Source organism: Rhizobium sp. BK538 (assembly GCF_014197575.1).
Taxonomy (GTDB): domain Bacteria; phylum Pseudomonadota; class Alphaproteobacteria; order Rhizobiales; family Rhizobiaceae; genus Rhizobium.
Window position 1 is genome coordinate 227,015 of the sequence record NZ_JACIFT010000005.1, and the last position, 55,224, is coordinate 282,238.

Annotated in this window: 54 protein-coding genes; 30 read left to right on the forward strand and 24 right to left on the reverse strand. The window is 59.5% G+C overall.

Annotated features, from left to right (window positions below):
* Positions 1 to 27: 27 nt before the first annotated feature.
* Positions 28 to 174, reverse strand: coding sequence for a hypothetical protein (locus tag FHX09_RS08305; protein WP_007790038.1), 147 nt, complete (start codon positions 172 to 174; stop codon positions 28 to 30).
* Between the two features lie 161 nt (positions 175 to 335).
* Positions 336 to 1,403: a calcium:proton antiporter gene (locus FHX09_RS08310; protein ID WP_184449768.1), complete on the reverse strand. Its 1,068-nt coding sequence runs from the start codon at positions 1,401 to 1,403 to the stop codon at positions 336 to 338.
* Between the two features lie 258 nt (positions 1,404 to 1,661).
* Between FHX09_RS08310 and FHX09_RS08315 the strand changes: the two genes are divergently transcribed.
* On the forward strand, positions 1,662 to 1,943 hold the full coding sequence (locus FHX09_RS08315) for a DUF2188 domain-containing protein (protein ID WP_007790042.1): 282 nt from the start codon (positions 1,662 to 1,664) through the stop codon (positions 1,941 to 1,943).
* Positions 1,944 to 1,970: 27 nt separating this feature from the next.
* Here FHX09_RS08315 and FHX09_RS08320 read toward each other — a convergent pair whose 3' ends face one another.
* Positions 1,971 to 2,882, reverse strand: coding sequence for a LysR family transcriptional regulator (locus tag FHX09_RS08320; RefSeq protein ID WP_132588752.1), 912 nt, complete (start codon positions 2,880 to 2,882; stop codon positions 1,971 to 1,973).
* Positions 2,883 to 2,976: 94 nt separating this feature from the next.
* Between FHX09_RS08320 and FHX09_RS08325 the strand changes: the two genes are divergently transcribed.
* Positions 2,977 to 3,987 carry an SDR family NAD(P)-dependent oxidoreductase gene (locus FHX09_RS08325; RefSeq protein WP_132588751.1) on the forward strand — a complete coding sequence of 337 codons (1,011 nt, stop codon included), beginning with the start codon at positions 2,977 to 2,979 and terminating at the stop codon, positions 3,985 to 3,987.
* Positions 3,988 to 4,153: 166 nt separating this feature from the next.
* On the opposite strand, the gene FHX09_RS08330 is transcribed toward FHX09_RS08325, so the two are convergent.
* The 5 genes from FHX09_RS08330 to trxB form a co-directional block, all read right to left on the reverse strand.
* Positions 4,154 to 4,957: an aminoglycoside phosphotransferase family protein gene (locus FHX09_RS08330; RefSeq protein WP_183719297.1), complete on the reverse strand. Its 804-nt coding sequence runs from the start codon at positions 4,955 to 4,957 to the stop codon at positions 4,154 to 4,156.
* Between the two features lie 73 nt (positions 4,958 to 5,030).
* A complete protein-coding gene (locus FHX09_RS08335) occupies positions 5,031 to 6,152 on the reverse strand; it encodes an alkene reductase (protein ID WP_184449729.1) in 1,122 nt (373 codons plus the stop codon).
* Positions 6,153 to 6,376: 224 nt separating this feature from the next.
* Entirely contained in the window at positions 6,377 to 6,670 is a 294-nt protein-coding gene (locus tag FHX09_RS08340; protein ID WP_007790053.1) for a metalloregulator ArsR/SmtB family transcription factor, read from the reverse strand.
* A 541-nt stretch (positions 6,671 to 7,211) separates the two neighbouring features.
* Positions 7,212 to 8,108, reverse strand: coding sequence for a LysR family transcriptional regulator VtlR (locus FHX09_RS08345; protein WP_007534166.1), 897 nt, complete (start codon positions 8,106 to 8,108; stop codon positions 7,212 to 7,214).
* A gap of 23 nt (positions 8,109 to 8,131) precedes the next feature.
* Positions 8,132 to 9,106, reverse strand: a complete 975-nt coding sequence (gene trxB / locus FHX09_RS08350; protein WP_007790056.1) for a thioredoxin-disulfide reductase — start codon at positions 9,104 to 9,106, stop codon at positions 8,132 to 8,134.
* A gap of 226 nt (positions 9,107 to 9,332) precedes the next feature.
* On the opposite strand from trxB, the gene FHX09_RS08355 reads away from it, so the two are divergent.
* The 4 genes from FHX09_RS08355 to FHX09_RS08370 all read left to right on the forward strand — a co-directional run bounded on the left by FHX09_RS08355 (position 9,333) and on the right by FHX09_RS08370 (position 12,799).
* Positions 9,333 to 9,800, forward strand: coding sequence for an Lrp/AsnC family transcriptional regulator (locus FHX09_RS08355; RefSeq protein WP_007790058.1), 468 nt, complete (start codon positions 9,333 to 9,335; stop codon positions 9,798 to 9,800).
* A gap of 102 nt (positions 9,801 to 9,902) precedes the next feature.
* Positions 9,903 to 10,712 carry a glycosyltransferase family 2 protein gene (locus FHX09_RS08360; protein ID WP_184449731.1) on the forward strand — a complete coding sequence of 270 codons (810 nt, stop codon included), beginning with the start codon at positions 9,903 to 9,905 and terminating at the stop codon, positions 10,710 to 10,712.
* A 12-nt stretch (positions 10,713 to 10,724) separates the two neighbouring features.
* Positions 10,725 to 11,756 carry a glycosyltransferase gene (locus tag FHX09_RS08365; RefSeq protein WP_183719298.1) on the forward strand — a complete coding sequence of 344 codons (1,032 nt, stop codon included), beginning with the start codon at positions 10,725 to 10,727 and terminating at the stop codon, positions 11,754 to 11,756.
* Positions 11,753 to 12,799, forward strand: a complete 1,047-nt coding sequence (locus tag FHX09_RS08370) for a glycosyltransferase (protein WP_183719300.1) — start codon at positions 11,753 to 11,755, stop codon at positions 12,797 to 12,799. Before FHX09_RS08365 ends, FHX09_RS08370 begins: the two co-directional genes overlap by 4 nt.
* Here FHX09_RS08370 and FHX09_RS08375 read toward each other — a convergent pair.
* The 5 genes from FHX09_RS08375 to FHX09_RS08395 all read right to left on the reverse strand — a co-directional run bounded on the left by FHX09_RS08375 (position 12,784) and on the right by FHX09_RS08395 (position 20,546).
* Positions 12,784 to 13,833 (reverse strand): glycosyltransferase family 4 protein, encoded by a 1,050-nt coding sequence (locus FHX09_RS08375; protein ID WP_165933051.1) that lies wholly within the window; start codon positions 13,831 to 13,833, stop codon positions 12,784 to 12,786. The genes FHX09_RS08370 and FHX09_RS08375 overlap by 16 nt on opposite strands.
* Before the next feature lie 31 nt (positions 13,834 to 13,864).
* Complete coding sequence (gene greA / locus FHX09_RS08380) at positions 13,865 to 14,341, reverse strand: transcription elongation factor GreA (protein WP_018857193.1); 477 nt, start codon at positions 14,339 to 14,341, stop codon at positions 13,865 to 13,867.
* A 233-nt stretch (positions 14,342 to 14,574) separates the two neighbouring features.
* Positions 14,575 to 15,789, reverse strand: a complete 1,215-nt coding sequence (locus tag FHX09_RS08385; protein ID WP_007790070.1) for a DUF2235 domain-containing protein — start codon at positions 15,787 to 15,789, stop codon at positions 14,575 to 14,577.
* A gap of 71 nt (positions 15,790 to 15,860) precedes the next feature.
* Positions 15,861 to 19,346 (reverse strand): carbamoyl-phosphate synthase large subunit, encoded by a 3,486-nt coding sequence (gene carB, locus FHX09_RS08390; RefSeq protein WP_184449733.1) that lies wholly within the window; start codon positions 19,344 to 19,346, stop codon positions 15,861 to 15,863.
* Positions 19,347 to 19,517: 171 nt separating this feature from the next.
* The gene (locus tag FHX09_RS08395) at positions 19,518 to 20,546 is read right to left on the reverse strand and encodes a zinc-dependent alcohol dehydrogenase family protein (protein ID WP_183719304.1); all 1,029 of its coding nucleotides are present in this window, start codon (positions 20,544 to 20,546) and stop codon (positions 19,518 to 19,520) included.
* Positions 20,547 to 20,857: 311 nt separating this feature from the next.
* Here FHX09_RS08395 and FHX09_RS08400 point away from each other — a divergent pair, with 311 nt between their 5' ends.
* The 4 genes from FHX09_RS08400 to FHX09_RS08415 all read left to right on the forward strand — a co-directional run bounded on the left by FHX09_RS08400 (position 20,858) and on the right by FHX09_RS08415 (position 25,966).
* Positions 20,858 to 21,895 (forward strand): phosphatase PAP2 family protein, encoded by a 1,038-nt coding sequence (locus FHX09_RS08400; RefSeq protein ID WP_246699406.1) that lies wholly within the window; start codon positions 20,858 to 20,860, stop codon positions 21,893 to 21,895.
* Between the two features lie 124 nt (positions 21,896 to 22,019).
* On the forward strand, positions 22,020 to 22,937 hold the full coding sequence (locus tag FHX09_RS08405) for a neutral zinc metallopeptidase (RefSeq protein WP_007790077.1): 918 nt from the start codon (positions 22,020 to 22,022) through the stop codon (positions 22,935 to 22,937).
* Between the two features lie 235 nt (positions 22,938 to 23,172).
* The gene (locus tag FHX09_RS08410) at positions 23,173 to 24,420 is read left to right on the forward strand and encodes a TCR/Tet family MFS transporter (protein ID WP_184449737.1); all 1,248 of its coding nucleotides are present in this window, start codon (positions 23,173 to 23,175) and stop codon (positions 24,418 to 24,420) included.
* A gap of 142 nt (positions 24,421 to 24,562) precedes the next feature.
* Positions 24,563 to 25,966 carry an MATE family efflux transporter gene (locus FHX09_RS08415; RefSeq protein ID WP_007790082.1) on the forward strand — a complete coding sequence of 468 codons (1,404 nt, stop codon included), beginning with the start codon at positions 24,563 to 24,565 and terminating at the stop codon, positions 25,964 to 25,966.
* A 14-nt stretch (positions 25,967 to 25,980) separates the two neighbouring features.
* Here FHX09_RS08415 and FHX09_RS08420 read toward each other — a convergent pair whose 3' ends face one another.
* The 3 genes from FHX09_RS08420 to carA form a co-directional block, all read right to left on the reverse strand.
* Complete coding sequence (locus tag FHX09_RS08420) at positions 25,981 to 26,301, reverse strand: antibiotic biosynthesis monooxygenase (RefSeq protein WP_007790084.1); 321 nt, start codon at positions 26,299 to 26,301, stop codon at positions 25,981 to 25,983.
* A gap of 166 nt (positions 26,302 to 26,467) precedes the next feature.
* Positions 26,468 to 26,761, reverse strand: coding sequence for a hypothetical protein (locus FHX09_RS29760; RefSeq protein ID WP_246699407.1), 294 nt, complete (start codon positions 26,759 to 26,761; stop codon positions 26,468 to 26,470).
* Positions 26,762 to 26,912: 151 nt separating this feature from the next.
* Complete coding sequence (gene carA, locus FHX09_RS08425; protein WP_183719336.1) at positions 26,913 to 28,118, reverse strand: glutamine-hydrolyzing carbamoyl-phosphate synthase small subunit; 1,206 nt, start codon at positions 28,116 to 28,118, stop codon at positions 26,913 to 26,915.
* A gap of 274 nt (positions 28,119 to 28,392) precedes the next feature.
* Between carA and FHX09_RS08430 the strand changes: the two genes are divergently transcribed.
* The gene (locus FHX09_RS08430; RefSeq protein ID WP_007790091.1) at positions 28,393 to 28,845 is read left to right on the forward strand and encodes a GatB/YqeY domain-containing protein; all 453 of its coding nucleotides are present in this window, start codon (positions 28,393 to 28,395) and stop codon (positions 28,843 to 28,845) included.
* Here FHX09_RS08430 and FHX09_RS08435 read toward each other — a convergent pair whose 3' ends face one another.
* Positions 28,846 to 29,724 (reverse strand): hypothetical protein, encoded by an 879-nt coding sequence (locus tag FHX09_RS08435; protein WP_132588741.1) that lies wholly within the window; start codon positions 29,722 to 29,724, stop codon positions 28,846 to 28,848.
* Between the two features lie 661 nt (positions 29,725 to 30,385).
* Here FHX09_RS08435 and dnaG point away from each other — a divergent pair.
* The gene (gene dnaG, locus FHX09_RS08440) at positions 30,386 to 32,371 is read left to right on the forward strand and encodes a DNA primase (RefSeq protein WP_184449739.1); all 1,986 of its coding nucleotides are present in this window, start codon (positions 30,386 to 30,388) and stop codon (positions 32,369 to 32,371) included.
* A 90-nt stretch (positions 32,372 to 32,461) separates the two neighbouring features.
* On the opposite strand, the gene recQ is transcribed toward dnaG, so the two are convergent.
* A complete protein-coding gene (gene recQ, locus FHX09_RS08445) occupies positions 32,462 to 34,321 on the reverse strand; it encodes a DNA helicase RecQ (RefSeq protein ID WP_184449741.1) in 1,860 nt (619 codons plus the stop codon).
* Positions 34,322 to 34,847: 526 nt separating this feature from the next.
* Positions 34,848 to 35,822, reverse strand: a complete 975-nt coding sequence (locus FHX09_RS08450; RefSeq protein WP_132588738.1) for a L,D-transpeptidase — start codon at positions 35,820 to 35,822, stop codon at positions 34,848 to 34,850.
* Here FHX09_RS08450 and FHX09_RS30455 point away from each other — a divergent pair.
* From FHX09_RS30455 to FHX09_RS08515, 13 genes are all read left to right on the forward strand, one after another.
* The gene (locus FHX09_RS30455) at positions 35,791 to 36,012 is read left to right on the forward strand and encodes an HRDC domain-containing protein (protein ID WP_348649162.1); all 222 of its coding nucleotides are present in this window, start codon (positions 35,791 to 35,793) and stop codon (positions 36,010 to 36,012) included. The two genes, FHX09_RS08450 and FHX09_RS30455, sit on opposite strands and share 32 nt — an antisense overlap.
* Positions 36,013 to 36,219: 207 nt before the next feature.
* Positions 36,220 to 37,278: a catalase family peroxidase gene (locus FHX09_RS08460; RefSeq protein WP_184449743.1), complete on the forward strand. Its 1,059-nt coding sequence runs from the start codon at positions 36,220 to 36,222 to the stop codon at positions 37,276 to 37,278.
* Complete coding sequence (locus FHX09_RS08465) at positions 37,275 to 37,850, forward strand: cytochrome b (protein WP_184449745.1); 576 nt, start codon at positions 37,275 to 37,277, stop codon at positions 37,848 to 37,850. Before FHX09_RS08460 ends, FHX09_RS08465 begins: the two co-directional genes overlap by 4 nt.
* Before the next feature lie 282 nt (positions 37,851 to 38,132).
* A complete protein-coding gene (locus FHX09_RS08470; protein WP_132588735.1) occupies positions 38,133 to 39,320 on the forward strand; it encodes a glycine C-acetyltransferase in 1,188 nt (395 codons plus the stop codon).
* Positions 39,321 to 39,341: 21 nt separating this feature from the next.
* Positions 39,342 to 40,379 (forward strand): L-threonine 3-dehydrogenase, encoded by a 1,038-nt coding sequence (gene tdh, locus FHX09_RS08475; RefSeq protein WP_007790106.1) that lies wholly within the window; start codon positions 39,342 to 39,344, stop codon positions 40,377 to 40,379.
* A 9-nt stretch (positions 40,380 to 40,388) separates the two neighbouring features.
* The gene (locus tag FHX09_RS08480) at positions 40,389 to 40,736 is read left to right on the forward strand and encodes a GFA family protein (RefSeq protein ID WP_007790107.1); all 348 of its coding nucleotides are present in this window, start codon (positions 40,389 to 40,391) and stop codon (positions 40,734 to 40,736) included.
* 456 nt (positions 40,737 to 41,192) lie between these two features.
* On the forward strand, positions 41,193 to 43,247 hold the full coding sequence (gene rpoD / locus FHX09_RS08485) for an RNA polymerase sigma factor RpoD (RefSeq protein WP_007790109.1): 2,055 nt from the start codon (positions 41,193 to 41,195) through the stop codon (positions 43,245 to 43,247).
* Positions 43,248 to 43,456: 209 nt separating this feature from the next.
* The gene (locus FHX09_RS08490) at positions 43,457 to 43,750 is read left to right on the forward strand and encodes a GYD domain-containing protein (RefSeq protein WP_007790116.1); all 294 of its coding nucleotides are present in this window, start codon (positions 43,457 to 43,459) and stop codon (positions 43,748 to 43,750) included.
* Positions 43,751 to 43,908: 158 nt separating this feature from the next.
* Positions 43,909 to 45,075 (forward strand): DUF930 domain-containing protein, encoded by a 1,167-nt coding sequence (locus FHX09_RS08495; protein WP_132588734.1) that lies wholly within the window; start codon positions 43,909 to 43,911, stop codon positions 45,073 to 45,075.
* 79 nt (positions 45,076 to 45,154) lie between these two features.
* Positions 45,155 to 45,316 carry a hypothetical protein gene (locus FHX09_RS08500; protein WP_165933048.1) on the forward strand — a complete coding sequence of 54 codons (162 nt, stop codon included), beginning with the start codon at positions 45,155 to 45,157 and terminating at the stop codon, positions 45,314 to 45,316.
* Between the two features lie 116 nt (positions 45,317 to 45,432).
* Complete coding sequence (locus FHX09_RS08505; RefSeq protein ID WP_184449747.1) at positions 45,433 to 46,233, forward strand: AraC family transcriptional regulator; 801 nt, start codon at positions 45,433 to 45,435, stop codon at positions 46,231 to 46,233.
* Between the two features lie 69 nt (positions 46,234 to 46,302).
* On the forward strand, positions 46,303 to 47,190 hold the full coding sequence (locus FHX09_RS08510) for a DMT family transporter (protein ID WP_132588732.1): 888 nt from the start codon (positions 46,303 to 46,305) through the stop codon (positions 47,188 to 47,190).
* A gap of 129 nt (positions 47,191 to 47,319) precedes the next feature.
* Positions 47,320 to 47,700, forward strand: coding sequence for a DUF427 domain-containing protein (locus FHX09_RS08515; RefSeq protein ID WP_007790126.1), 381 nt, complete (start codon positions 47,320 to 47,322; stop codon positions 47,698 to 47,700).
* A gap of 236 nt (positions 47,701 to 47,936) precedes the next feature.
* Here the strand turns inward: FHX09_RS08515 and FHX09_RS08520 are convergent, their stop codons facing one another.
* Positions 47,937 to 48,962: a porin gene (locus FHX09_RS08520; RefSeq protein ID WP_132588730.1), complete on the reverse strand. Its 1,026-nt coding sequence runs from the start codon at positions 48,960 to 48,962 to the stop codon at positions 47,937 to 47,939.
* A 477-nt stretch (positions 48,963 to 49,439) separates the two neighbouring features.
* Between FHX09_RS08520 and FHX09_RS08525 the strand changes: the two genes are divergently transcribed.
* Complete coding sequence (locus FHX09_RS08525) at positions 49,440 to 50,453, forward strand: LysR substrate-binding domain-containing protein (protein ID WP_184449749.1); 1,014 nt, start codon at positions 49,440 to 49,442, stop codon at positions 50,451 to 50,453.
* On the opposite strand, the gene FHX09_RS08530 is transcribed toward FHX09_RS08525, so the two are convergent.
* A complete protein-coding gene (locus tag FHX09_RS08530; RefSeq protein WP_184449751.1) occupies positions 50,441 to 50,893 on the reverse strand; it encodes a VOC family protein in 453 nt (150 codons plus the stop codon). The genes FHX09_RS08525 and FHX09_RS08530 overlap by 13 nt on opposite strands.
* 208 nt (positions 50,894 to 51,101) lie before the next feature.
* On the opposite strand from FHX09_RS08530, the gene FHX09_RS08535 reads away from it, so the two are divergent.
* The 4 genes from FHX09_RS08535 (at position 51,102) to FHX09_RS08550 (ending at position 52,883) form a co-directional block, all read left to right on the forward strand.
* Entirely contained in the window at positions 51,102 to 51,455 is a 354-nt protein-coding gene (locus tag FHX09_RS08535; RefSeq protein WP_007790135.1) for a DUF1428 family protein, read from the forward strand.
* 79 nt (positions 51,456 to 51,534) lie between these two features.
* Positions 51,535 to 51,957 (forward strand): secondary thiamine-phosphate synthase enzyme YjbQ, encoded by a 423-nt coding sequence (locus FHX09_RS08540; protein ID WP_132588726.1) that lies wholly within the window; start codon positions 51,535 to 51,537, stop codon positions 51,955 to 51,957.
* A 102-nt stretch (positions 51,958 to 52,059) separates the two neighbouring features.
* Entirely contained in the window at positions 52,060 to 52,362 is a 303-nt protein-coding gene (locus FHX09_RS08545) for a hypothetical protein (RefSeq protein ID WP_132588725.1), read from the forward strand.
* A gap of 170 nt (positions 52,363 to 52,532) precedes the next feature.
* Entirely contained in the window at positions 52,533 to 52,883 is a 351-nt protein-coding gene (locus FHX09_RS08550) for a hypothetical protein (protein WP_007790139.1), read from the forward strand.
* Positions 52,884 to 52,968: 85 nt separating this feature from the next.
* Here the strand turns inward: FHX09_RS08550 and FHX09_RS08555 are convergent, their stop codons facing one another.
* From FHX09_RS08555 to FHX09_RS08565, 3 genes are all read right to left on the reverse strand, one after another.
* On the reverse strand, positions 52,969 to 53,949 hold the full coding sequence (locus FHX09_RS08555; protein WP_184449752.1) for a DMT family transporter: 981 nt from the start codon (positions 53,947 to 53,949) through the stop codon (positions 52,969 to 52,971).
* A 116-nt stretch (positions 53,950 to 54,065) separates the two neighbouring features.
* Positions 54,066 to 54,551 carry an NUDIX domain-containing protein gene (locus FHX09_RS08560; RefSeq protein ID WP_007790141.1) on the reverse strand — a complete coding sequence of 162 codons (486 nt, stop codon included), beginning with the start codon at positions 54,549 to 54,551 and terminating at the stop codon, positions 54,066 to 54,068.
* Positions 54,552 to 54,613: 62 nt separating this feature from the next.
* Positions 54,614 to 54,874 carry a hypothetical protein gene (locus tag FHX09_RS08565; protein ID WP_132588723.1) on the reverse strand — a complete coding sequence of 87 codons (261 nt, stop codon included), beginning with the start codon at positions 54,872 to 54,874 and terminating at the stop codon, positions 54,614 to 54,616.
* Between the last annotated feature and the right edge of the window lie 350 nt (positions 54,875 to 55,224).

A 55,224-nucleotide genomic window follows, 5' to 3' on the forward strand; every position in this document is an offset into this window, starting at 1 on the left:
TGAATTGTGGGTTCAGAACGGCTGCTCCTACCAAAGGATACCCCGGAACGTGACGTAGGCGATGAATGCCAGACTGATTGCCGGCGTCGACTTGATAAGAAAATCGACATAGCGGAAGCGCAGAGCTTCCCGCATCACATTTTCCATGAACTGTATGCTGGAGGCGGAAGACATGCAGTCCTCCTTTGTTGGGGCTGGAACGCTTCTGATCGTCCGCACCCGGCAGCGCCCGTTTCAGATGCTGCCGATGCCTTAGACATGGTGTGCACATATACGAATTGCAAGGTGCGATCTCCTAGCCGCAGCGACGCAACGATCGGACAGGTTCCACAAAATCAAAGTCCCAATGCCGACAGCATCAGGAACGTCGCGAAGAGGATGAAATGCGTCATGCCTTCGATGGCATTGGTTTCACCGTCGTTGAGGTTGATGGCTGCCGCGATCAGGGTGATCGCCACCATGACAGTCTGGACCGGTGTCATGGCCATGATGAAGGGTTGACCGGTATAAAGCGCGATCGCCTCCATCACCGGAACCGTGAGGATGACAGTCGATAGTGAAGCACCCATGGCGATATTGACGGTCGCCTGCATGCGGTTGCGCAGCGCTGCACGCAGCGCCGTCAGGATTTCGGGCGCCGCGGAAATCGCTGCGACGACGATGGCGGTCAGGGCAACGGGAGCGCCGGTGTCCCGCAGGCCCTGCGTCATGAAGGTGGCCATGAACTCCGCAAGCAGGCCGATGATGACAACGCCGATCAAGATCGTGACAATCGAGGCGGCCGCGGAATCCTCGGTCGAGTGCTCTTGCGGATCGGTCTTCTTCCGATCGCTGCGGGGATAGGCATAGCTGAAGAAGTAGCTATGCTGACCGACCTGCATACGCAGGAAGAGGCCGTAGAGGGCGACCATAGCCAGGATGGTGAAGGCGGAGTAGTAGTGCCACTTATCCGCCGGCACGAATTCTGGAACGATCATCGAGATGCCCATGGCAGTGAGGATCATAACGCCATAGGTCTTTCCCGAGTTGTCATTGTATGGCTGCTCTCCGTGTTTCAAGCCACCGAGCAGGGCGGCGAGGCCAAGGATGCCGTTGATGTCGAGCATCAGGGCCGCATAGATCGTGTCGCGAACGAGCGTGGGGGAGCTTTCGCCACTCATCATGATCGCGAGGATGATCACTTCCACGGCAACGGCCGACAGCGTCAGGATCATCGTGCCATAGGGATCGCCAACCTTGATTGCCAGGATCTCCGCATGATGGGCGACGCGAACCGAGGCAACGACGATGGTGGCGACAAGCGCTGCGGCCGCGATGAGCGATATGCCGCGGCCCATCTCAAGAACCGCATGCTCTGACATGTACGCGAAAGCGGCGACGACCATCGCCAATACCAAGAACATTTCGTCTTTCAGTCGCGGCACAGTTTTCACGGAAAGCTCCGATCTTGATTCATCCGGAAAGTCTAAAGCGATGATTTTGCATGACAAGCAAGCACGCGCAGAGGTGCGTTTGCAGTCTTGAGAATTTAATGGAATACTAACGCATCGGTCAGCCGGAAGCATATCGCGGCGCCCACTCGTCTCTTGCAATGCGGCCCGCGCAGAACTGGATGCAATCCGGTCAGTGTTCGGGCGCGAACAAGAAGAGGAGTGAAATGCATGGTCAAGGTGGTCTACGAGGTCGTTCCTCACGACGGGGGCTGGGCCTACCGGTTGGGCAATGTCTATTCCGAAGCATTTCCCACACACTCCGAAGCGCTCGAAGCAGCCCGCATCGTTGCGGCCGAACAGCAGGTTGGCGGTGATTCCGCGGAGATCAGCTGGCAGGATGATAAGGGCAAATGGCATGAGGAGTATGCCGAAGGCGGGGACCGGCCGGAGACCGAGGTTGTCGACGGCACCTGGAAAAGCCATTCCAGCGAAGCCTCGCCCCGCGCATGAGCGCACGGTTCATCATTCATGCGATGATCAGCCCGGGCGTTTGCGCGCCGTTCCGCTCACGTAATTCATCAGGCCGTCTACCAGCGCGTCGAATGTGACGCGGTAGCGGCGCGCCGTTTTGATCCCCTCATGCATGACGACCCAGGTGTCGAGAGGTATCCGGAAAAGCTCCGACAGGACCGGCAACAGATCCGGATCTCGTGCTGCAAGGCCCGTCTGGCAGATCCCAATCCCCAGGCCGGCGCGAATTGCCGAGATCTGCGAAAGCGGGTTATCACTTTTAAAAGCGAAGGCGAGCCCGTCCGGCAATGGAAAGCGCGCCATCATGGTCCGGATATAGGCCGTTTGCCGGTCGAAGCCGACAAGGCGGTGTCCTGCGAGGTCAGCGATCTCCTCCGGCATGCCATGTTGCTCGATATAGCGACGATGGGCGTGAAAGCCGAGCGGTATTTCTCCGATGCGGCGGACGATGAGCTGATCCTGGGCCGGCTCGGCCATCCGCACGGCGATATCCGCCTCCCGGTTGAGAAGATCCTCGATGGCGTCAGACGCCGAGAGCTCGATGCTGAGTTCAGGATGGGCCGCCACCAGTGGTGCGAGGATAGGCGGCAAGACCTCGACGCCGATGACCTCGCTGGCGCTTATCCGGACAGTGCCAGCGACCCGCTCTCGATGTCCCGATGCCGTTCGCAGCAGGGCGGCGGATGTCGCCGCGAGCGTTTCCGCGTAGGGCTTCAATTCCAGGGCCGCATCGGTCGGCAATAGACCGTTCGGTGAGCGGACGAAGAGCTGCGAGCCGATTGCGTCCTCCAGCGCGTCGATGTGCCGCCCGACCGTCGGCTGCGTCAGGCCCAGTTCACGGGCCGCCGCCGAAAGCGATCCTTGCTCCAGGACGGCCAACAGCGTTCGGTAGAAATGCCAGTCCGGTTCTCTGTTCATGCATTTATGTATATCTGCGCAACGAATTTCGTCAATTTTGTTTGTGTTGGCACATAGGCATGATCGGCTTCAGTCGAAATTGACGGAGACCATCATGACGGGACAAAACGGACGGGTTGCTCTGGTGCTTGGTGCAACAGGCGGGATCGGAGGCGAGGTCGCACGGAAGCTCGCCGCACGCGGCTGGCAGGTGAGGGCGCTCAATCGGGATGCCGCAAAGGCGCGCGCGAGAGCGTCGAATTTCGAGTGGATCCAAGGCGATGCGATGAACGCCATCGATCTGATGACGGCGGCCCAAGGTGCCAGCCTTATCATCCACGCCGTCAATCCGCCGGGCTACCGCGACTGGGAAAAGCTCGTTCTCCCGATGCTCGACAACACCATTGCAGCCGCACGTTCGGTCGGTGCGCGCATCCTTCTGCCGGGCACCGTCTATAATTTCGGACCGGATTCATTTCCGGTCCTTCGGGAAAACAGCCCGCAACATCCCGTGACGAAGAAGGGAGCGATCCGCGTCGAAATGGAAAGGCGACTGGAGGTTGCCTCGCGAACCGGCGTGCGGGTCATCATTGTCCGTGCTGGCGATTTTTTCGGACCGGGGGCTGCCAGTAGCTGGTTCTCACAAGGCATGGTCACGCCGGGAAAGCTGCTGACCACCGTCAAGAATCCGGCGCGCTGCGGCGTCGGGCACCAATGGGCCTATCTGCCTGATGTTGCAGAAACGATGGTGCGTCTCATCGAATGTGGTGACCGCCTGCCATCCTTTGCCGTCTATCACATGGACGGCTTTTGGGATGCCGATGGTTGTCAGATGGTGGCTGCTATCAAACGGGTGGCCGGCGCCACCATAAAGACGCAGGCCTTTCCCTGGTGGATCGTGCCGCTGGCCGCTCCGTTCGTCACGTTCATGCGTGAGCTGAAGGAGATGCGCTACCTCTGGCGGGAGCCGCTGCGGATGTCGAATGAACGATTGATCACCGAGCTCGGCAGCGAGCCCCATACGCCGATCGACGAAGCTGTTCGCGCGTCGTTGGTCTCGCTCGGCTGTCTGCGGAGCGCTGGGCAGGAGGGCGAGGCACGCGTTTCGGTACAGGCCGTTCATTAGCACCTGTTTAAGGTTGCGTCTGCATCTGTGTTCGGCTCATCAATGAGAAGAACGCACCTGCGAAGGTGCGTAAGGCCAAGGAGGCGTAGCGCCCATGTCTCTTCTGATCGATCTCTGGCGTGCGACACCAAGATCCGAGCAGCGGCGCACTGGGCGAACGGCGCGCCTAGTCCCGCTGTAATTCAGCTAGCGCGATGCGCGCCACAGCGAGTGGACTTTCGGCCAGTGCCGTCGATCCATCGCTGAGAAACCAGGCGGCTGACAGGCCCGAATAGGCTGCAATCCATTGGAGCAGTCGTTTCGGCTCAAGACCAGCCTCGGAGGCGACAAGTCGAAGCTGCCTCTGCAGACGAGCGGGGGTGCTTATGGTCTGAAGGTCCTCGTTGGCGAAGATATTGGCGTAATCAAAGCCGCGTTCGCCGATCAAGCCTTTTGGATCAATCGCCAACCAGCCGTACTGTTCGAAATCGAGGATGTTGCTGTGGTGAATGTCGCCGTGCAGGACGACGGGATCGCGCGGATCGGAAAGCAGTGTTCTGGCAATCAGGTTGCACTGACCCAGTATGTCGCCATGAACTTCTGCCGCCGAGGCAAGGTCGCGAAACCAGCGGGTAAGCGGAATGAGCTCCGGCCGTGGCTTTTCGCGTGGGGTGTGAAGCTTTGCGACTGTGCTGCAAATAATGCGGGTTGCCGCATCGTCCGCGCCGTCTATCGCCATTGCCAGAAGCGAGCGATGGCCCATCGCGCGCTCGAGCAGAACGGCCTCGCTGTCGTGCGCGTAGACCCTTGCCGCGCCGATGCCGCCCCACCATTGCATCAGGGCGCCACCGGTCCGCTCAACCTCGTCCTTTGATATTTTCAGCATCGCAGGTCTGCCGTCCGACAGAACGGGCAGGAGATGGCTGGAATGGGTGATGATCGGTTCGCCGTCGATAGTCAGTCGCCAGCGCTTGATGTGCGATTCGAACATGGTGACATGCTAGCCAGGCGCTGAAAAAAGAAAATCCCGCCAGATGGCGGGATCTCCGTTGGTAAGTGTAGGCTCAGGCGGCTTTTTCTTGCGTTGGATAGTCTACGTATCCGGTAGCACCGCCACCATAAAGCGTTGCCTGGTCAAGGCCGGCAAGCGGCGTGTTGTCCTTGAGGCGCTGAACGAGGTCCGGATTGGAGATGAACGGTTTGCCGAACGCAACGAGGTCGGCGCGGCCGCTTTCCACGGCGTCGATCGCCATGTCGCGGTCATAGCCGTTATTGACCATCCAGTTCGCCATGCCGCCAGCCTTCTCGTAAGCGTTGCGGAGCGCCTTGTAGTCGAAGGGCTTGTCGCCTTGCTGATAGTTGCGATCACCGCCGGTCGCACCCTCGACGACGTGGATGTAGGTGAGGTCATACTTTGCCAGACCTTTGACCACATACGTGAAGATCGATTGTGCATCCGGGTCGGAGGAATCGTTTGCCGGCGTCACGGGTGAAATGCGGATGCCGGTGCGCCGGGCGCCGATCTCGGCCGTGATCGCATCAACGACTTCAAAGAGGAAGCGTGCGCGGTTCTCGACCGAGCCACCGTAGTGATCCGTCCGGTCGTTGATACCGGAGCGCAGGAACTGGTCAATCAGATAACCATTTGCAGCGTGGATCTCGACGCCGTCGAAGCCGGCTTCAATCGCCGCGCGCGCGGCCTTCCGATAGTCTTCAACGATGCCTGGGATTTCCGAAGTTTCGAGGGCGCGCGGTTCGGACGTCGGCACGAAGCTTCCTGTGCCGTCCGGGTTGACGAGATAGGTCTTGGATTTTGCGGCCGTATTCGTCGAGGAGACTGGCTTGCCGCCGTCCGGCTGCAGCGTCGTGTGCGAGATACGGCCGACATGCCACATCTGAACGACAATCCTGCTGCCCGCCGCATGCACGGCATCGGTCACACGCTTCCAGCCCTCGATCGCTTCCTTGGAATAGAGGCCGGGAACATCTGCGTAACCCTGGCCCTGATGCGTAATGGCCGTTGCCTCAGTGACGATCAGCCCTGCCCCTGACCGCTGGCGGTAGTATTCGACGTTGAGGTCGTTCGGAACGGCGCCCGGCGAGCGGTTACGCGTAAGCGGCGCCATCACGATGTGGTTCTTGATGGCAATATCGCCAACCGTTGTCGGTTCGAAAAGCTTGCTCATGGGAGTCCTTTCTTAGGTGCTGGAAAATCACTCGGCCGTGGCGGACGCGCCTACCGTTCGACGGAGGGATAGGGGAGGGTGGTTGTAACGCGCCCGATCAACGGGGGCGCGCGAGTGGTGCGAGTTGCGCTAGAGCCCGTGTTGGAAAGCGGTCCGGTCGTTCTGCGTTCAACGTACCAAGCATGAGCGCGCTCAGGCAGTGCATCGCAAAGGCGAGCGGGCACCTACAGATCCTTCGAGAGTTGCTTCAAGAAAGCCGCGATGGTCTCCTCGTTGCGTTTGTAGAAGATCCACTGGCCGATGCGTCTTGTCGTCACGAGGCCGGCGCGGCTCAAGGTCCCTAGATGTGCCGAGACGGTCGACTGCGAAAGGCCGCAGCGCTCGAACTGGCTTGCGCATATGCCCATCTCAAGCGGGTGTTCCTGCGAGGAAAAATGCTCCTCGGGGTTCTTCAACCAGCTCAGGATCTCCATCCGTGTCGGGTGGGCTATCGCCTTCAGGATTTCGTCTTTTTCCATCGCCGCTCATCGAATTATAAATCGTCCTTAGGCGATATATGGATTTGTCATTCTCGATATGCAAGTCACGACGGCGTGAATTGTTGCATGTCCCGGCCTGGCTAAATTTTGGGCAAAAAAAGAGGGCCACCGAAAGATCGGGGCCCTTTAAAGGTGTGAAGGTCAATAAACCTCCAGAGGGGAACAGCTAACGCGGTGGCACTGGGAGAGAAGCCACGAAATGCATCAGCTGAGTGGGATATGATGCTTTGAGAGGCAGATTTCAATGCATGTTTGCGCATGCCTGCTATGCGTTGCACAATTTTCTGCTGCAGTGCGAAAAAATCGGGCAAAAAAAGAGGGCCACCGAAAGATCGGGGCCCTTGTAGGTGTGAAGGTCAAAACCTCCAGAGGGGAACAGCTAATGCGGTGGAACTGGGAGGAAAAGCCACCGTGTGCATCAGCTGTAAGCGATATGGTGTTTTAATAAGCAGACGGCAACCCCAATTTATGCATGCCAGACATGCATGCATTGCACGGCTTGTATTTCTGGGCCAAACAACTAGAAGTTCCAGTTGCGCGCCTTGCTGACAATGAAGTCGCGGAATGCCTTCAGCTTCGCCGCATTCTTCATCTCGTCGGGATAGCAAAAGTAGGTGTCGAACGACGGCACGTCTGCGTTGATCGGCAGCTGGATGAGGCCAGGGTCGCGTCCGACGATGTAGTCGGGCATGCAGGCGATGCCCATTCCGAGCAGGCAGGCGCGCTTGATCGAGGTCTGGCTGTTGATCTGCAGGTGCGGGATGCGCTTGTTGTCCGACGAGCGTCCGGCGACTTCCAGCCAGTTGACGTCAAGCAGGTAGCTCGGTGCGGGTTCGCCGAATGTGATGATGCGATGGTTGTCGAGGTCTTCGACCGTCTGTGGCTCGCCATGGCGGTTGATGTAGGAGGGGGCCGCATAGACGTGCATGTGAACGGTGAACAGCTTGCGCTGGATCAGATCGGATTGAACCGGTTGCCGCAGGCGGATGGCGCAATCGGCGTAGCGCATGTTGACATCCACTTCCTCGTTGTCGAGGATCAGTTGGATCTGGACGTCCGGATAGAGCTGCATGAACTCCTGGATCTTGTCCGTCAGCCACCCCTGGCCGAGACCGACCGTGGTGGTGACGCGCAGTTTACCGGTCGGCGTTTCCGTCGTTTCGGTCAGCTGCATCTTCACCGTTTCCAGCTTCAGCAGCACGTCGTGAGCGGTCCGATAGAGCAGTTCACCCTGTTCCGTCAGGATCAGGCCGCGCGCATGGCGGTGGAAAAGCTTGGTGCCGACATCCTGCTCGAGCGCGCTGACCTGACGGCTGATCGCGGACTGGGACAGGTGCAGTTTATCCGCCGCATGCGTGAATGAACCCGCTTCGGCAGCTGCGTGAAAGATACGCAGCTTGTCCCAATCCAATGGCATTCCCCCACCCCTCATAGCCGATCCTACTCCGCGGCAACGGCGACGGGCATATGGCCCGTCAGATATCGTTCGGCTTCGAGAGCTGCCATGCATCCCAGACCGGCGGCGGTAATCGCCTGGCGGAACGTATCGTCGGTCACGTCACCGGCGGCATAAACCCCCTCCAGGCTGGTTGCCGTCGAATCCGGCGCGGTCCAGAGATAGCCGTTGTCCTTCAGCTTCAGTTTACCCTTGAAAAGCTCGGTCGCCGGCGCGTGGCCGATCGCAACAAAGACGCCGTCAACAGCGACCTCGGCAATCGCACCGGTGCGCGTGTCACGCAGGCGGGCGCCTGTAACGGACGGCGGCATCGGCGGCTTGGCCGGCGTGCCGGTGATCTCGGCAACCTCGGTGTTCCAGAGCACTTTGATATTCTCCTTCGAGAACAGACGTTCCTGCAGGATTTTTTCCGAACGGAAGCTGTCGCGACGATGCACGACCGTCACCGACTTCGCGATGTTGGAGAGATAGAGGGCCTCCTCGACGGCGCTGTTGCCACCGCCAACGACGATCACATCCTTGTTTCGGTAGAAGAAGCCGTCGCAGGTCGCACAGGCCGAGACGCCGAAGCCCTGGAAATGCTGCTCGCTTTCGATGCCCAGCCACTTCGCCTTGGCGCCGGTTGCGATGATCAGCGTATCGGCCGTCCAGACCTGGCCGCTATCCGTGCGCGCCACGAACGGGCGCTGGTTCATTTCGACTTCGGTGACGATGTCGTTGACGATTTCTGCGCCGACATGCTTGGCCTGCTGCAGCATCTGGTCCATCAGCCATGGCCCCTGGATGGGATCGGCAAAGCCTGGATAATTCTCCACGTCAGTCGTGATCATCAGCTGTCCGCCTTGCTCCATCCCGGCGATCAGCACAGGCTTCAGCATTGCACGGGCTGCATAGACGGCAGCCGTGTAGCCGGCAGGGCCGGAGCCGATAATGAGCACCTTGGTATGGCGGGCGGACATGGGCATTTCCTTTCGACTGTCGGGAGCGGCGGCTAAAAAGCGAATAGGGCCGTTTCCATTCGCCATTTATGAACGTCCAGTGCTTTTATTCAAGGGCAGCCTTGCGTTACCAACAAGGCTTTGTCGACACACTGTGTAACAATCCATCGCTTAGGTGAAACTTTCTTGCGTATTGCGCCGCTTTATATAGAAGCTGGCAGCCACGAATTAAAGGAAGGACAGGATCGTGCTTCGCGCCGAACTCGATGCCATCGACATAAAGATATTGCGTGAGCTGCAGGCGGACGGCCGCATGACCAATGTCGAGCTTGCCGACCGCGTCGGCATTTCGGCGCCACCTTGCCTGCGCCGCGTGCGAAAGCTCGAAGAGACTGGCGTCATCGAAGGCTACCATGCGATGCTGAATAGCCCGAAGCTCGGCTTCGATCTTGTCGCCTTCTGCATGGTCGGCCTCAAGCATCAGTCGGAAGCCAATCTCAAGGCGTTCGCGGCCGCGACGGCGCAGTGGCCGCTGGTTCGTCAGGCCTGGATGGTTTCCGGAGACAGCGACTTCCTCCTGCATTGTGTTGCAGAGAACCTCACAGGGTTCCAGGACTTCGTCATCGAGGTGCTGACGGCGAACGAGCACGTGGATACGGTGCGCACGATGCTGACGATCCGGCAGGTCAAACGCGTGGGTCTGGTCGAAGTCTGAGCGGCCAACGAGCAAGCGATGCTCTATGAATGGAACGGCTTATGCCTTAAGGAAGGCGCTTTGCTAGCCGTTCGTCGCGGATGAAGATACGAAGATCATTCCATGACCAAATTGCCCATTTCCGCGTTCATCATTTGCCTGAACGAAGAAACGTATCTCGGCAATTGCATCGAGAGTCTGGATAGGTGCGCGGAGATTGTTGTGGTCGATTCCGGTTCGACGGATGGCACGGTCGCTCTGTTGCAGTCTTACATCGACAAGGGATGGCCGATCCGGCTGTTTCACGAGAAGTGGCGTGGTTATGCCGGGCAGAAGCAATTCGCGCTCGATCGGTGCACTCAGCCATGGCGCTTGAATGTCGATGCTGATGAGCGGCTCGATGCGTCCCTGCGAAAGCTTCTGCCGGAGCTGATTGCCGCTTCAGAGGATATTGTCGGATGGCGCGTGGCGCGTCGTCCCTACCTCATCGGTTACGGATACACGCCTGAATATGTTCACGAGAGAAAGAATCTACGGCTCATCCGCAAGGGCAGAGGTGCCTATGATCTCGCGCAAGCCGTTCATGAAGGTATCGTGCCGACCGGGCGTGTGGAGGATGCGAAGACAGGCAGCCTCCTTCACTACAGGCCACTGGTCATTGATGAACAAATCCTGAAAGAAAACAAATACTCGACCCTGAAGGCTGACCAGCACTTCGGCCTGGGCGAGAAGACGACGTTCGTCAGGCTTCTTTTCAGTCCGCCAATTTATTTCCTACGGCTGTATTTCCACAACGGTTTATGGCGCTGTGGGCCGTCGGGCTTTATCGAGGCTATGACCGGCGCTGTGTACGCCTTTCTCACCCAGGCGAAGCTGTATCAACGTCAGGTTGCAGAGGGGCGCCCAAGCTTTGATGACGCAGGAAGACATTAAGGTCCAATCGCGATGAAGGTGATGCATATTCATTTCGGCAAGGAGGGCGGAGCGGAGCGCTTCTTTGTCAACCTCGTCAATGCGCTCCACGACCGCGGGATCGAGCAGCGCGCGCTCATTCGGCCCGATCGCAGTTGGCGCAAGGACATAGAAAAATGCGGCGAGGTTTACGAGGGTACATTCCGGCGCATTTCGCTCTCGCGTTTTGTCTTGTCGGCGCGCATGCGCGCCATCCTGAATGAATTTCAGCCTGATGTGATCATGTCGTGGCAATTGCGCGCGAGCCGCTTCATGCCGCGCTACAAGAGCGCCCGGCGCATTTCGCGGCTTGGAGACTATCCAGAACACCTCGGCTACTATCGCAACTCCGAAACGCTCGTCTGCATCACGCCTGATATTGCCAGGCGAGTCCGCGAACTTGGTTGGACGCGTGGCGTCGAGGTGATTGCCAACTTTACGCGTTCGGCTCCCAGTGAGCCGATCGCCAGGCAAGCGCTGCAGACGCCCGCGGACGCTTTCGTTGTGATCGGCATGGGACGCTTCGTAAAGCGGAAGGGCTTCGACGTTCTTATAAAGGCGATTGCAAGAACGCAGGGCGCGTTCCTGTGGTTGTTGGGCGACGGACCGGAGCGGGAGAACCTTGAAAAACTCACCGACGATCTCGGCCTGCGAGACCGCGTGCGGTTTGCTGGGTGGCAGACCAACGCCTATGCCTATCTTGCCTCCGCGGATGTCTTTACGGTCACCTCGCTTCACGAACCGCTTGGCAATGTGTGCCTCGAGGGCTGGGGGGCAGGGAAACCGACCATCGGCTCTCGCGCCGAGGGGCCGAGCTGGGTGATGACCGATGGCAAGGATGCGTTGATGGTCGATTGCGGCGACGTCGAGGGGCTTGCCGGTGCGATCACGCGTATTCGCGACGAGCCGGCCTTGCGCACCTCGTTGATCGAAGGCGGCCAAGACACGCTCATGAACCGGTTCTCCGAGGATGCGATCACGCAAGCCTACATCCGCTTGTTTGAAACCGGGAAAAGCGAACCGTGAAGGTGATGCATTTTCATTTTGGCAAGGATGGGGGAGCCGAGCGGTTCTTCGTGCATCTTGTCAATGCTTTGGCCCGGCGTAATGTCGAGCAGAGCGCAATCATCCGTCCCAACCGGGTATGGCGCAAGGACATGCCGGCCTCGGTCCGGATATCCGAAAGCAACTTCCGCAATCTCTCCCTTGATCGAATCCTCTTGCCGCTGAGAGTTGCAATCAATGCCCGGTTGGCAAGACCGGATGCGATCATGGCCTGGGCACCTCGCGCGAGCGAGCTGATGCCCAACTACAAAGGATGCATCAAGATCTCCAGGCTCGGGGACTATCCGACCAATCTGAGGTACTTCAAAAATTCCGACATTCTCGTGTGCAATACGCCCGGCATCGCCGAACATGTGCGCGAGCTGGGTTGGACGCGGGGCGTAGAGGTGATCTCGAACTTCACGAGCACCGGACAGGTTGCCCCGATCGAGCGTGCAGCGTTCAACACACCAGCGGATGCGCCTGTTGTGATGTCGATGGGCCGTTTTGTGCCGCGCAAGGAGTTTGCGCTGCTGACGGCGGCGGTTGCGAAGATTCCCGGCGTCTATTTGTGGCTCGCCGGCGAAGGCGAGGAGATGGAGAACGTCAAGAAGGTCGCGGCGGATCTTGGTGTGACGGACAGGGTGCGGTTTCTCGGTTGGCAGAAGGATACGCGGCCTTTCGTAGCGGCTGCCGATATTTTTGTCATGCCATCAAACCACGAGCCGCTTGGCAATGTCATTCTGGAGGCATGGGCGCAGAGCAAGCCGGTCGTTTCCAGCCGCTCCGAAGGCCCCTCGTGGTTCATGCGGGATGGCGACAACGGGCTGCTGGTTGAAATCGGCGATACCGATGGTTTTGCGCAAGCCATCGAGCGGCTGATCAACGACCCGGCCCTTGCTGAAAAGGTTACCGCGGGCGGTCGCGAGACGCTGATGAAGCAGTTCTCCGAAGACGCGGTTGCCAATGCCTATCTTGAGCTCTTCAAGCGCAAACCTGATGCTGTCGCCTACACCGACCGGTAGACGGCGCTGAGCTTGCGCGCTTCCCCTTCAATACTGAAGGCATTCATCACATGGGTGCGCGCGCGAACCGATGCGAGCTGTCGGCGGCTTTCGTCGTCCATGAAGAGACCGCAAGATTGAACCATTGCATCGAGATCGTCGCGCGGGACAATGGCGCCGGTTTCCTTGTCGCCGGTCACTAGCAATTCCGCAAACGCACCGACGTCAGTGGCGACAACGGGGACAGCGCTTGCCATTGCTTCGAGCGGCGTCAGGCCAAAACCTTCCCAACGCTGCGGAGCGATGAAGAGATCGAGCGTACGATACCAGTCGTTGATATTGGTGTGCTCACCGACAAAGAGAATGCGATCGGTCAAGCTGGCGGCAGCGACGCGCGCCTTCAGTTCCTTCTCGAACTCGACGTGCTGGGCGGTTGCGCGCCCGGCAATAATGGCGATCCAGTCCGGTCGAGTTGGCAGCAGGCGGATCATGCCATCGACGAAAAGGTCCGTGCCCTTTTGGTGGCGAACCCGGCCAAAGCAGCCGGCGATCTTCATCGTCGCGTTGAGACCAAGCATCTGTTTGGCTATTGCCTTGTCATCTGCCGGAGAGAAGCGAGCCGTGTCTATTCCGTGCAGAACAACGGTGTTCGGCACTTCGAGATAGTCGGCCGTTTTGCCGCTTGTTGCGATCACGGCGTCCATTTTCGAAATCAGCCATTTCGTCCAGCCCGAGTGGCGGCGCTGAGAAGCCGAGGTGAAGACGATCTTCAACGGCATGCGCAAGACATCGCGCATCAAAATGGCCGGAAACATCTCGATGTTGCGGCGAGCGTGCCATATGCGGAAAGGCAGGCCGCGGGGCGTACGCCAAAGCTTCGGCAGATCACGAAAGCGAATGTGCGGCAAAGATGCCGGAAGACCCGGTCCGAGAGCCGCAATCTTCTCGCCGAGTGCACGCTGGACCGGGATCAACTGAATGATGGTCGAGGTGACGCCGGAGAGCCGTTTCTTGAAGTTCGGCGCAATAATCTCGACGTCACTGACATTGACGATAGCCGGTTGGCCGCGACCTTCCACGGGTTAATCAGCCCCAAGAAATGGAAAGAACTTCGTAAGCCTTGGAGCCGCCGGGTGCATTGACCTCGATAGAGTCGCCGACTTCCTTGCCGATCAGCGCACGCGCGATCGGAGAGGAAATCGAAATGCGGCCGGCCTTAACATCGGCTTCCTGGTCGCCGACGATCTGGTAAGTCTTTTCTTCTTCCGTGTCCTCGTCGACGAGCTTCACCTTGGCGCCAAACTTAATCTTGTCGCCAGACATCTTGGACAGATCGATGACTTCGGCACGTGCGGTCAGGTCTTCAAGCTCGCTGATGCGGCCTTCGTTGTGGCTTTGCGCTTCCTTTGCTGCATGGTATTCAGCGTTCTCGGAAAGGTCGCCGTGGGCGCGCGCCTCTGCGATCGCTTCGATGATTCGCGGGCGCTCTTCCTGCTGACGCCAGCGCAGCTCTTCCTGCAGCTTGACGAAACCACCCTGTGTCATCGGTACCTTATCAACCATTTTTCTGTCCTTCACTCCCTGCGTCTACTTAGCTGCAGACACAAAAGAAAACAGGTCCCGAAGGGGAACTTCGGAACCGTGCAACAATCCTAGTTACTCGGCTTATAGCAGATCGCTACCGGCGATTTCCATAAAATTCGTATTCACTGGCAGCAGCCGGTCCGCCCGCACATCCTGATAAGGAGGCAAGAGGCGGATCAAGCATGGCGGATCGCAGACGGGGATTCTAGCCGCTAGGGAACGAAATGAGGGTTCGCGGGCAGGTTCGGTGGATCGTAGGAGCTTGCATCCTTCCGCTCTTTGACCGAGATATGGATCAGCGCATCGTCCGGAATGAAACGCCGGTCGCTCAAAGGGAAATAGATCGCACTCCGGCTGCCGTGTTTGCGCCAGGAGTTTTCCGGTACGCGCCGCGGGATATACTCAAGGATTTTCCACCCGACGCTCATGGAATCATGGAGGGGAACGGTGGCGTCCAGCGGCACATATTTCTTCCCGCTTTTTCCAAGCACGATGTCGTTGACGGTGCGGCTGCGATAGAGGAGCCCGGCGGGCTTCGTTTCCTTGATCATCCAGGCGAGGGGTATTTTGACCGCTCCGCTCTGTGCTTCCGGATAGCCGCCGCCGATATCGCCATGCACGCCGGCAAACCACACTTCCTCGAAGTTCTGCTTTGCCGGCACCTTTGGGCGGAATGGGCGCCCCCAATATTCTTGATCCGGCATCCAGAGATCCGGCTGGAACATCGTTCGCCGTTCATCGATCGCGACGGCGTGGCGCACCCACTCGACGCTCGGATTTTTGCGGGTGAAAGGGTGGGTCTTGAATTGCGGATGCCATTTGCCGGCCTCGATCACCGACGCGACTGTGTCGAAAAGGCCCAGCAGCTTGATCGGCGGGCGGTCGTTTCTGAGGGTGCGCTCATAGAGACGCATGGCAGCGAAGGCCGACGGGGCATCCTCGCCGCCATCTTCTGCCGCGCCGCCAAGCTGCTCCTCCTGCGCGGGAATCCCTTTATAAGTCCTGTAGGCATAGTCGAGCAAATTGAGATGATACCGGCTCGTCAGGCCGAAGGCATGGATGAAGCCCGCCAGGACGCGCGCCGAATAGGCACCGCGGCTGAAGCCGAAGATGTAGATGCGGTCGCGATCCGGATGTCGCCCATCGGCGTCAGGCGGGCCGCGATCGTAGTTCTCCACCAGGAAGCGGTAGGCTTCCTTGACGTTCTGATCGAGACCCCAACCGGTCGCGAGCCCGAAAATCTCGTAGGATTTGCGAAGCAGTCTCGACCAGGCATTGGTCGCGCCGAACGTGCCGATGCCCGGATCGTAGTAGACGATCTGCTCGTCCGAGCGTTTCAAGGTGCCAAATAGTCTGAGGACGTTGGTCCGGTCGGCGGAAATCTCGTTCGACGTGCCGTCAAACAGAATGACAACGTTCTTTGCCATGAACCGCTCCGGATGCGCCGCCGCAAAGGTAGCATCCGGGCGGTTTTACCGCAACTTTCGGTCGTTTTAGCTTAAAAGTAGCTCTGCAGCGGACGAACTTCCAGGTTGCCGGCCCGCAGTGCCTTGATCGCCTGCGCGGCGGCCTCGGCTCCGGCCATCGTCGTGTAGTAGGGCACCTTCTGCATGAGGGTTGCTCGGCGCAGCGACTTCGAGTCGGAGATTGCCTTGTTGCCGTCGGTCGTGTTGATCACGAGCTGGACCTGGCGGTTGCGGATTGCGTCTTCGATGTGTGGGCGCCCTTCCAGGACCTTGTTGATTTTCGTGGAGTCGATGCCGTTTTCAGCCAGAAACCGCTGCGTGCCGCCGGTTGCGAGAACCTTGAAGCCTTCGCCGACGAGAACGCGGATGGCCGGCAGGACGCGCGGCTTGTCCTCGTCGCGGACGGAAACGAAGACAGTGCCTTCACGTGGCAGTTCGACACCGGCACCGAGCTGCGACTTGGCGAAGGCCAGTGCGAAATCGGTGTCGAGACCGATGACTTCGCCGGTCGAGCGCATTTCCGGGCCGAGCAGGGTGTCGACACCCGGGAAGCGGGCGAACGGGAAGACGGCTTCCTTGACGGCGATGTGCTTCAGCGTGCGTGGATCCGGCTTTTCGCCGTAAGCGGCAAAGGTCGCGTCGAGCTTCTCGCCAGCCATGACACGGGCGGCGATCTTGGCGATCGGCGCGCCGATGGTCTTGGCGACGAAGGGCACGGTGCGCGAGGCGCGCGGGTTCACTTCAAGCACGTAGACGGTGCTGTCCTTGATGGCGAACTGCACGTTCATCAGGCCACCGACGTTCAGAGCCTTTGCCATCGCCTTGGCCTGGCGCTCCAGCTCGTCGATCAGTTCCTTCGAGAGAGAACGCGGCGGCAGCGAGCAGGCGCTATCGCCGGAGTGAATGCCGGCCTCCTCGATATGCTCCATGATGCCGGCGACGTAGACGTCGTCGCCATCGCAGAGGCAGTCTACGTCGACTTCGATGGCGTTGGTTAGGTAGCTGTCAAAGAGCAGTGGGTTTTTGCCAAGCAGCGTGTTGATCTGGCCGGTCTTGTCGTTCGGGTAGCGCTGCTTGATATCCTCAGGCACCAGCTCCGGAACGGTGTCGAGTAGGTAGCTCTGCAGCTGGCTCTCGGCGTGGATGATCTGCATGGCGCGGCCGCCGAGAACATAGGATGGACGCACGACCAGCGGGAAGCCGATCTCGGCGGCGACGAGGCGGGCCTGCTCGACCGAATAGGCAATGCCGTTGTTCGGCTGGTTGAGGTCGAGCTTCATCAGGAGTTTCTGGAAGCGGTCGCGGTCTTCGGCAAGGTCGATCATATCAGGCGCGGTGCCGAGGATCGGGATGCCGTTCTTCTCGAGTGCTTCGGCAAGCTTCAACGGTGTCTGGCCGCCGAACTGAACGATGACGCCGACGACTTCGCCCTTTTCCTGCTCCGCGCGCAGGATTTCGATGACGTCTTCGGCCGTCAGCGGCTCGAAATAGAGGCGATCGGAGGTGTCGTAGTCGGTCGAGACCGTTTCCGGGTTGCAGTTGATCATGATCGCTTCGTAGCCGGCATCCTTCAGCGCGAAGGCGGCATGGCAGCAGCAATAGTCGAATTCGATGCCCTGGCCGATGCGGTTCGGACCGCCGCCGAGGATGACGACCTTCTTGCGGTCGGAAACCTGGGCTTCGGAGCGCGCTGCGCCGACGAAGGGGGTCTCGTAAGTCGAGTACATGTACGCGGTCGGCGAAGCGAACTCGGCAGCGCAGGTGTCGATGCGCTTGAAGACCGGACGGACGTTCAGGCGGTTGCGCAGCTCGGCGACTTCCTTCGGGCGCTTGCCGGTCAGCGTTGCGAGGCGGGCGTCGGAGAAGCCCATCGCCTTCAGGGTGCGCAGGTTAGCAGCGTCGGTCGGCAGGCCATGCTCGCGGATACGCGCTTCCATGTCGACGATCGCCTTGAACTGGGCGATGAACCAGGGGTCGATCTTCGAGCCTTCGTGCACTTCTTGCGGGCTCATGCCCGTGCGCAGCGCCTGGGCAACCATGCGCAGGCGATCCGGCGTTGGCGTACCGATGGCGGCGCGAATGGCGTTCTGGCTGGATTCACCTTCCTCGACATCCGGAATTTCGATCTCGTCGAGGCCGGTCAGGCCGGTTTCGAGACCGCGGAGCGCCTTCTGCAGCGATTCGGCGAAGGTGCGGCCGATCGCCATGACTTCGCCGACGGACTTCATCGCTGTCGTGAGCACAGGCGAGGCGCCCGGGAATTTCTCGAAAGCAAAGCGTGGGATCTTGGTAACGACGTAGTCGATCGACGGCTCGAACGAGGCCGGCGTCGCGCCCCCTGTGATGTCGTTTTCCAGTTCGTCCAGCGTGTAGCCGATCGCGAGCTTGGCGGCGACCTTGGCGATCGGGAAGCCGGTCGCCTTCGAGGCCAGCGCCGACGAGCGCGAGACGCGCGGGTTCATTTCGATGACGACGAGGCGGCCGTCCTTCGGGTTGACGGCGAACTGCACGTTCGAACCGCCGGTCTCGACGCCGATCTCGCGCAGCACCGCGATCGAGGCGTTGCGCATGATCTGGTATTCCTTGTCCGTCAGCGTCAGTGCGGGCGCGACAGTGATGGAGTCGCCGGTGTGAACGCCCATCGGATCGATGTTCTCGATCGAGCAGATGATGATGCAGTTGTCCGCCTTGTCGCGGACGACCTCCATTTCATACTCTTTCCAGCCGAGCACGGATTCTTCGATCAGCACTTCAGTGGTCGGCGAAGCATCGAGGCCGCCAGAGACGATCTCGAAGAATTCCGAGCGGTTGTAGGCAATGCCACCGCCGGTTCCGCCAAGCGTAAAGGAGGGGCGGATGATGGCTGGCAGGCCGACGTGATCGAGCGCCTGGGCGGCGATCGCCATTGCGTGACTCATGTAGCGCTGCTTACGGTCACTTTCGCCGAGGTTCCAGTGGTTCTCCAGTTCGTCCAGTGCCTTGTCGAGGTCAGTGCCGGAGAGGCTTGCCTTCAGCTTGTTACGCTCGGCCTCATGCGTCTTGCGATCGGTATCCTTGATATCGGTGGCGTTCGCCAGCATCGAGCGCGGCGTTTCCAGGCCGATGCGGGCCATGGCCTCGCGGAAGAGCGCGCGGTCTTCGGCCATATCGATTGCAGCGGGCTTCGCGCCGATCATCTCGACATTGTAGCGGTCAAGGACGCCCATGCGCTTCAGCGACAGCGCTGTGTTGAGTGCCGTTTGGCCGCCCATGGTCGGCAGCAGCGCGTCCGGGCGCTCCTTGGCGATGATCTTGGCGACAACTTCAGGAGTGATCGGCTCGACGTAGGTGGCATCGGCGAGGCCCGGGTCGGTCATGATCGTTGCCGGATTGGAGTTGACGAGGATGACGCGGTAGCCTTCCTCCTTCAGCGCCTTGCAGGCCTGGGTGCCGGAGTAGTCGAATTCGCAAGCCTGGCCAATGACGATCGGTCCCGCGCCGATGATGAGGATCGATTTGATATCTTGGCGCTTGGGCATCGTCTTTTTCCGTTTCCTAGCTGCGCAGAAAGCCGGCCAGGGTGGGAGGCACCGGCCGGGTCGCGCATGTGATGGTCTTTTCAGGCTAGAAGCGGCTTATAGGCAAATGTATTTGCAAACGGAACCCCATAAATTGCGGAATCGACAGGAATTGGCGGAGCTTGTGAAGGTCTAGTCAATGTCCGGTACGACAAGCGTCCTGATCTCGCCCAGGCGGGCGGGACTGGAGATTGCTTCTACGGCGTCATTGAAGCCGATCCGGCGGGAGATCAGCGGCTCGACCTTGATGGTCCCCGATGCGATGAACTCGGCCGCGCGCTGGTGAGTGAACGGGTTGAGGAAGGAGTTCACCAGCTTGATCTCGCGGAAGAGGAGGTCGAAGGGCTCGACCTCAATCTTCATGCCCCGGGGCATGACGCCGAGGATGACGACGGTGCCGCCGCGCCGCGCAAGGCGGGGCGCCTGCTCGATCGTTTCGGCAACGCCCGCGCATTCGATGACGACGTCGGCGCCGCCCGGCAACAAACCGTCTGCCGCGATCAAGCGTGCCACGATATCGCCGCTTAAGGGATCCGCACTCGCGGTCGCTCCGAGCTTTTCGGCAAGCGTCCGCTTCTCCTCGGTGCGGGTAACAAGCACAACCTTGGTCGCTCCTGCCAGTCGGGCCAACTGCACGATGAGCAAGCCGATCACACCGCCGCCGAGGACGACGACCGAGGCGCCTGTTCGGATTTCGGCAAGGTCTACGCCGTGGATGCAGCAGGAAAGGGGTTCGCAGAAGGCGCCGTGGAGGGGATCCAGTGCCGAGGGCAGTTCGAAGGCCTGCTGCTGCGGAATGCAGACATATTCGGCAAAACCGCCGTCGCGATGGATGCCGATCGCCTGCAGGTTATGGCACAGATTGACGCGACCGCGCCGACATTCGGGGCAGCGGCCGCAGGCAATGTTCGGATCACCGGTCACGCGCATGCCTGCACGAAAGCCGCTCACACCGTCGCCCACCTTTTCGATGATGCCAGCAAACTCGTGGCCGAGCGTAACGGGTGGCTTGGAAGGAAACTCTCCAAGGAACAGGTGGCGGTCGGTGCCGCAAATGCCGCAGGCCTCCGTGCGAACAAGCAATTCGCCAACACCCGGTTCGGGACGCTCTACCTCGCGCAGGGCCAGCTTTCCCGTCGCTTCGAGCCGTACCGCCTTCATCGTTCGTCTCTCCTCCTCAGACTTCTTCGTGCAAGGAGGCCTGAATGGAGAGGTCTCGTCAAGCGGGTGCCGCGTGTCGCGCTTGGTAAGCATTTATTTGCCCTGCATTTGCGAAAATATCGTCGGGCCGACCTTTTTAGCGGTGCCGGTTCGTGAAAATTAATAAAGAGCGTGCTTTCTATTTATCGTTGCAAACCAGGAGGGCGGTTTGCTTGCAGGGGCGTCTTGAATTGACAATGTCTCAGCGTGATAAAAGGCCTGCGAGCCAGAGAACGTGGACTTTGGAGGTGCTATCGCACCTTAAGGTCCGGATGACGGCGGACCTTTGGCTTTATCTCGCCGTAGCAGTCTATTTCGTGATTGGTGTCGTGTTGCTGATCGCCGACGGCCACGCCGAGATGATGTCTTTCGGGCTGTATTTCGACCAATGGACCTATCTGTTCCTGTTCTTGATGCCTTTGATGGCGATCGTCTTCGACTATGCATGGATTTTCTTTCGCTTCGACGATAGGCGATCGCTGGCTGTGCGAAGAGCATTTTCGCCTCAGCGTTTGGCCCATCTCTTCTCGGGCATGGCGTTGCTGATGGCGCTGATGATTTTTCAAGGCACGTTCACATCGATCAAGAATCTATTGCCGATCATTCGGGGCGGCTTTCTCTACGATCAATGGCTCGCGAATCTCGATGCCCTGCTGTCGTTCGGCCGCGATCCCTGGAAGGTCCTGCTCTCGATCGCTGGCCACGACGCCATCATCAAGATCGTGGATTGGAATTACAGCGTATTGTGGTTCGTGGTCTGCTTCGGAACGCTCTTTTACGTGGCAACCTCGCCGCGAGCGGCGTCGATGCGTGTCCGCTATATCAGCATGTTCATGCTCGTCTGGGTGGTCTGCGGAAATATTCTTGCCGGCATCTTCATATCGGCCGGGCCTGTCTTTTATGGCGCGGTGACCGGTGATGAGCGGCGCTTTGCGGAGCTGGCCACTTTTCTGGCCTTGCCCGATGGTCCTACAGCCGCCAATCTGTTTCAAAGCTATCTTTGGTCGCTTCACGCGCACAGCACGTCCGGGTTCGGCTCGGGCATTTCGGCCTTTCCCAGCGTACATGTGGGGCTGATTGCCTTGAACGCATTCTTCGCGGCGGAGGTCTCACGCAAGCTGGGTATCATCGCCTTTTGTTACACCGCATTCGTAATGGCGAGCTCCGTCTATCTCGGCTGGCACTACGCAGTCGACGGCTATGCTTCGTTGCTTGTCGTTGGGGTCGGCCATTTTGCTCTTAGACGTCTGCTTGATCGCAAGCCAGGATTGGTCGCAACCGCGCTTCACGGTGCGGTCGCAACCGCTTGATTGTTTGAATATCGAAGGCCGTTCCACTGTCGTCGGCGGCCAAGGCGCTCTCCCGGGTAGCTGGAATTTCCCAACCGCCGAGATATATACATAGCGACCGAAGGTTTAGCCCGGGGGAACCGTCATGGAATGGAAAGGCCGGCGTCAGTCCGACAACATCGAGGATCGTCGTGGCGATCCTTCCATGGGCGGATTGGGCAGAGGAGGAGGCTTCAGTTTTCCATCCGGCGGCGGCATGGGTCGGCGTGGCGGCGGGCTGAGCATCGGCACCATCATCTTCCTCGTCGTCATCTATCTTGTCCTCAAGGCCATGGGCATCGACCTGCTGCAGATCATGGATGGCGGCATGACAACAGGCGGACCGGGCTACGAGCAGAGCGAATCGGGAAGCCAGACGCCCGCCAATGATGAAATGACGGCATTCGTTCGTACAGTGCTTGCCGAGACTGAAGACACCTGGAATGGGATCTTCCAGTCTCAGGGGCGTCAGTATGAGGAGCCTCGCCTCGTTCTCTTCTCCGGACAGACGCAGTCTAAATGCGGTTTTGCCTCGGCGGCGACCGGGCCTTTCTACTGCCCGAGCGACCACAAGGTCTACCTCGACACGGCCTTCTTCAACCAGCTAAGCCGCCAGTTCGGTGCCTCCGGCGATTTTGCCGAAGCCTATGTGGTGGCCCACGAGGTCGGCCATCATGTTCAGAATTTGCTCGGCATCCTGCCGAAATTCAATCAAGCGCGCCAGCGCATGAGTGAGGCGGACGCCAACAAGATGTCGGTTCGCGTCGAACTGCAAGCCGACTGCTTTGCCGGCATCTGGGGCAAATTCACCGAGCAGAAGGGTATTCTCGAGGCCGGCGATCTGGAGGAGGCGTTGAACGCAGCCCAGCAGATCGGCGACGACACGTTACAGAAGCGCAGCCAGGGCTATGTGGTGCCGGAAAGCTTCAACCACGGCACCTCGGAGCAGCGGGCCCGATGGTTCAAGCGCGGCTTCGACAGCGGGCAGTTGTCCGCGTGCGATACGTTCTCAGGGCCGATCTGAAACAGCCTCTTTTGAGCTGGCCGCCGCTCGGGGGGCATTCGTCGATTTCGTCAGACGCGAGCAGTGCAAAGGCCGCACAGGTCTGCCTTTGTTCCGGTTCTCGATCAACAGAAGTCGTGAGCCTATCAAAAGATTTGAGATGTTCACGGATTGTTTCGCTCATGTACGTGAGCTATGTAACATATCCGGCGACGAGATCGTCTTTTCAGAAAAAAACCTACTGTAGAGATGTCTGATGCTCGATCCGAAATTTGTTCGTCGCGGCCTCTTCCTCGTCTTCATGATCCTGTTTCTCGACGTGATCGGGATTGCGATCATCATGCCGGTGTTGCCGGCCTATCTCGAGCAATTGACCGGCGGGTCCGTGAGCGACGCAGCTCTCGATGGCGGCTGGCTGCTTGTTGTCTACGCAGTCATGCAGTTCCTGTTCGCGCCATTTCTCGGCAATCTCAGCGACCGCTTCGGACGGCGTCCCATCCTGCTTCTGTCGGTGCTGACGTTTGCGATCGACAACTTCATCTGTGCGGTGGCGACGAGCTTCTGGATGCTCTTCATTGGTCGCGCGCTGGCTGGCCTCAGCGGCGGCAGCTTTGCGACCTGTTCGGCCTACATCGCTGATATTAGCAATGATGACAATCGCGCTAAAAATTTCGGCTTGATCGGCATTGCGTTCGGCGTCGGTTTCACGATCGGGCCTGTCATCGGCGGCTTCCTCGGAGAGTTCGGCCCCCGGGTGCCGTTTCTCGGGGCTGCGGCTCTTTCGTTCGCAAATTTCGTTGCCGCCTATTTCATGCTTCCCGAGACCTTGGAGGCAAGGCATCGTCGGACGTTTGAATGGAAGCGTGCCAATCCGCTCGGTGCGCTGAAGCAGATGCGCAGCTATTCCGGTATCGGGCCGATCTGTGCGGTCATGTTCCTTTTCTGGCTGGCGCATGCCGTCTATCCGGCTGTCTGGTCCTTCGTGTCGACCTACCGCTATGGCTGGAGTGAAGGCCAGATTGGGCTCTCGCTCGGCATTTACGGCATTGGCGCCGCCTTCGTCATGGGCGTCATCCTGCCGAAAATCGTGCCCGTGCTCGGCGAGTGGAAGACAGCCGTCCTCGGCTTGTCTTTTTCCGTCGTTGGACTGACGGGCTACGCCTTCGCCTGGGAGGGCTGGATGGTTTACACGGTGATCGTGCTGACTGTGATGGAGAACGTCGCTGATCCGCCGCTACGAAGCATAGCAGCCGGCAAAGTGCCGCCGTCGGCGCAAGGTGAGCTGCAAGGGGCGCTTACAAGCCTCAGCAGCATCACCACGATTGTCGGACCGCTGATCTTTACGCAGCTGTTCGGCTACTTCACGAGGCCAGAAGCGCCGGTGCCGTTTGCCGGAGCGCCGTATCTGCTGTCGGCGATCATCATCCTGATCGCGGCCATCGTGTTTTTGGCGAAGGTGCGTACGGTCAGGGCCGCAGACGTCGTCGGGCAGCCAGCCGAATGAGCCATCAGAATTCGTGATGCGATGATGAATTTTTCATCATTTGCATAGTTTTGAGTAGTTCTTTGCGGGGCTTTGATCTAAGCCGTCTTGATGTTTTGCCGCAACTTGCGGCCGTTGCCGATTCAATCACAGGAAAAGTGTCATGGACACGCCGATCGACGCGCGCAAGCTTGCGCCGAAAACCGATAACCATTGGGCTGCGCATTTCCGCGCCACGCTGGCGCTCGGAATCCCGCTGATCGGCGCGCAGTTGGCTCAGCTCGGCATCCATACGACCGACGTGATGATCGTGGGGCGCCTCGGCGCTGAAAATCTTGCCGCAATGGTGCTTTCGGCGCAGTTCCTGTTCACGATCCTCGTCTTCGGCTCGGGTTTCGCCATCGCGGTCATACCGATGGTTGCGCAGGCCTACGGCAGGGGCGACGTCGTCAGCGTGCGCCGGTCGCTGCGCATGGGTCTTTGGGTCGTGCTCGCCTATTGGGTGATCATGCTGCCGGCGTTCTTCAACTCCGAGCGGATACTGCTCGCCGCCGGGCAGAAGCCCGAAGTGGCGGCACTGGCGCATGGCTACATCCTGATCGGTCAGTTCGGTGTGTTGCCGGGCCTGCTCTACAACGTCATGCGCTCGCTCGTCAGTGCGATCGGCAGAGCGGCGGTCGTTCTCAACGTGACGATCGCGATGCTGGTGCTGAATGCCTTCTTCGCCTATGCGCTGGTGCTTGGCCATTTCGGCTTTCCGGCAATGGGCCTTGAAGGAGCAGCGATCGTTTCGGTCGCCGTGCAGACTGCCGGCTTCCTGTTTATCGTTGCCTATGTGCAGAGCAGGCAGGACACGCGACGCTACGAGATTTTCGTGCGGTTCTGGCGTCCCGACTGGAAGGCATTCTGGGAGGTCGCGCGTCTCGGTCTGCCGATCAGCGTGACGCTCCTCGCCGAGGTAAGCCTCTTTACGGTTGCCTCGTTGCTGATGGGGCATATTGGAACGATCGAGCTTGCGGCCCATGGTATCGCGCTGCAATGGGCTTCGATCGCCTTCATGATCCCGCTCGGCTTGTCGCAGGCGGCAACCGTTCGGGTTGGTGTGGCGCACGGGCAGGGCGACTACACCGCCGTCGTTCGAGCCTCGATCGCAGTGGTCGTCATCGCCTGCCTGATCGCCAGTGCCGGTGGCATCCTGTTTGCTGCCGCTCCTGAGTTCCTGGGAAGCTGGTTCCTCGATACGAAGCTGCCGGAGGCGCCGCAGGTGCTTGCCTATGCCGGGCCGCTGATCGTCGTAGCAGGGCTCTTTCAGTTGGTCGATGGCCTCCAGGCAATCGCCAATGGCCTGCTGCGTGGGCTGAAGGATGCACGCGTGCCGATGATCCTAGCACTGATTGCCTATTGGCCGATCGGCTTCTTCCTTGCCTGGGCCTTTGCGTTCCCGCTTGGCTTCGGCGGTATCGGCATCTGGTTCGGCTTTTTGGTCGGGCTTGCGGCGGCAGCCGTGATGCTTTGCGGACGCTTCTACCTGCTTCTGCGCAGCGAGAAGGATATGGCCGGCGCCTAGCCGGCCAATTCGGATCAAGCCGCGATCGGCTTATAATTGGCGATGTCGGCACGAATGCCGAGCCGTTCGAATAGCGCTTGCGGATCGAAGTTTCGCGCACGGTGGGCGGCCTGCACGACGGCCCTTACCCGGTCGATCACCTCCGCACTTTCCCATTGTGCGATCGTCACGAAGTTGAACTCGCCTGGTCCTGAAACCTGCTCCAGCACCTGATGGCTGATGAAGCCTTCTTGCGCCTGCAAGACTTCGTGCGTTTTCAGCACGTTCATCAGGAACTCCTCGCGCGCTGCCTCCGGAACAGCAAACTTGTCGATCCGGTAAAACGCTCCGTTCATCCTTGTCTCCTTTGCCTGGATGTCACGAGGCGGGTGTAATTCCTCAAGTTAAGTTGAGGTCAATAGGCCAAAACAAAAAGACCCGCTCGGTAGCGGGCATTCAAACCGCGCGAGATGGACGGTCGCTCGGCGAGCCTCCTCTCACCCTCAGGCGCGGCTGCCGCTGCTAGTAGTTATACATCGACATCGGATCATTGATGCAGGCGTAGTCCAGGAGACACTGTCGCCCGGTGCGGTCCCGCAAACTGGCAGTACTCAGCTTGTCTCCAGGCCCGCATTGGGCCGGCGGATAGCGGAAGTTGCGGCCCCCGAAGCCGAGGCGCACATAAACCTTCTTAGATTGGCGGATAATCTGCGCAAGCTGAGCGCAGCTGTAATCCTTTGCATCGACCTTCACGGGCCCGGCGGCAAGAGATACCGTCGGGAGCAAGCACGCAACTGCTAGGATTAAGCATCTCATGGCTGCCTCCCTGACCGAAGGTCAGTAAATCAGCACTCTCGACACTATTCAAACGGATATCGCGTGGCCGCAGCCATCGTTGAGCGCAACAGCTCAACAAAGAAAAAGCCCGCTCGGAAGCGGGCTCTCGAATTGCTGGAACGGCTGTGTCTCAGCGCTCGGCGAGGGCTTCCTCGCCCTTCTTCGCACGCACCAGATTGATGAAGCGGCGGAAGAGGTAGTGGCTGTCCTGCGGCCCCGGGGAGGCTTCCGGGTGATGCTGCACCGAGAAGATCGGCTTGCCGGCGACGCGTAGCCCGCAGTTGGTGCCGTCGAAGAGGGAAACGTGAGTCTCCTCAATACCCTGTGGCAGAGACTTCGTGTCGACCGCGAAGCCGTGGTTCATCGAGACGATCTCGACCTTGCCTGTGGTGTGGTCCTTCACCGGATGGTTGGCGCCGTGATGGCCCTGATGCATCTTCTCGGTCTTGGCGCCGAGGGCGAGGCCCAGCATCTGATGGCCGAGGCAGATACCGAAGACCGGGATGTCGGTCTTGATCAGTTTCTGGATGACGGGAACGGCGTATTCGCCTGTCGCAGCCGGGTCACCCGGGCCGTTCGACAGGAAAATGCCGTCCGGCTGCATGGCCAGCACGTCCTCGGCGCTCGTCGTTGCCGGCATCACCGTGACCTTGCAGTCGAGGCCGGCAAAGAGGCGCAGGATGTTGCGCTTGACGCCATAGTCGAGGCAGACGACGTGATACTTGGCATTTTCGGAGGCGAGCTCGCCGTAGCCCTCGTTCCAGATCCAAGGGGTCTGCGCCCATTGCGAGGATTGGCCGGAAGAGGCGATCTTGGCGAGGTCGAGACCTTCGAGGCCGCTCCAGGCCTTGGCTTCCGCCTTCAGCGTCTCCACGTCGAACACACCGTTCGGGTCGTGGGCGATGACGGCGTTCGGCGAGCCGTTCTCGCGGATCCAGGCCGTCAGCGCGCGGGTGTCGACGCCGCAGAGGCCGATGATGCCGCGGGCCTTCAGCCAGGCATCGAGATGCTTGGCAGCGCGGTAGTTGGACGGCTCGGTGATGTCGGCCTTGAAGATGACGCCGACGGCGCCGTGGCGTGCCGCGGGCGTCAGGTCTTCGATGTCTTCGTCGTTGGTGCCGATGTTGCCGATATGCGGGAAAGTGAAGGTGACGATTTGGCCGAGGTAGGAGGGATCGGTGAGGATTTCCTCGTATCCGGTCAGCGCTGTGTTGAAGACCACTTCGGCCTGGACCTTGCCGGTCGCGCCGATGCCCTTGCCTTCGATGACGGTTCCGTCTGCGAGAACGAGCAGGGCGGTCGGCTTTTCGGTTGTCCAGGGTGCAGTTGCGGTCATCTTCATCCCGTTTCCGGCAGCCATACGTCCTTGGGCAACGTTGGCCGGCCATTTGGTTCGCAAGCATATGCGCGCGGCAAGGCACGCGCTCTCAGGCCTGATCACGAATTTTTGGTGCAGGTGGCGGTAAATAGCCACGCTATTGCGCGAGGTCAATCTTTGTACCGCACATTCTGCCGGTTTTCTCGCGCTTTCTGCCGCCTGTTTCCGCAATTTATTTGATCCCATGCATTCGCGTGGTTTATGAAGCGGCATTCAAACAGGAGTGATTACAATGTTGCGCGATCAACTCGCCGCCGCCCTCAAGGATGCCATGAAGTCCAAGAACGCCGAACGGCTTTCGACCGTTCGCCTGATCCAGGCAGCGATCAAGGACCGGGATATCGCCAATCGCGGCGCCGGAAAGGAAGAGGCTGGTGACGACGAGATTTTGCAGATCCTCGCCAAGATGGTGAAGCAGCGCGACGAATCGGCGAAGATCTATGAGGAGAACGCGCGTCCCGAACTGGCCGCGAAGGAGCGTGCCGAGATTGGCGTGCTTCAGGACTTCCTGCCGAAGCAGCTTTCGGACGCCGAAGTGCGCAGCAACATCGCCGCGATCATCGCTGAGATCGGTGCGGCGGGCCCGAAGGATATGGGCAAGGTGATGGCCGTTCTGAAGGAGCGCTATGCCGGCCAGATGGACTTCTCCAAGGCATCCGGCGCCGTCAAGGAACAGCTGAACTGATCAGCGCAGGCTCGCCGTCTTCCTGGCGGCGGGCCCTAGGACCGCCTCTGCGGCGGCATCGACAACCGCGAATTTTGCCGCCTGATATCCCCAATATTCCATGACAAAAGCGCGCGATATCCAAGTGTCGCCCTTATAGGGCGGCTGGGTCCAGCCCACGCTTCCCATTTCGGACGCCTGCGTCAGCAGGCGCTTCAGATGCGTGTTGGAGATCATGAACTGGTCACGGATTTCCTTGAGCGACAGCGGCCCGATGTAGGCCCGCTCCGAGCTGCGATCGAAGGTGTCGATGCGGCTCATGAGGTAGTCCATGATCAGGCCGCCGGAATTGGCCCAGTTGAACAGACTGTATGTTGCGCCGGGGTCGCGCACGGCGTCGCTATCGATGATCGCCTTGGAAATCAGCGGCTGTATCTTGGAGAAGGCTGCCGGGTCGGCGTTGATTCGGTCCAGCCGATTGCTGCCGTCCAGACTGTCGAGAATGAAAAGATGCGTGGCGAGCCACCTGAAAAAGTGCTCGTGGGCAGTTTCCGTCGGCTCCAACAGGCGCGTGCGCTTGTCGCTGGTACTCTCGACCGGGCGAAGGAACCGGTATGCAAGCATTTCCTGGATAAAGGCTGCGGCGGTGTTGCGGCTGGCAATCTTGTTGGCCACGACGAAGGCGATGAAACGGCCGGAATAGAGGCCGAGTTTCGGTTCGCCAGGGTAGCCGAAATGAAGGGCGAAGCCGGCATGGGCCATCAGCCAGCGCTGTTGCGCGGCAAAGATCGATGCGATGCGCGGGCTCTCGCGATAGATCGACAGCATTTCGCGGGCGCAATGCAGCACGGCCACGAAGAAGGCGTCGCTTTCTAAAAAATCTTCAACTTTATGTGGCATGCGACCATCCCGATAGGTCGCTTTCATTAGGCATCGGACGATAACTGTCAATGCCTTCCGCGGCCGATAGTGGAGGCGGAAATATCAAAAATTAAACCTTTGGGTGAAATTAAAGAAGGCAGGAGCTGGGGGTGCTCCTGCCTTCTTGCTCTTTGCTTCCGGTGGCAACGCAGGACCGAGATCCAAGCCAACAGGTACTTGCAAAGACACCCTTGCGAGGCGGCGCCGGGGGTAGGGATGGTGCCTCGCACGGGGATCGCTGTGTTGGCTCTGAAGTTATTGCGACGCGGCAAGTGATTCAAATTACAAAAAAATAATGATTGGCGACGGAGGCTGCCTTAGATGTGTCATTCGTGCTTGAGGTTGTGGCTTTGCGACGGGCAATCATCATTTCGAGCAATTGCGAAGCTGTTGTTCCGTCATCGATTTTTGACGATTGGCAAAAAATGAGTGGCCGGCACGCTCGTCTGGCATACACGCAAAAAGCGGGTTGCGGCTTTCAGTGTCGCACCCCATGTCGCAGGGGCGGTAACGTATTTTTGAACGCGCATTCCTGGAGATTTTTCAAGCCACGAAGGCCCTGTGAATAGCGCGTCCTTTGGCCAAATGCCGTGGCATGTGCCGATGAACCTGCTTATATGGACCCAGCTAAGAGGTTCAGATGCGCTTTTCCAATTCCTTTCTCGACGAGATACGCGATCGCGTGCCGATTTCGGACGTGATCGGTCGTCGTGTGAGCTGGGATAAGCGCAAGACCAACGTCTCTCGCGGCGATTATTGGGCCTGTTGCCCGTTTCACGGCGAAAAGTCGCCGAGCTTTCACTGCGAGGACCGCAAGGGGCGCTACCACTGCTTCGGCTGTGGCGTCACCGGCGATCACTTCCGATTCCTGACGGATCTGGAGGGGTTGAGCTTCCCGGAGGCCGTGCAGCAGATCGCCGATATGGCAGGCGTTGCTATGCCGGTTGCCGATCCGGTCATGGAAAAGCGCGAGAAGGAGCGCACCTCGCTTCTCGACGTGATGGAGCTCGCGACCAAGTTCTTTCAGGATCAGCTACAAACGGCAAACGGTGCGCGGGCGCGCGCTTATCTGCGCGATCGCGGGCTGACGGGGCGGACGATCGAGACGTTCCGGCTTGGCTTCGCGCCGGACAGCCGCAATGCCCTGAAAGAGTTTCTGGCAGGCAAGGGCGTTGCCAAGGAGCAGATCGAGGCTTGTGGTCTGGTGGTCCACGGTCCCGACGTGCCGGTCTCCTATGACCGTTTCCGTGACCGCATCATGTTTCCGATCCTGTCGTCCCGCGAGAAAGTGATTGCTTTCGGCGGGCGGGCCATGTCTGCGGACGCGCCGGCCAAATATCTCAATTCCAACGAGACGGAGCTCTTCCACAAGGGCAATGTGCTCTACAATTTCGCGCGCGCCCGCCGGGCGACGCAGGGCGCCAACGGCGAGGGCACGATCATCGCCGTCGAAGGCTATATGGACGTGATCGCGCTGCATCAGGCCGGCGTCGAGAATGCCGTCGCGCCGCTTGGCACCGCATTGACCGAGAATCAGCTCGACCTCCTCTGGAAGATGACGCCGCAGCCGGTGCTTTGCTTTGATGGCGACGGCGCCGGCATTCGCGCTGCCAATCGCGCAGCCGATCTGGCGCTCCCGCATATCAAGCCAGGGCGCACCGTTCGCTTTGCCCTGCTGCCAGACGGCAAGGATCCGGACGATCTGGTGCGCAACGAGGGGCGCGCGCCCTTCGACAAGGTGATGAGCCAGGCCAAGCCGCTGGCTGAGATGATCTGGGGCCGTGAAATCAATACTGGGCAGTTCGAGACGCCTGAAGCGAAGGCGGAGCTCGAAGCGCGGTTGAAGCAGCTCGTCGCCGTCATTGCCGATGAGAATGTCCGCCGTCACTACCAGCAGGACATGCGCGACCGGCTGAACGGCTTCTTTCAGCCGCAATTCCAGAATCGTAGCAATGAGCGGCGAAGCTTCGATCGCGGCGCCGGCCAATCCCGCGGCCGTGGCGGGGATGGCGCGCGCGGCCCGCGCCTTTCCGGCGGCGGCATTTCCGATCGGCTGGCCCGCTCCGGTCTGGTTCGTGGCCATCAGGAAACACCTGCCTTGCGAGAGAGCGTGCTGGCGCTGACGGTCATCAACCATCCGGCCTTGATGCAGGACGAATATGACGAGATCGCCTCGATCGATTACGACAACCGCGAGCTTCAGCGGCTCTGGTCCGTCATGCTCGGGGCTGCGGCGGCCGTTGCCGGGCCGCATCTGACGCGTGAGTATCTGCAGGAGCGCATGGAAGAGCAGGGTTTCGGTCCGTTGCTGCAGGGGCTTGAGCAGCAGATTCGCAATGCTCGCCTCTGGATCGCTACATCGGAGGCGGCAATGGAGGATGCACGGGAGGGGTATCGGCAGGCGCTCGCCTTCCATAAGCGTGCCAAGGCTTTGCGCTTCCAGAAGATCGAGCTTGAGCGTGAGATCGCCGAGGCGACCGAAGCCGGCAACGGCGAGGTGATCGACCAGTTGATGCGCGCTTTGCAGGAGGTCCATTTCGAAGGGCTTCGCCTTGAGAACCAGGAAGCGATCATCGATGGTTTCGGCGTGCTTTCCGGCCGCGTCAAGGGAGCGGCGAGCCATTGATGGGTTCGGCAGATCGGGGACGCGACGTTCGGCTTCAGCTTCCTCGCTGTGCCGACAACCGCCAACAGACAGTCGACGGCGGGCGGCACGTCATTCCGAATCCGAGATGATTTCCATAAACCGGCGGCCGTATCGTTCGAGCTTGGTCGCGCCAACACCTGAGATCGACAACATTTCGTGATCTGTCGTCGGTCGCTCGGTTGCAAACGCGATGAGTGTGGTATCCGGGAAAATCACATAAGGAGCGACGCCCATTTCCTTGGCGATGGACATCCGTTCCGCTCGCATCGCCTGGAAGAGCTGCTCATCGCGACCAGACAGGCCAGTACCCCTTTTTGCCTGCGGCGCCCTACCTTTGGCCCCCTTGCCAAATTTTTCCCGGTAATCCTTGCGCAGGACAACGTTGATTTCCTTCTTGAAGACCGCACGAGCTGACTGATCGAGCTTTATGGCTCCAAACTCGTCATGGGCGACCGAAATGAAGGAATGGGCGAGCAACTGTCTAAACACAGATTGCCAGGTTCTGGCCGGAAGGTCTTTTCCTGCGCCGAACACGGGCATCTCGGTATGGCCGAACTTCGAGGTGCGATCCGTTAAGTTGCCGGTCAGCACGTCGATCAGATGAGCTACGCCGAAGCGCTCGCCCGTTCGATAAACGGCCGCCAATGCTTTGATAGAGGCTGCGGTGCCATCCCAGGTTTCGACCGGCCGGTTGCAGGTGTCGCAATTTCCGCACCGCGCGGACGCCGCTTCGCCGAAGTGGCCAAGGATCGCCTTTCGCCGGCATCCCGCCGTCTCGCAGATTCCGAGAAGGGCGTTCAGTTTCGCCCGTTCTATGCGCTTGATCTCGTCCGTCGCTTCGCCTTCGTCGATCATGCGGTGACGCTGGACGATGTCCGCCATGCCGTAGATCATGAAGGCTTCAGACGGGAGACCATCGCGACCTGCGCGTCCAGTTTCCTGGTAATAGGCTTCGACCGAAGAGGGGAGGTCAACATGCGCCACGTAGCGAACGTTCGGCTTGTTGATGCCCATCCCAAAGGCCACGGTCGCGACGAGGCAAAGGTCTTCTTCTAAACGAAACGCGTCCTGGTTCGCTGCCTTCTCGGTCGGATCCATCTTGGCATGGTATGCTTTGGCCTTGATGCCGTGACCGTTTAGCCATTCAGCGGTCTCTTCGACCTTCTTCCTCGATAGGCAATAGACGATCCCGCTCGATCCCTCGTGCCGCTTCAGGAAGCGCAGGAGCTGACTTCTGGCATTGTCCCGCTCCACGATCTCGTATGAAATGTTCGGGCGGTCGAAGCTATCCATGTAAACGACGGCGTCATCCAGTTCCAACTGCCGGATGATGTCAGCCCGTGTATGAGCGTCCGCGGTCGCCGTCAGCGCAATTCTGGGGACATCGGGGTAAAGCTCCTTGAGCTTGCCAAGTCCAAGGTAATCTTTGCGAAAATTATGTCCCCAGGAACTGACGCAGTGGCATTCGTCGATAGCGATCAGGGAAATCGGCACGCTTCCGAACAGGTCGGCAAAGCCAGGCATCACAACGCGCTCCGGCGTTACATACAGGAGCTTGATCTTGCCAGCTCGCAGACTGGACCGGACATGGCGGGATTCTTCTTCGGATTGCTGCGACCAAAGGCACTCGGCTGCCACGCCCAGCGACTTCAGCTCCTCAACCTGATCCCTCATCAACGCGATGAGCGGCGAGATGATAATGGTCGTTCCCGGCAGGCAAACACCGGGTATCTGGAAGCACAGGGATTTGCCCTTGCCCGTCGGGAATAGCACGAGCGCATCGCCTCCAGACATGACATGGCGAATGACGTCTGCCTGCTTTCCACGGAAGCTGTCGTACCCCCAGACGCGTTTCAACACTTCCTCGGGGGAAGCGCGGTCGTCGAACAGTGCGCAAGACGCGGAGCGTTGGCTGGCAGCAGGCATCATTGAATGCCTTGCGAAAGGTTCCGGGGCTGATGGCGTTTTTGTACGAAGAAAACTCATGGCGTAGGGATACTACGATTCGCATGAAGCATGCCGCGAGAAGCTGAGGTTTCCCCGCTTCCTGACATCGATAAGGCTTTCAAAGGATGCTTCGAGATTCCGACGAGGGACGTTTGCCAGGTGTTGCTGCTCATGCGGACTGCCGCATTCATGCTCATCGCCGTGGTTTCCTGCGTCGTCTTCGAGATGGTGCCAGCTGTTTTGGGACGCGTCGAGGGGCTTCGATCTCCAGTCTTTGCTTTGCTAATCCTCGTTTCGCCTATCTTGCTATTGTTCATACGATGTCCACGGGATGGCAAAATCCTGTGGGCATGCGGTTGTGGCCTTCAACAGACGTCATCGTCCGCGACTGCTATTCCGGCTGGCGGCTACAAGGCCAGACGAAGCGGTTCGGGATTCAGTCGTTCAATGGGGACGGGGAGCGATCCCGGTGCGTTCCAGGCTGAAGTCCATCGGGGCGCGCCCCCGTTCAGTCGCGGAAGTCTACTTTTACCCCCGGTTTCACCATGCTTGCGAGTTCCTCGACGTCCCAATTGGTAAGCCTGACGCATCCGTGTGAGCCAGCCTTGTCGATCAGATTGGGCTGCGGAGTTCCGTGAATGCCATAGGTTGGCTCGGAGAGGTCGATCCAAACCGTTCCGACTGGGTTATTGGGGCCGCTTGGCAGTTCAAGTTTCTTTTTATTTTTGCCCTGCTGGAAGTTGAGCTTGGGATTGTAAACGTATTTTGGATCGCGAGCGACGCCAATAACCTTGTGTCGCCCAGTGGGAGAGGGGTTGTCCTCGCTGCCGATAGTGGCGGGATATACGGCCAGGATGGATCCGTCCTTAGCATATGCGATCACCTGACCACTCTTGCGTCTCGCTTCGATCAGTTTAACGCTCCCGGTTTTCGGCGCACCTATGACCGCGACCGAAATTGTTTCGCCCGGGATGAATTTTTTCTCAGGGTTCAGCGCTTTCAACAGGTTAGTGTCCATGTGGAATCTCTCTGACAGCCTCTCAGCTACGCTGGTGTAGCCAAGATGCTGCATTTCAGCCTGCTTGGCGTAGTCCTTCGGTATGTTCTCGACCAAATCCGCGGCGTCATCCGGAGCGATCACATAGGGTCCGATGACATGGTGATCATCGTTCAAACGCTTGGCCATCTCCGGATCTGGCTTCCCATCGACGGGCAAACCCTGCATTGCTTCGAAGCCAGCGACAGCCTTCGTCAGGTTCTCCCCGGGGAGCCCGTCGATTACGCCCGGCGACGAACCCGCTCGATCCAGGAGAACCTGAAGGTGGACGAGGGCCGGGTCCGGCTGCGGTGATCGCTCTGCCGGTTGGTCGGAGATGCTGGCTGTCACTGCATCGTTGACGGCTTGGGCCGAAATTTCCTGCCCGTTTCCGATACCGTGGACCAGAAGCAAGATGAATCCGCCGATCAGTAGGGTTTTTATCATGTTCCTAGAAACGCTGAGTGATCAAAAGGTTCCGCTGCCAACCCTCACTGGCGGTACGACGCTCATTGCCTTCGCGACCGAGCGGCCGCGCACGCACAAGGAGATGCTCGCCATCTCGGGCGTCGGCCAACCGAAACTCGAGCGCTACGGAGATGCGTTTCTAGACGTGATCCTCAGCCACGACGGCTAGGGTTTGACCGTACGTTTTAACAATGGCATCTTCCATGCCACGACACATGCAGGCATCCCGCGATGCACTGTTCGCATGGTGCCTCCTTTTGCCTTCGGTCCATAGCTTGCCATTGCCGCCATCGTTTCCAGCAACCGTCGGCGCAGAGAGTGAAAACATCCCACAGACATTGCCTTGAACGCGCAAGTTAACAGCGGAGAATGTTGGATGCCTGACCCGTCGCAATCGCAGCCGCATTCTCATCTGGGATCTCTGGTCATCATCGCTGCCGTGGTCGCCATCGGAGCAGGGGCGTTCGCTTACACTGCAGGATGGTTCTCGCCCGGGCGTCTCACCCCGACGAAGCTCGTCGGTGCGCTGGCGCCACCCGATGGGCCGGCGCTTGGCCATCGGCGAAATCACGCAAAAGGCATCTGTTTCACCGGCGTATTTGAAGCGAACGGGAATGGCACGGCTCTCTCCCGTGCGACCGCTTTCGTTGCTGGGCAATATCCGGTTGTCGGACGATTCAATCTTGGTACGCCTGACCCGAGTGCAACCGACGCCACGGTTCGCGTGCGGGGGATCGGGGTTCAGATTTCGACCCCCGACGGCGACGTTTGGCGCATGGCCATGATCGATCCGCCAATCTTTCCGGTCGCCACGCCTCAGGCGTTCTACGAGCTGCTCGAAGCGTCGAAGAGCAAGGATCCGGAGGTCATGAAAGCTTTCGCCGCAGCGCATCCGGAATTTGCGGCATTCGGCAAGTGGGCAACGACTGCGCCGTGGACCGCCAGCTACGCGGAAGTGGCATTCAATAGCCTCAACGCCTTCATCTTTACCGATGGCGCCGGCGCAGACCACGCTGTCCGCTGGTCGCTGACGCCGCAGGCGCAGGTCACGCCGATTTCCGCTCCTGACCTGGAAAAGCTTGGTCCCAACCACTTGGACGAGGACATCATGGACCGCGTCAGCAAGGCGCCGCAGCGCTGGACGATGGTCTTAACGCGAGCCGACCCATCGGACCCAACCTCGGATCCGACGAAGGCGTGGCCACCGGAGCGCAGAACTGTTCAGGCCGGCACGCTGGTCGTGCAGAAGATCGAGGTGGAGGCAGACGGCCCTTGCCGCGACATCAACTTCGATCCGACCGTCTTGCCTGATGGCATCAAGGTGTCCGACGATCCGTTCCCGGCAGCGCGCTCGGCAGCTTATGCCAAGTCTTATGACCTGCGTACTTCGGAAGCGAGTTACTACCCTCGAACCGCCGGGAGCACAAAGCCATGAGCCGCACCAACACCGAGTTCACCGCGCTTCAGCGCTCATTGCACTGGCTGATGGCAATCTGCATTCTGGCAATGCTTTTTATCGGCGTCGGGATGGTGTCCACGATCGGGCGGCAGTACACCCCTTTGCTGGCCACCCATAAGACGCTCGGCATCACAATTCTCGTACTGGCCCTGATCCGCCTTGTGGTCCGATTTATCTATGGCGCGCCGGCGCTGCCTGTCGATCTTCCCGAGCCGATGAAGCTCGCCGCGCACCTGTCGCACCTTGCCTTGTACGCACTGATGATCGGCATGCCGCTGATTGGCTGGGCCATGATGTCTGCAGGCGCCTATCCTATCGTCCTTTACGGTCAGATACGGCTTCCTGCGATCCTGCCGCAGAGCAACAGCCTGCACACACTGCTGTGGAACGCGCACTTCTATCTGGCCTTTGCCTTTTTCGCGCTCGTCTTGCTGCATCTTGCGGCCGCGCTGTTTCATGCGCTTGTCCGGCGCGACGGGGTCTTGCAGACCATGCTGCCGGTCGGGAACAATGATGTGCCACTGAAACCCCAGCGGAACGAACATTAGAGCGCCTCGCGAAGGAGCAGCTCGATCTGCCAGCGTCGGCCGCTTGTCGAGCATGCAGCCGAGATCGCCTGGAATGTTGTCATCGCCGGCACGGCGCCCATGCTCATCACAAGCGCCTCGGATACCCGTCGTGGACGCTGACCGGTTCTGATCTGTGTCAATCCACACAGTGGATATGATTTGACGATCTGCGTCCGCAAAACCAGGCTTGAGGACGGCAAGACAGGCGCTTGGCTATGTGCTAGTGCAGGGCATCGGGAAACATCACAAGAAGGGCATTCAATGACCTCGCAATTCCTCTCCCACCTGCGCACCGAACTTGCCGCACTGAAGGACGCCGGGCTTTACAAGTCCGAGCGCATCATCACGTCGAAGCAGGCAGGCGAAATCGCCGTTACCTCAGGCGAGCGGGTTTTGAACTTCTGCGCCAACAACTACCTCGGGCTCGCCGACAACGAGGAGCTTGCCGAAGCGGGCAAGAAGGCGCTCGACCGCTATGGCTATGGCATGGCCTCCGTGCGCTTCATCTGCGGCACGCAGGAGGAGCACAAGCAGCTCGAGGCGCGCATTTCCTCCTTCCTCGGCATGGAAGACACCATCCTCTATTCCTCGTGTTTCGACGCTAACGGCGGCCTGTTCGAAACGCTGCTCGGTGAGGAAGATGCGATCATCTCAGACGCGCTGAACCATGCCTCGATCATCGACGGTGTGCGCCTCTCCAAGGCCAAGCGCTTGCGCTATGCCAACAATGACATGAAGGCGCTGGAGGAAGAGCTGAAGAAGGCGCAAGGCAGTCGCTTCAAGCTGATCGCCACCGACGGTGTCTTTTCGATGGACGGCATCATTGCCAATCTGCAGGGCGTCTGCGATTTGGCCGAGAAGTATGGCGCGATGGTCATGGTCGATGACAGCCACGCCGTCGGCTTCGTTGGCAAACACGGGCGCGGATCGGCGGAGCATTGCGGGGTCGAGGGCCGGGTCGATATCATCACCGGGACGCTTGGGAAGGCGCTCGGCGGTGCTTCCGGCGGCTATACCTCGGCCAAGGCGGAAACGGTCGAGTGGCTCCGCCAGCGGTCGCGTCCCTATCTGTTCTCGAATACGCTGGCGCCCGTGATCGCCGCGGCGTCCCTCAAGGTCTTCGATCTCATTGAGAATGGCGATGCACTGCGCGAGCGGCTGGCGGCCAATGCGACGCTGTTCCGCTCCGCGATGACGAAGCTCGGCTTCACGTTGGCGGGCGAGGGGCATCCGATCATTCCGGTCATGCTCGGCGATGCCAAGCTGGCGCAGGACATGGCGGCGCTGATGTTGAAAAAGGGCGTCTACGTGATCGGCTTCTCCTTCCCGGTTGTGCCGAAAGGGCAAGCACGCATCCGCACGCAGATGTCGGCCGCGCATTCGCGTGCGGACGTCGAGCGGACGATCGCAGCCTTCGCGGAAGCTGGCCGCGAACTCGGTGTCATCTAAAGGGTTTGGGAGAGTAGGATCATGTCGAACATGATGAAGGCACTGGTCAAGGCAAAGCCGGAGGTCGGGCTTTGGATGGAGCATGTTCCCGTTCCCGAGGTCGGGCCGAACGATGTGCTGATCAAGGTGAAAAAATCCGCGATCTGCGGCACCGATGTGCATATCTGGAACTGGGACCAGTGGGCGCAGAAGACCATTCCGGTGCCGATGGTGGTTGGCCACGAATTCTGCGGCGAGATCGCACAGATCGGCTCGGCGGTAACGAAATATCATGTCGGCGAGCGGGTCTCCGGCGAGGGACATATCGTCTGCGGCAAGTGCCGCAACTGCCGTGCAGGTAGAGGGCATCTGTGCCGCAATACGCTGGGCGTCGGCGTCAACCGCCCCGGTTCCTTCGGAGAGTTCGTCTGCATTCCCGAGGCGAACGTGGTGCCAATCCCGGATGATATTCCCGACGAGATAGCCGCGATCTTCGATCCATTCGGCAACGCGGTGCACACGGCGCTGTCCTTCGATCTCGTCGGCGAGGACGTGCTTGTCACCGGCGCTGGGCCGATCGGCATCATGGGGGCGCTGGTCGCCAAGCGATCGGGGGCGCGCAAGGTCGTCATCACCGATATCAACCCGCACCGGCTCGACCTCGCCCGCAAGCTTGGCATCGATTATGTCGTCGACGCCTCGAAGGAGAACCTTGCCGATGTGATGAAGTCGATCGGCATGACCGAGGGCTTCGACGTCGGACTGGAAATGTCGGGCGCCGCACCGGCGTTCCGCGACATGATCGACAAGATGAATAATGGCGGCAAGATCGCCATCCTCGGCATCGCACCCGCCGGCTTCGAGATCGACTGGAACAAAGTCATCTTCAAGATGCTTAACCTGAAGGGCATCTACGGCCGCGAGATGTTCGAGACCTGGTACAAGATGATTGCCTTCGTGCAAGGCGGGTTGGATCTGTCGCCTGTCATCACGCACCGGATCGGCATCGATGACTTCCGGGAGGGGTTCGAGGCGATGCGCTCCGGCAACTCCGGCAAGGTGGTCATGGATTGGAACTGAGGGGGACTTATGATTTACGAGGGAAGCTGCCATTGCGGCAAAATCGCATTCGAAGTGGACGGGGAGTTCACCTCCGCCCTTGATTGCAATTGTTCACTTTGCCGACGGCGCGGAGGGCTGCTCGCCTTCGTTGCGCGCGACAAGTTCACGCTGAAAACGCCGCGTGAGACCCTGTCGACCTATACGTTCAATACGCGCACCATTCAGCACCGCTTCTGCGACACGTGCGGCATTGCTCCTTTCGCCGAAGCCAAAATGCCTGATGGCGCCGAGATGGCGTGCATCAACGTCCGCTGCATTCCTGCTGTCGATCTTGCAAGTCTAGAGATCCAACCCTGGGATGGGCAGTCTCACTAAGCTTTCGACCCGGATTGAACAACTGGCGGCGGGCAGACGAATCTTGGCGGCAACTTTGCCGTTCAAGAAGAATGCCTGCTGCTCTTGTCTTCTTGTGGTGACATCCTATCTATGCTTGGCAATCGCTTGAGCGGTTCCGGGCCTGTGGATAAGGCTTTTTCCGGGTTTTCTGAGGCTTTTTTGCTAGAAAAGCTTGACGAGAACAAAAAATATGGGAATCACCGTTCGACTTGGAAAGCGGTGAACTGGGTCAAGGGCGGATCGCACAACCATGGCCGGACATATGATGACTTTTGAGCTCTGTCGTCCGTCGCCGGCAATCGTGGTTAATCAGGCATTAAATCTCATCCCGTTAGGTGGGACTAGGTGATTCGAGACGGTCGTATGCGGCGTATCGGCTGCGTGCGGCCGTTCACTGCGGCGAGTTTGAATAGCGTCAGGAAGGCGACGACATAAATGGCAACCAAGGTCAAAGAGAACGAAGAAGCGGAAGTCGAACGCGACGGCGGCACCGACGGCCCTCTTCTCGATCTTTCCGATGACGCGGTCAAGAAGATGATCAAGGCCGCGAAGAAGCGCGGCTATGTGACGATGGACGAGCTGAATGCTGTCCTGCCGTCCGAAGAAGTGACGTCCGAGCAGATCGAAGACACGATGTCGATGCTGTCCGATATGGGCATCAACGTCATCGAGGACGAGGAAGCCGAAGAGGCCGGCGCCAGCGGTGGCGACGACGACGATTCCAGCTCCGACGACGAAAGCGAAGGCGGCGAACTGGCCCCTTCTGGCGGTACCGCCCTTGCGACCGCCAAGAAGAAAGAGCCGACCGACCGTACCGACGATCCGGTGCGCATGTACCTGCGCGAGATGGGCTCGGTGGAGCTTCTGTCGCGCGAAGGCGAAATCGCGATCGCCAAGCGCATCGAGGCCGGCCGCGAAACGATGATCGGCGGTCTCTGTGAGAGCCCGCTGACGTTCCAGGCGCTGATCATCTGGCGTGACGAACTGAACGAAGGCACGACGCTGCTTCGCGAGATCATCGATCTCGAAACGACCTATTCCGGCCCGGAGGCCAAGGCTGCGCCGCAGTTCCAGAGCCCCGAGAAGATCGAGGCCGACCGAAAGGCTGCTGAAGAAAAGGAAAAGACGCGCCGCGTCCGTTCCGGCGACGACGACATCACCAATGTCGGCGGCGAGGGTCTGCCTCCGGAAGAGGAAGAAGAAGACGAAGACGAGTCCAACCTGTCGCTGGCCGCTATGGAAGCGGAACTGCGTCCGCAGGTCATGGAGACGCTCGACATCATCGCCGAGACCTACAAGAAGCTGCGCAAGCTTCAGGACCAGCAGGTCGAGCAGCGGCTTGCTGCCACCGGCACCCTGTCGTCCGCCCAGGAGCGCCGCTACAAGGAACTCAAAGATGAGCTCATCAAGGCCGTCAAGTCTCTGTCGCTGAACCAGAACCGCATCGACGCCCTCGTCGAGCAGCTCTATGACATCAACAAGCGTCTCGTTCAGAACGAAGGTCGCCTGCTGCGTCTGGCTGAATCCTACGGTGTCAAGCGTGACTCGTTCCTTGAGCAGTATCAGGGCGCCGAGCTTGATCCGAACTGGATGAAGTCGATCGGCAATCTGGCCGCACGCGGCTGGAAGGAATTCGCCAAGGGCGAAAATACGACGATCCGCGACATCCGCCAGGAGATCCAGAATCTCGCAACGGAAACCGGCATCTCGATCTCGGAATTCCGCCGCATCGTGCACATGGTGCAGAAGGGCGAACGCGAAGCACGCATCGCCAAGAAGGAAATGGTCGAAGCGAACCTTCGTCTCGTCATCTCCATCGCCAAGAAGTACACGAACCGCGGCCTGCAGTTCCTCGACCTCATTCAGGAAGGCAACATCGGCCTGATGAAGGCGGTCGACAAGTTCGAGTACCGTCGCGGCTACAAGTTCTCGACCTATGCGACATGGTGGATCCGTCAGGCGATCACCCGTTCGATCGCCGACCAGGCCCGCACGATCCGTATTCCGGTGCACATGATCGAAACGATCAACAAGATCGTCCGCACGTCGCGCCAGATGCTGCACGAGATCGGCCGTGAGCCGACGCCGGAAGAACTGGCCGAAAAGCTCGCAATGCCGCTCGAAAAGGTCCGCAAGGTTCTGAAGATCGCCAAGGAGCCGATCTCGCTCGAAACCCCCGTGGGCGACGAAGAAGATTCACACCTCGGCGATTTCATCGAGGACAAGAATGCGCTTCTGCCGATCGACGCGGCCATCCAGGCGAACCTGCGCGAAACGACGACCCGTGTTCTGGCATCGCTGACGCCGCGCGAAGAGCGCGTCCTGCGCATGCGCTTCGGCATCGGCATGAATACCGACCACACGCTCGAAGAAGTCGGTCAGCAGTTCTCGGTCACCCGCGAACGTATCCGTCAGATCGAGGCGAAGGCGCTACGCAAGCTCAAGCATCCGAGCCGCTCCAGAAAGCTCCGCTCGTTCCTGGACAGCTAAGTTTTCACCTTTGACCAAGCGCATCCGAGAGCCGGGCCTTGTGCCCGGCTTTTCCTTTGGCGCGCATCCGCGGACCACGGTGTTCCTTGTTGTCAAATGGGGACAGGAGTAAGGTACGCTCCACGGGGGACAGGACTGACCACAGCGCATGAGCGAAGGTCGCCATAGCCTGTTGCGTAGGGCCGAGACCCTCCGGTGGGAGGTGTGCAATGACCACTTACATCGTGCTTATCAATTGGACGGATCAGGGCATTCGCAACGTTCGCGACTCGACAAAGCGCCTGGACGCGGCAAAGAAGCTGCTTGGCGATATGGGTGGCTCCTTCCAAAATTTTTTCCTGACGATGGGCGATCATGACCTAGTCGCCGTATGCGAGGCACCTGACGATGCCGTGATGGCCCGTTTTAACTTGTCTCTTGGAATGGCCGGCAATGTGCGCACGCGGACATTGAAGGCATTTCCGGAGGCCGCCTATCGCGAGATCATAGGTTCGCTGGGCTGATTTGTCGGGCTGCCGGGCCTGCTGCTGGCAAATATGTGGATCATGTCCTGCGCTGACGCATTGCGTCCGTGGAGCGCGAGGCTTTTTTGTTTTATGGCTTGATGATGCCTTGTTAAAAGGCCACATCGGTAGCGTGGCGTAGGGCATCGTTCGTAGGCATGCAGCAGGTTTCGGCAAAAAAATGGGGAGCATTCGGCTGGGGCATCTTTGCCTCCGTGGTGTTGCACCTTGCCGTCGTCGCCTTCTTTCTCGTGAAGCTGCCCGTGCCTGCTCCCCAGCCGGAGGAGGAAACTGTCAGCGTCGACCTCGTGCCGCCGCCGGAGGAGAAGAAACCCGAGGAAAAGCCGCCGGAACTGAAGATGCCGGAAGAGCCCAAGCCCGAGGAGCCGAAACCGGAGGAGAAGAAGGCAGAAGAAAAGCCGGCCGAGAAGCCTGCGGAACCGCCAAAGGAAGCAAAGGCCGAGCAACCGCCTCCGCCACCACCGCCGCCTCCGGCGGAGGAGGCAAAAGCGCCGGAAGAGAAGCCACCGGAAAAGCCGCCCGAAGCCCAGTCCAAGGAACAGGCTGGCAAGGCGCAGCCCCTGTCGGCGCTGCGCCCAGTGGCGGAATTTGGCGACAAGGATACAGGACCAGAAAAATCGACGGAGGGGGATGCGTCCGTCGCGGGTGTGAAATCGGATACGCCGAAGCCTTCACCAGAGCCCAGGCCGGAACCCCAAGAAGATCAAACGAAGCCAGAGGAAATGGCGGAAGCAGCCAAGGCACCCGAAAGCAAGGAGCCACCCGCCAATCCGGTTCCGGAGGATGTCGAACTCCCGCAGGTCGACCTGGCCGATAACCATGCCGAGAAGAACGGCCCTGCCGCGGGAGCCGAAAGCGAGGCCAAGACGAGCTTCGAGCAGGGAAAACCGCCCAACTCAACAAAGCCCGATGCGACCGCAACCGCCCAGGCGGACAAGCCCATCGAACTGACGGAGGCGAAGACGTTGTTTTCGCAGAAGATGACCAACGATCCGGTGGCGAGAACCGCAATGGGCGATCTGCCGCGGGGTGCCCGTGTGGCGGAGCTTTGCAGCACTGAGCTTCGACAGCAACTGATACATGGATCTCCAGCATATCGGCCAGAAATCCTGCCGTCCTACAGTCTTTCAAAGGGTACAGTCCTTCAAGCCAGCAACGCATTTCGGGCATCTGGTCGGTGGTACGATGTTCGCTTCCGTTGCGAGGTGGACGACGGGGCGACAAAGGTGAAATCCTTCGGCTTTGCTGTAGGCAATCCAGTTCCGAGAAGCGAATGGGCGCGCCGCCGCTTCCCGATGGACTAGCGTTCACAAGTTCGGCACAAGACAGCCGGGATAGCTTTGTCCATCGCCACATGTCGGTGGCGCGTGAAAGGACAATGAGATGTCGAATGAGATCGAGCGCTTCTTCGAATTACACGATGAGGCAACCAAGGCTGCCTTTGTCGAAAATCGCGGGGACGAGCTCACTGACATCCTGGTCGCCGCGCTTGAGGATGTCTTTGCGATTCTTGCCAGCGACGATTTTCGCGAAACGATTCATTGATCCAAGCCAATAAGCATTGATCGCTGACGCGCTCGCGGCGTCCGGCTGACTTGCCGCTGCATTGATTTCAGTCGTCTGGGCTGGCACTATAAGGTGTCACGTCTGGAAGCGTACGCATGGCCCGCAGTCAATTTCGCATGTTCAGGTCGGTCGTTCCCGGCATCGAGGCGGTGGCTGCCGATAGCAACCAAAGCTTCGCGCGCCATACGCATGAGCAATTCGGCATCGGGCTGGTTTCGTCAGGTGCGCAAAAGTCCCTGAGCGGCCGCGGGATGGTTGAGGCGGGTGCCGGCGATATCATCACGGTCAACCCGAACGAAGTGCATGATGGCTCGCCGATCGGCGAGGGGAGGTCGTGGAGGATACTCTACTTCGATCCCGAGATGATCGCTGCCAATGTGTCGGAGATCACGGAGGGACGGCGATCGGCTGTCGAGATTCCGCATCCGGTATTGCACGACAAAGCGATTGCCGCGCACTTCGAGGCAGCCTTTGGGCTGGTGACCAGTTCCGGGGAACCGCGAATGCAGCATGAGGAAGCCATCCTTGAAATCGTCGCGCGTGTCGTTGCGCAGGTCGTGCCGAATGAAGGGCAGGTTGGTCCTCAGTCCATTTCAACCGCGCAGGAAATGATCGACTGCGATCCGACTGCGGCGATCTGTCTATCGGACCTTGCCCGCGCAAGCCGGCTCAGCCGGTTCCAGGTGTTGCGCGGTTTTGCCAAGGCGACCGGCCTGACACCTCATGCCTATCTGGTTCAGCGCCGCATCCATCTTGCCAGGCGCCTGATCGCCGGCGGCGCGCCCTTGGCAGAGGCTGCCCTTGCCAGCGGCTTCGTCGACCAAAGCCATATGACACGGGTGTTCGTCCGGAAATATGGGGTCTCTCCGCGCGCCTATGCAAATGCGGTCGCCTGACCGCGCTGCAATTTCATACAAGATTGCCAGACGTTTTTCGTCTTTCTTCTGCGCAAACGGGAGAAGACGATGCAGCGACATTTGCAAGGTTACCTCTATCTGACTTTGGCGATGATCACAGTGGGCAGCACGGTGATCGCAAGTCGGGTGATTGCTTCAGGCATGCCGCCGTTCACGGCGACAGCTCTGCGCTTTGCCACAGCCTTCCCGTTCTTTGTGCTTTTGATGCGCATGACCCGGACGCGCTTGCCAAACTTGCCGTTTCGGGACTGGATTATCCTCTTCGTTCAAGCCGGGGCGGGTAGCGTTGGCTACACGACTTTGCTGATCTCCGGCCTGAAGCTGACGACCGCCGCCGACGCCGGTGTCATCATCGGGACGCTGCCGGTCGTGGCCGGGGCGCTTTCCGTTGCGGTTCTGGGCGAGCGACCCCATTCATCGATGGTATTGGCGATCGCGCTGGCGGCAACCGGTGTTCTCTTCATTGCTCTTTCGCCCGGCGCAGGCAGTGGATCCCTGCTTGGCAACGCGCTGGTTTTCGGGGCCGTGATCTGTGAAAGCCTGTTCATCCTCCTGAACAAGAACCTCAGTTCATCGATCCCGGCGCTGACACAATCCGCGTTGATGACGGGGATTGGCTTCCTTGTCGCCATGGTCGCGGCACTTTTGGCGGAGGGCGTGCCAAGCGCATTGCCTGCCGGTGCAATGTCGGCGGTGATCTATTACGCGCTGGTGCCGACTGTTGCCGGCTTCATTCTCTGGTATGCGGGGGCGGAGCGTGTGAGTGGGGTTGAGGCCTCGCTTTTCACCGCAGTCGCACCGGTTTCGGCGTTGCTTATGGCCTTCGTGATGCTCGGTGAACCGCTGCATTTCTACCAAGTCGCCGGCGTCGCCTGCGTGCTGGCGGCGGTCGTTGGGCTTGGGTTGTTTCAGCGACGGGCGACGATGGCGAGGTAGAACGTGGCCAAGGCACAATACGATGAGCACAGATTCGCCACTCGGATGCGCGATTCCTTTCGTTTGACCGGCTCATGAAATTCGGCACGTCGGTTCCTATATCTGGTTTCTGGCCGAAAGGAGCTGCCGATGTCTGCGCAACCGATGAAGATACCCGGTCCCGATCATCCAATTACCGTCAGGCCCAATCCGGCGCGCGTCGTCGTAAAGCTCGGCGGTCAGGTCATTGCCGACAGTCGCAACGCGTTGACGCTGCAGGAAGCGTCCTATCCCGCCGTGCAATACATACCGCGCGCTGATGTCGACATGGCGCTTCTGACCCGAAGTGACCACCATACCTATTGCCCCTATAAGGGGGAGGCCTCGTATTTCAACATCGTTTCGGGTGGTGACATCGCCGGGGATGCGATCTGGACCTATGAAAATCCGTATGCTGCGGTCAGCGAGATCAAGGAGCATCTCGCCTTCTACCCCGATCGGGTGGACTCTCTCGAGGAGTTCCCGGGTTAGTGCGGCGCAAGCGCCCATCGAGGTGAGCGCAGCGTTCGATATCGGAACCGCTCGGGCCCTGCACCCCATTGATCGAGATATCTTGCTGCGGAAGCAGTGGCATGCTTGGGAGGAAAAGCAAGGACGGTCCGGCAGGGAAACCGGACCAGTCCCCGTAACTGATCGGAGGTCAATCGGATCAGAAAACGCAATACTGGGCGGCGCCCAAGGCTGATCCAGGGCGCCGGGATTTTGAATTAGAACGCGCGCTGCAGGCGGAAGAAGCCCTTGGTCACTTCGTCGGCGTCGTCCGGATCGGTGTAGTCGACCGTTGCCTTGGCGTAGAGGTTGTCGACAATCTGATAGTCGACGGTGATGCCGACCTTCCAGGCATCGCCCAGACCGTCGAAAGAATCGCCGTGGAAGTTGTCAAGATCAGGGACGTAGTTACCGAAGTACTGGGCCATCGGGGTAATCGTCCACTTGTCGGTAGCCTTGATCGCGTATTCGGCGGCAACCGTCCATTCCGACTGAGAGTAGTAGGAGTTCGGGCCAGACGCATAGATAGCTGCCAGGCCGAGCGTGCCCGGGCCGATATCCGCAAAGAGCATGCCGCGGACAGCGCCTTCTTCGTTGTCGGTGTCGTAGCCGCCGATCACCTGGTAGCTGACTACGCCAGCCTTGCCGCCAACGCCGAAGGCAATGCCGACGTTGTTCGGGTTTTCGCCGGTCTTGAAGTAGCCGTCTTCCAGTTCGTCTACGCTGATGCCGGCGTAGAAGTCACCGTTTTCATACTGGTAGCGGATGGAGTTGTGCAGCGTTTCAAAGCTGGAGAGAACGTCCGGCTCGCCAGAAAGGTCGTCATCCCACCACGAGTAGAACAGACCAGCGCGGAAGCCGGCGATATCGATGTATGCCGAATCCAGAATGGTGCTGGTCGAACTGTTGTCGCCGTTGTTGCGGAAAACGATGACGCCGGTCAGCGGGCCATATTCCGTGTCGCTCTTGGCGGTGAACTGTACCTGGGCGCGTGTGAAGGCGTTCCAGTCGGACGTACCCTTCTCATCCGGACCGCCGTCAACCTGGAAACGAATGTAGCCATTGATCTTGAGGCAGGTTTCGGTGCCGGGGATGTAGAAGTAGCCTGAGCCGTACGCGTCGCAGACGCGGACGTATTCAACCGGCTCGGGTTCTGCTGCAACGATCGCGTCAGCAGCAAAGACCGGCGAGGACGCAGCAGCAAACGCTGCGGCGGAGGTCAACAATGCCATCCGTATATTCATTTGAAATCCATTTCCTTTTCGATTGAACCGCCGCCAGGGGAGATGGGGCCGTTCCGATAGTTTGCCTTTCGGCTGGCGGATCAGCGAACCGCTGAAGCCTTAATTTCATCCTTGATTAAATCTATCAATTCTCCCGGTAGCAAAATCCCTGTTTGCGACAGTTCTTTGATGTGTCGTGTTGTTTTTATGTAACAATATCAAATACTTAATCATACGACTCCTTTGCGCCGCATTTGTGCGGCGCATAGTGATCGTCATGCTGTTCTCAGGGGCTCGCAGGAGCGCGTCTGACGCCATCATTGCAATGGTGCCAAAGGAAATCTCAGCGCAGATAGTCCCGCCGGAGGCCAAATTGAAGGGCACCGATTGGAACGCAGTGTTCCAAATTTGGAACGAATTCTCGTTCCATGCGGTTGGCATTACCCCTTAGTAACGGTAAGCGATAACGGTCGCAGGCCTATCTGAAAGGGGTGCCCGATGCTGAACGCAGAGGGTGTTTTCCAGGATCTAAACGATTTCGTCTATTTTGCCGCAGTCGTTCGTCACAATGGCTTTTCCGCCGCCGGGCGGGTGCTGAACATGCCGAAATCGAAGCTCAGTCGGCACATAACAGCGCTGGAGGCAAGACTCGGCGTCAGGCTACTGGAGCGGACGGTCAATCGATTCCGCGTGACGGAAATCGGACGCGCCTTCTACAATCACTGCGAAAACATACTGCGTGAAGCGGATCGTGCCGCGAAGGCCATCAACGATGCGACCGGCGAACCGCAGGGGCAGATTCGCATAAGCGTGCCTCACGGATTGCTGGATGGCTCGCTTGGCGCCATGATCCCGGCGTTTCTCAACCGTTACCCCAAGGTTCAGCTGCAGATACTCAGTACGGATCGACGGGTCGACATCATCAACGAGCGCCTCGATCTCGCGGTTCGCGCGCAATTGGCCGAAGAGACGGACTCCGAACTGACGATGCGCGTGCTCAGCAAGGTGGATCTGATCCTTGTGGCGAACCAGAACGTTGCAAGTTCGCTGCCGTCCATCGAAGGTGTCGAAAGTCTTGTCGACGCTCCGACGGTGTCGTTTGCCGGGCCGCTGACGGAGTGGCAGGACTGGGACGTCTGGGAGTTCACCGGACCCGATGGCACTCGATACCGGCATCAGCACAAGCCGCGCATGAGCTGCCGCAGCGTCGCGGCCGTGCTGGAAGCGATATACGCCGGGGTAGGGGTCGGGCTTCTGCCCGACCATATCTGCGCCGAGGGAATTCGCGATGGCAGGCTCGTGCGCCTTCTGCCCAATCACCAGATGTCCCAGGCGACGATCTACCTTGTCTTCACCGCAACGCGAGGTCTGCCGACAGCAGTTCGGGCGCTCGTCGATTTTCTCGTAGAGCAGTTCCGCAGCCTGCGCGTCACCACGCAGTGCCAGGAGGCCGAGATACAGGCGAAGGATCGGGCCCGGCTTATCGAGATGTCCAGCGCTCAGCCTGCATAGGCTTCGTCGAGCGCCGCGATATCGATCTTCACCATCTGCATCATCGCGGCCTGCACACGCATGGCCTTTTCCGCGTCCGGATCGTTGAGATAGCGCATCAAAGCGTCGGGTATGATCTGCCAGGAGACGCCGAACCGGTCCTTCAGCCAGCCGCATTGCTGCGGCTTGCCGCTATCGAGCAACCGTTCCCAGTAGTAGTCGACCTCCGCCTGATCCTTGCAACGAACGAAGAATGAGACAGCCTCACTGAACCTGAACTGAGGACCTCCGTTCAGACCCATGAACTGCTGGCCTTCCAGGTCGAACGTCGCGGCAAATGCCTTTCCATCCGGGCCTCGCTTCACCTGCGGGTCCCCGGCGTTGTTGAATATCGCCCTATAAAAGCTGATGGCGTCGTCGAGCTGGTTATCGAACCAAAGGCAAGGTGTGATCTTCTGCATCGGTCGTCCTCCTGGCGCTTAATCTGTGGCAAGGACGCTGAAAGAGGAGGCTTGCCGACAACCGGCAGCGAATTATTCCTGATCGGAAGTTGGCGGCAATTCACTTGCCTATCGCCGATGCTGCCTAATCTTAACTTGAGGAGGGATGTCGGTCCAAGCCAACTCCGTCTGTCCTTGGACTTGCAACAACGTAAAAAGGGAGAAAAACATGTCCTATGTCGATGGGTTCGTCGTGGCCGTACCGCAGAAGAACATTGAGGCGTACAAGGCCTTTTCCGCCACGACCGGCGCAGTATGGAAGTCCTACGGCGCAAAAGAGTTTGTGGAATGCATCGCCGACGACGTGCCGTATGGGGAACTGACCTCGTTTCCGCGCGCTGTGCAGGCGGCGGACGACGAAGTCGTGGTTTTTTCCTGGATCGTTTATGGCTCACGCCAGGAGCGCGATGACATTATGACGAAAGTGATGGCGGACCCTCGTCTTCAAGGCGACGCGTGGAAGTCGATCTTCGATGGCAAGCGGATGATCTTTGGTGGGTTCGTTCCCTTTCTGCAGCTTTGAGCAGCGGGCAGAAGCGGCATTGACATGAGGGCAGCTCAACGCCACGTCTCGTAAAAGAGACGTAAGCGGAATCGTAGCCATGGCCCAGAAGGTCATCAGCATTTCCACCAGAGGCCAGGGCCTATACGAATTTACAGCGCAGGCCGCGTCCTTTGTTCGCGCCAGCGGCGCGGCCGAGGGCCTGCTGACCGTTTTCGTGCGCCACACCTCATGCTCGCTGCTCATTCAAGAAAACGCCGACCCGGACGTCCGCACCGATCTCGATGCGTTCTTTCGCCGACTGGTGCCTCCCGCTTCCGACCCTTCGATGCGCTGGATTGTTCATACCACCGAAGGACCGGACGATATGCCGGCGCATATCAAGGCTGCGTTGACGCAGGTTTCCATCGGCATTCCGGTTGTCGGCGGGCGGCTCGCGCTCGGCACGTGGCAGGGGATCTACCTGTTCGAACACCGCGACCGGCCGCATCGGCGCGAGATCGTGCTGCATCTGAGCGGCTGAACCGGAACTGAACGGCCGGTTCGAAGATCATTCATTTTCAGAGGGTTATGGTCACCACAATCCCGGGTGGGAGATGTAGGCAACCGTTCACAGAGTAGTGTCATGACCCATTTCATCGCCAAGGCTTCGTTTGCCGCCCTTATCGCATTGGCATCGAACCCGTTCGCGGCGCCGACCGCCTCGGCTTCGGAATGGGGACGTGCACCAGCTGTCGATGTCCAATACCGTCCCGCGTATGCCTGCTCGCCCGTGCAAGCTGTCCAGAAGGCACGTTGGACAGGTCTGCGCTACGCGCGCGTCACGAACGTCACGCCGCGGCGTCTGGTCGTTTCCGGCCGCAATTATCGGGGCTGGGACCGGATGGTGTTCGCCAACGTTCGCGGATGCCCCTTGATCCGCCGCTGATTGGCGTCGTCCACAATGGCGCCGTCAGCTTGCCTTGGCCGCGCCATTTTCGCCCTGCTTTGTGCGAATCGCATATGAATGCGCAGATCCGGAAAGGTTGGACCTGACCTTGCCGGTAAGAGTGTATCGAATGGGGAAGGGCTCTGCCGCACCCCGATGGAGAACTTTCGATGATGCAATTTCTGGCCAAGGCGGGGCTTGCGACGCTGCTCGCCGCCGGCACTGTTGCCGGAGCAGCTGCACCGGCATCCGCTCAGGTAGACGTCTACATTGGCGGTGGTCGCCCGCCACCGCCTCCCGGTTACTATCGCCCGCCACCGCCTGACTATGATCGCCCGCGGCCGCGTCCGCGTGGGTGTGACCCGCGGCTCGCAGAAGATATCGCGCGCGACTACGGCTTTCGTCGTGCCCGCGTGGTCGACGTCACGCCTCGCCGCGTGATCGTCGAGGGCTGGACGCGCCGTGGCGCCGATGAAATCAGCTTCGGCAATATCCGCGGCTGCCCGGTCCTGCGCCGCTAACGGTCCCGATCACCAGACTCTGAAAAAAATAGAAATCCGCCTTTGCCAACGTCATTCGGTTCCGGCAAAGGCGGTTTTTTAGCACTTAGGGGATCGCGTGCGCGGCCAATTGAGCTGGTTGCTCCACGTCGCCGGTCTCGTCGGTCGATGTTGCAAGCGGCGCCTGGTTGTCGGCTGAAACGACGGCTCGCGGCAGGGGCGTGCCACGCTTCTTTTCACGCGCCAGCGTCAGCAAACCCGAGCAGATAATGAGAACGATGCCGGCAGCCATTGGCAGGTCGATCGTGTCGTCGAAGATCAGATATCCGAATCCGATCGCCCACAGCATCTGGCTGTACTGAGGAGGGGCGACCAGGCTTGCCGGTGCCAGCCGCGCGGCTGTCATCAGCAGCACGTTACCGGCCGCGCCAAGCAGGCCATAGCTTGCGATGAACAACCACTGGCGCGGGGTTGGAACAACCATCTCCGACAGCATCAGAATGCCACTGACGGCAAGTGTGCCGAGCAAGGCTGCGCCGTACAGCGACAGGCGCTTTTCGGCCGGCCCCATCTTTCGCATGATGACGATCGAGATTGCTGCAGCCAGGCCGCCGATCGCCGCCGCAAGATGACCGACCGACAAATCGCGGAAGCCCGGACGGAGCACGACCAGAACGCCGATGAAGCCGACGATGACGGCGGCCCAGCGCTGCCAGCGTACGTCTTCCCCGAGAAAGATGACGGACAGAATGGTCACGAACGACGGCAGAAGGAACAGCAGACAGAAGGCCTCAGCCATCGGCAGCTTTGTGAATGTGATGATCGAAGCGATTGCTCCGATTGCGCCGCAGACGAACCGCAGCAGCCAAAGCGTGCGGTTCGTGCTTCTGAAGATATCGCGCCAGGTGTCATCTCTGCCTTTGATGAAGGGCAGCGCGGCGCAGCCGAATAGCGCGCCGACGAAGGCGATCTGATAGGCGGGCACCCCGCCATGCAATATCTTGATCGATGCATCGCTGAAGGCAAATACGGCATAGGCGCCAAACGCGACGAGAACACCGCGCAGCGGCGAAGAATGGGCTGTCATGGATTTAGAATCGTCCGCAGGAGAGTCTTTGAACTCTTACGGACCGCCGGCGGCAACGCGAGAGCCGATTGCGAATAGCTGCCATGCACAATCGCAAGCCCGGCTGTCATCATTTATCAGCTCGCATATGCCTCCAGGGGACTTTGCGAGCGCCGTCGGAGGAAATCCACGAGCAGGGGGTGCTGACCTTTCAGGATCTTTCGCTCCGCATCCGCCAGCGTGAACCATTCGGCTCGATCCACTTCTGGAAATTCCACCATCACGCCGGAGCGCGGCGGCCACTCCATCCGGAAGCGATTGCTGGCAGTTGCTTCCAGATCGATGTCGGCCTCGACGGCCCAGGCAACAACGATCTTGCCACCGGGTTGCTTGTATTCCCCGAGATGATGAAAGCTTCCTTCGACGTCGACGCCCAGTTCTTCGCGGGCTTCACGTCTTGCCGCATCAAGTTCATCTTCGTCCTCGTCGACGAGGCCCTTGGGGATCGACCAGGCGCCGATGTCCTTCTTCGCCCAGTAGGGTCCCCCCGGATGAACCAGGAGAACCTCGTAGCCACCATCGTGGAGGCGGTAAATCAGCAGGCCTGCACTTCGCTTCGCCATATCGACTGCATCCTTCTGCTTACGGGGAAGAGCACTGGGCGCGGCTCGCGCCCAGTGCTGTTTTAATTAGGGGTCTGGCGAAGAGCCACGCCGTAGTCGCGGTAAACGCTCAGGCAATCGGTGTAGCTAAGCGAGCCGTTGTCGCCGTAAATGACATGGGCGCTGGATGCGCTGGTCGCCGCTTCTTCCGATACGAAGAGGATCGCCTCGCCAAGCGATTTTCCCGTGATCGGCTCTTCGGTGCCGTCTTCCTGCGTGATGCCTTCAATAATTGCCGCTATCTGGCGGTGGCTGAAAACCGCCCGTCTGTCTTCCGGTGTCATTGTCCTTACCTCTGCTTGAAATCAATGGATCTATCTGCCCAGCCGAAGCGGTTTCATGACTTCTTGCACAGCTCTGCCGAAATAGCTGCTCCGCTCGTCGGAATGCTCTAACAATGAGGGGCGGCAGGCGCTTTACCTAACCGTCGCCCGATATCGCCGTGCGCGCAAACCGCAGCTGCCGGCCGACTTAGGTCGCGATCCGCAACAGGTCGCGACAGGGCACTAGATAGAGTCGGATCATCGACCGACAAGATGGTTGCTGATAACTATCACCATCTAGTGAGATGAAGGTCGATCCTGCTCATCACGATTGCGTTTGGCAATCGGGATGCATGCCCCTATATCGACGC

What these genes read in the sequence shown, in the direction of transcription:
- FHX09_RS08480 (WP_007790107.1), top strand. Translation starts at nt 40,389, where the DNA reads ATGATTTACGAGGGAAGCTGCCATTGCGGCAAAATCGCATTCGAAGTG.
- FHX09_RS08385 (WP_007790070.1), bottom strand. Translation starts at nt 15,789, where the DNA reads ATGGCAAAGAACGTTGTCATTCTGTTTGACGGCACGTCGAACGAGATT.
- FHX09_RS08410 (WP_184449737.1), top strand. Translation starts at nt 23,173, where the DNA reads ATGCTCGATCCGAAATTTGTTCGTCGCGGCCTCTTCCTCGTCTTCATG.
- FHX09_RS30455 (WP_348649162.1), top strand. Translation starts at nt 35,791, where the DNA reads ATGAATCCGCCGATCAGTAGGGTTTTTATCATGTTCCTAGAAACGCTG.
- rpoD (WP_007790109.1), top strand. Translation starts at nt 41,193, where the DNA reads ATGGCAACCAAGGTCAAAGAGAACGAAGAAGCGGAAGTCGAACGCGAC.
- FHX09_RS08505 (WP_184449747.1), top strand. Translation starts at nt 45,433, where the DNA reads ATGGCCCGCAGTCAATTTCGCATGTTCAGGTCGGTCGTTCCCGGCATC.
- FHX09_RS08495 (WP_132588734.1), top strand. Translation starts at nt 43,909, where the DNA reads ATGCAGCAGGTTTCGGCAAAAAAATGGGGAGCATTCGGCTGGGGCATC.
- carA (WP_183719336.1), bottom strand. Translation starts at nt 28,118, where the DNA reads ATGACCGCAACTGCACCCTGGACAACCGAAAAGCCGACCGCCCTGCTC.
- FHX09_RS08325 (WP_132588751.1), top strand. Translation starts at nt 2,977, where the DNA reads ATGACGGGACAAAACGGACGGGTTGCTCTGGTGCTTGGTGCAACAGGC.
- FHX09_RS08510 (WP_132588732.1), top strand. Translation starts at nt 46,303, where the DNA reads ATGCAGCGACATTTGCAAGGTTACCTCTATCTGACTTTGGCGATGATC.
- FHX09_RS08310 (WP_184449768.1), bottom strand. Translation starts at nt 1,403, where the DNA reads ATGTTCTTGGTATTGGCGATGGTCGTCGCCGCTTTCGCGTACATGTCA.
- FHX09_RS08335 (WP_184449729.1), bottom strand. Translation starts at nt 6,152, where the DNA reads ATGAGCAAGCTTTTCGAACCGACAACGGTTGGCGATATTGCCATCAAG.
- recQ (WP_184449741.1), bottom strand. Translation starts at nt 34,321, where the DNA reads ATGATGCCTGCTGCCAGCCAACGCTCCGCGTCTTGCGCACTGTTCGAC.
- FHX09_RS08540 (WP_132588726.1), top strand. Translation starts at nt 51,535, where the DNA reads ATGGCCCAGAAGGTCATCAGCATTTCCACCAGAGGCCAGGGCCTATAC.
- FHX09_RS08305 (WP_007790038.1), bottom strand. Translation starts at nt 174, where the DNA reads ATGTCTTCCGCCTCCAGCATACAGTTCATGGAAAATGTGATGCGGGAA.
- FHX09_RS08515 (WP_007790126.1), top strand. Translation starts at nt 47,320, where the DNA reads ATGTCTGCGCAACCGATGAAGATACCCGGTCCCGATCATCCAATTACC.
- FHX09_RS08460 (WP_184449743.1), top strand. Translation starts at nt 36,220, where the DNA reads ATGCCTGACCCGTCGCAATCGCAGCCGCATTCTCATCTGGGATCTCTG.
- FHX09_RS08525 (WP_184449749.1), top strand. Translation starts at nt 49,440, where the DNA reads ATGCTGAACGCAGAGGGTGTTTTCCAGGATCTAAACGATTTCGTCTAT.
- greA (WP_018857193.1), bottom strand. Translation starts at nt 14,341, where the DNA reads ATGGTTGATAAGGTACCGATGACACAGGGTGGTTTCGTCAAGCTGCAG.
- FHX09_RS08465 (WP_184449745.1), top strand. Translation starts at nt 37,275, where the DNA reads ATGAGCCGCACCAACACCGAGTTCACCGCGCTTCAGCGCTCATTGCAC.
- FHX09_RS08320 (WP_132588752.1), bottom strand. Translation starts at nt 2,882, where the DNA reads ATGAACAGAGAACCGGACTGGCATTTCTACCGAACGCTGTTGGCCGTC.
- tdh (WP_007790106.1), top strand. Translation starts at nt 39,342, where the DNA reads ATGTCGAACATGATGAAGGCACTGGTCAAGGCAAAGCCGGAGGTCGGG.
- FHX09_RS08565 (WP_132588723.1), bottom strand. Translation starts at nt 54,874, where the DNA reads ATGACACCGGAAGACAGACGGGCGGTTTTCAGCCACCGCCAGATAGCG.
- trxB (WP_007790056.1), bottom strand. Translation starts at nt 9,106, where the DNA reads ATGTCCGCCCGCCATACCAAGGTGCTCATTATCGGCTCCGGCCCTGCC.
- FHX09_RS08490 (WP_007790116.1), top strand. Translation starts at nt 43,457, where the DNA reads ATGACCACTTACATCGTGCTTATCAATTGGACGGATCAGGGCATTCGC.
- carB (WP_184449733.1), bottom strand. Translation starts at nt 19,346, where the DNA reads ATGCCCAAGCGCCAAGATATCAAATCGATCCTCATCATCGGCGCGGGA.
- FHX09_RS08470 (WP_132588735.1), top strand. Translation starts at nt 38,133, where the DNA reads ATGACCTCGCAATTCCTCTCCCACCTGCGCACCGAACTTGCCGCACTG.
- FHX09_RS08555 (WP_184449752.1), bottom strand. Translation starts at nt 53,949, where the DNA reads ATGACAGCCCATTCTTCGCCGCTGCGCGGTGTTCTCGTCGCGTTTGGC.
- FHX09_RS08345 (WP_007534166.1), bottom strand. Translation starts at nt 8,108, where the DNA reads ATGCCATTGGATTGGGACAAGCTGCGTATCTTTCACGCAGCTGCCGAA.
- FHX09_RS08435 (WP_132588741.1), bottom strand. Translation starts at nt 29,724, where the DNA reads ATGCCACATAAAGTTGAAGATTTTTTAGAAAGCGACGCCTTCTTCGTG.
- FHX09_RS08535 (WP_007790135.1), top strand. Translation starts at nt 51,102, where the DNA reads ATGTCCTATGTCGATGGGTTCGTCGTGGCCGTACCGCAGAAGAACATT.
- FHX09_RS08360 (WP_184449731.1), top strand. Translation starts at nt 9,903, where the DNA reads ATGACCAAATTGCCCATTTCCGCGTTCATCATTTGCCTGAACGAAGAA.
- FHX09_RS08395 (WP_183719304.1), bottom strand. Translation starts at nt 20,546, where the DNA reads ATGAAGGCGGTACGGCTCGAAGCGACGGGAAAGCTGGCCCTGCGCGAG.
- dnaG (WP_184449739.1), top strand. Translation starts at nt 30,386, where the DNA reads ATGCGCTTTTCCAATTCCTTTCTCGACGAGATACGCGATCGCGTGCCG.
- FHX09_RS08520 (WP_132588730.1), bottom strand. Translation starts at nt 48,962, where the DNA reads ATGAATATACGGATGGCATTGTTGACCTCCGCCGCAGCGTTTGCTGCT.
- FHX09_RS08415 (WP_007790082.1), top strand. Translation starts at nt 24,563, where the DNA reads ATGGACACGCCGATCGACGCGCGCAAGCTTGCGCCGAAAACCGATAAC.
- FHX09_RS08530 (WP_184449751.1), bottom strand. Translation starts at nt 50,893, where the DNA reads ATGCAGAAGATCACACCTTGCCTTTGGTTCGATAACCAGCTCGACGAC.
- FHX09_RS08340 (WP_007790053.1), bottom strand. Translation starts at nt 6,670, where the DNA reads ATGGAAAAAGACGAAATCCTGAAGGCGATAGCCCACCCGACACGGATG.
- FHX09_RS08560 (WP_007790141.1), bottom strand. Translation starts at nt 54,551, where the DNA reads ATGGCGAAGCGAAGTGCAGGCCTGCTGATTTACCGCCTCCACGATGGT.
- FHX09_RS08365 (WP_183719298.1), top strand. Translation starts at nt 10,725, where the DNA reads ATGAAGGTGATGCATATTCATTTCGGCAAGGAGGGCGGAGCGGAGCGC.
- FHX09_RS08315 (WP_007790042.1), top strand. Translation starts at nt 1,662, where the DNA reads ATGGTCAAGGTGGTCTACGAGGTCGTTCCTCACGACGGGGGCTGGGCC.
- FHX09_RS08330 (WP_183719297.1), bottom strand. Translation starts at nt 4,957, where the DNA reads ATGTTCGAATCGCACATCAAGCGCTGGCGACTGACTATCGACGGCGAA.
- FHX09_RS08405 (WP_007790077.1), top strand. Translation starts at nt 22,020, where the DNA reads ATGGAATGGAAAGGCCGGCGTCAGTCCGACAACATCGAGGATCGTCGT.
- FHX09_RS08545 (WP_132588725.1), top strand. Translation starts at nt 52,060, where the DNA reads ATGACCCATTTCATCGCCAAGGCTTCGTTTGCCGCCCTTATCGCATTG.
- FHX09_RS08420 (WP_007790084.1), bottom strand. Translation starts at nt 26,301, where the DNA reads ATGAACGGAGCGTTTTACCGGATCGACAAGTTTGCTGTTCCGGAGGCA.
- FHX09_RS08450 (WP_132588738.1), bottom strand. Translation starts at nt 35,822, where the DNA reads ATGATAAAAACCCTACTGATCGGCGGATTCATCTTGCTTCTGGTCCAC.
- FHX09_RS29760 (WP_246699407.1), bottom strand. Translation starts at nt 26,761, where the DNA reads ATGAGATGCTTAATCCTAGCAGTTGCGTGCTTGCTCCCGACGGTATCT.
- FHX09_RS08400 (WP_246699406.1), top strand. Translation starts at nt 20,858, where the DNA reads ATGACGGCGGACCTTTGGCTTTATCTCGCCGTAGCAGTCTATTTCGTG.
- FHX09_RS08500 (WP_165933048.1), top strand. Translation starts at nt 45,155, where the DNA reads ATGTCGAATGAGATCGAGCGCTTCTTCGAATTACACGATGAGGCAACC.
- FHX09_RS08430 (WP_007790091.1), top strand. Translation starts at nt 28,393, where the DNA reads ATGTTGCGCGATCAACTCGCCGCCGCCCTCAAGGATGCCATGAAGTCC.
- FHX09_RS08550 (WP_007790139.1), top strand. Translation starts at nt 52,533, where the DNA reads ATGATGCAATTTCTGGCCAAGGCGGGGCTTGCGACGCTGCTCGCCGCC.